Source organism: Streptomyces sp. Je 1-4 4N24 (assembly GCF_026239515.1).
Lineage (GTDB): Bacteria > Actinomycetota > Actinomycetes > Streptomycetales > Streptomycetaceae > Streptomyces > Streptomyces nigrescens.
Genome location: NZ_CP110836.1, coordinates 4451777 through 4506785, shown reverse-complemented (window position 1 = coordinate 4506785; position 55009 = coordinate 4451777). Strand labels below are relative to the sequence as shown.

Annotated in this window: 57 protein-coding genes (2 of these 57 cut by a window edge); 31 read left to right on the top strand and 26 right to left on the bottom strand. The window is 70.0% G+C overall.

Annotation, left to right across the window (positions count from 1 at the left end; translation table 11 throughout):
- From SLV14N_RS19530 to SLV14N_RS19475, 12 genes are all read right to left on the bottom strand, one after another.
- On the bottom strand, positions 1-135 hold the start of the coding sequence (locus tag SLV14N_RS19530; protein ID WP_263270388.1) for a DUF3987 domain-containing protein. Its footprint begins 1863 nt before the window's first position; the window shows 135 of its 1998 coding nt (coding positions 1-135); the start codon lies at positions 133-135; its stop codon lies beyond the left edge, outside the window.
- Positions 136-221: 86 nt separating this feature from the next.
- Complete coding sequence (locus tag SLV14N_RS19525) at positions 222-356, bottom strand: hypothetical protein (protein WP_263270386.1); 135 nt, start codon at positions 354-356, stop codon at positions 222-224.
- Positions 357-438: 82 nt separating this feature from the next.
- Entirely contained in the window at positions 439-582 is a 144-nt protein-coding gene (locus SLV14N_RS19520) for a hypothetical protein (RefSeq protein WP_263270384.1), read from the bottom strand.
- A 420-nt stretch (positions 583-1002) separates the two neighbouring features.
- Complete coding sequence (locus tag SLV14N_RS19515; protein ID WP_263270382.1) at positions 1003-1833, bottom strand: hypothetical protein; 831 nt, start codon at positions 1831-1833, stop codon at positions 1003-1005.
- Positions 1833-2282, bottom strand: coding sequence for a hypothetical protein (locus SLV14N_RS19510; RefSeq protein WP_263270380.1), 450 nt, complete (start codon positions 2280-2282; stop codon positions 1833-1835). The genes SLV14N_RS19515 and SLV14N_RS19510 overlap by 1 nt, the downstream gene beginning before the upstream one ends.
- A gap of 8 nt (positions 2283-2290) precedes the next feature.
- Positions 2291-3010 carry a hypothetical protein gene (locus tag SLV14N_RS19505; RefSeq protein ID WP_263270378.1) on the bottom strand — a complete coding sequence of 240 codons (720 nt, stop codon included), beginning with the start codon at positions 3008-3010 and terminating at the stop codon, positions 2291-2293.
- Positions 3007-3195 carry a hypothetical protein gene (locus tag SLV14N_RS19500; RefSeq protein ID WP_263270376.1) on the bottom strand — a complete coding sequence of 63 codons (189 nt, stop codon included), beginning with the start codon at positions 3193-3195 and terminating at the stop codon, positions 3007-3009. The genes SLV14N_RS19505 and SLV14N_RS19500 overlap by 4 nt, the downstream gene beginning before the upstream one ends.
- Positions 3192-3323 (bottom strand): hypothetical protein, encoded by a 132-nt coding sequence (locus tag SLV14N_RS19495; RefSeq protein WP_263270374.1) that lies wholly within the window; start codon positions 3321-3323, stop codon positions 3192-3194. Before SLV14N_RS19495 ends, SLV14N_RS19500 begins: the two co-directional genes overlap by 4 nt.
- Positions 3324-3350: 27 nt before the next feature.
- The gene (locus tag SLV14N_RS19490) at positions 3351-4268 is read right to left on the bottom strand and encodes a DUF2637 domain-containing protein (RefSeq protein WP_263270372.1); all 918 of its coding nucleotides are present in this window, start codon (positions 4266-4268) and stop codon (positions 3351-3353) included.
- Positions 4265-4639 carry a hypothetical protein gene (locus tag SLV14N_RS19485; RefSeq protein WP_263270370.1) on the bottom strand — a complete coding sequence of 125 codons (375 nt, stop codon included), beginning with the start codon at positions 4637-4639 and terminating at the stop codon, positions 4265-4267. Before SLV14N_RS19485 ends, SLV14N_RS19490 begins: the two co-directional genes overlap by 4 nt.
- Entirely contained in the window at positions 4636-4989 is a 354-nt protein-coding gene (locus SLV14N_RS19480; RefSeq protein WP_263270368.1) for a hypothetical protein, read from the bottom strand. Before SLV14N_RS19480 ends, SLV14N_RS19485 begins: the two co-directional genes overlap by 4 nt.
- Positions 4990-5163: 174 nt before the next feature.
- Complete coding sequence (locus SLV14N_RS19475; protein WP_263270366.1) at positions 5164-5292, bottom strand: hypothetical protein; 129 nt, start codon at positions 5290-5292, stop codon at positions 5164-5166.
- Positions 5293-6211: 919 nt separating this feature from the next.
- Between SLV14N_RS19475 and SLV14N_RS19470 the strand changes: the two genes are divergently transcribed.
- The 3 genes from SLV14N_RS19470 to SLV14N_RS19460 all read left to right on the top strand — a co-directional run bounded on the left by SLV14N_RS19470 (position 6212) and on the right by SLV14N_RS19460 (position 8548).
- Positions 6212-6577: a GntR family transcriptional regulator gene (locus tag SLV14N_RS19470; RefSeq protein ID WP_263270364.1), complete on the top strand. Its 366-nt coding sequence runs from the start codon at positions 6212-6214 to the stop codon at positions 6575-6577.
- A gap of 242 nt (positions 6578-6819) precedes the next feature.
- Positions 6820-8034, top strand: coding sequence for a helix-turn-helix domain-containing protein (locus tag SLV14N_RS19465; RefSeq protein ID WP_263270362.1), 1215 nt, complete (start codon positions 6820-6822; stop codon positions 8032-8034).
- Positions 8035-8053: 19 nt separating this feature from the next.
- On the top strand, positions 8054-8548 hold the full coding sequence (locus SLV14N_RS19460) for an NUDIX hydrolase (protein WP_263270360.1): 495 nt from the start codon (positions 8054-8056) through the stop codon (positions 8546-8548).
- Positions 8549-8804: 256 nt separating this feature from the next.
- On the opposite strand, the gene SLV14N_RS19455 is transcribed toward SLV14N_RS19460, so the two are convergent.
- Complete coding sequence (locus SLV14N_RS19455; protein ID WP_263270359.1) at positions 8805-10001, bottom strand: helix-turn-helix domain-containing protein; 1197 nt, start codon at positions 9999-10001, stop codon at positions 8805-8807.
- A gap of 139 nt (positions 10002-10140) precedes the next feature.
- Positions 10141-10416, bottom strand: a complete 276-nt coding sequence (locus SLV14N_RS19450) for a hypothetical protein (RefSeq protein ID WP_263270357.1) — start codon at positions 10414-10416, stop codon at positions 10141-10143.
- Between the two features lie 791 nt (positions 10417-11207).
- On the opposite strand from SLV14N_RS19450, the gene SLV14N_RS19445 reads away from it, so the two are divergent.
- Positions 11208-11627, top strand: a complete 420-nt coding sequence (locus SLV14N_RS19445; protein ID WP_263270355.1) for a trypco2 family protein — start codon at positions 11208-11210, stop codon at positions 11625-11627.
- A 98-nt stretch (positions 11628-11725) separates the two neighbouring features.
- On the opposite strand, the gene SLV14N_RS19440 is transcribed toward SLV14N_RS19445, so the two are convergent.
- Positions 11726-12193: a hypothetical protein gene (locus SLV14N_RS19440; protein ID WP_263270354.1), complete on the bottom strand. Its 468-nt coding sequence runs from the start codon at positions 12191-12193 to the stop codon at positions 11726-11728.
- Positions 12194-12262: 69 nt separating this feature from the next.
- Between SLV14N_RS19440 and SLV14N_RS19435 the strand changes: the two genes are divergently transcribed.
- Positions 12263-13705: a pentapeptide repeat-containing protein gene (locus tag SLV14N_RS19435; protein ID WP_263270352.1), complete on the top strand. Its 1443-nt coding sequence runs from the start codon at positions 12263-12265 to the stop codon at positions 13703-13705.
- Between the two features lie 718 nt (positions 13706-14423).
- On the opposite strand, the gene SLV14N_RS19430 is transcribed toward SLV14N_RS19435, so the two are convergent.
- Complete coding sequence (locus SLV14N_RS19430; RefSeq protein WP_263270350.1) at positions 14424-15545, bottom strand: hypothetical protein; 1122 nt, start codon at positions 15543-15545, stop codon at positions 14424-14426.
- Positions 15546-16313: 768 nt separating this feature from the next.
- Between SLV14N_RS19430 and SLV14N_RS19425 the strand changes: the two genes are divergently transcribed.
- The 8 genes from SLV14N_RS19425 to SLV14N_RS19390 all read left to right on the top strand — a co-directional run bounded on the left by SLV14N_RS19425 (position 16314) and on the right by SLV14N_RS19390 (position 23625).
- A complete protein-coding gene (locus SLV14N_RS19425; RefSeq protein ID WP_208682243.1) occupies positions 16314-16652 on the top strand; it encodes a peptidase inhibitor family I36 protein in 339 nt (112 codons plus the stop codon).
- Positions 16653-17439: 787 nt separating this feature from the next.
- Positions 17440-18255, top strand: coding sequence for a TIGR04255 family protein (locus tag SLV14N_RS19420; protein ID WP_208682241.1), 816 nt, complete (start codon positions 17440-17442; stop codon positions 18253-18255).
- A gap of 43 nt (positions 18256-18298) precedes the next feature.
- Positions 18299-18913 carry a hypothetical protein gene (locus SLV14N_RS19415; protein ID WP_208682239.1) on the top strand — a complete coding sequence of 205 codons (615 nt, stop codon included), beginning with the start codon at positions 18299-18301 and terminating at the stop codon, positions 18911-18913.
- An 11-nt stretch (positions 18914-18924) separates the two neighbouring features.
- Positions 18925-19659, top strand: coding sequence for a hypothetical protein (locus SLV14N_RS19410; protein ID WP_208682238.1), 735 nt, complete (start codon positions 18925-18927; stop codon positions 19657-19659).
- Between the two features lie 180 nt (positions 19660-19839).
- Positions 19840-21174, top strand: a complete 1335-nt coding sequence (locus SLV14N_RS19405; RefSeq protein ID WP_263270348.1) for an SGNH/GDSL hydrolase family protein — start codon at positions 19840-19842, stop codon at positions 21172-21174.
- Positions 21175-21458: 284 nt separating this feature from the next.
- Positions 21459-21938, top strand: coding sequence for a peptidoglycan-binding protein (locus SLV14N_RS19400; protein WP_263270346.1), 480 nt, complete (start codon positions 21459-21461; stop codon positions 21936-21938).
- 285 nt (positions 21939-22223) lie between these two features.
- A complete protein-coding gene (locus SLV14N_RS19395) occupies positions 22224-22736 on the top strand; it encodes a GNAT family N-acetyltransferase (RefSeq protein WP_263270344.1) in 513 nt (170 codons plus the stop codon).
- Between the two features lie 130 nt (positions 22737-22866).
- Positions 22867-23625 (top strand): class I SAM-dependent methyltransferase, encoded by a 759-nt coding sequence (locus SLV14N_RS19390; protein WP_263270342.1) that lies wholly within the window; start codon positions 22867-22869, stop codon positions 23623-23625.
- A 214-nt stretch (positions 23626-23839) separates the two neighbouring features.
- On the opposite strand, the gene SLV14N_RS19385 is transcribed toward SLV14N_RS19390, so the two are convergent.
- Positions 23840-24826, bottom strand: coding sequence for a bifunctional DNA primase/polymerase (locus tag SLV14N_RS19385; RefSeq protein WP_263270340.1), 987 nt, complete (start codon positions 24824-24826; stop codon positions 23840-23842).
- 477 nt (positions 24827-25303) lie between these two features.
- Here SLV14N_RS19385 and SLV14N_RS19380 point away from each other — a divergent pair, with 477 nt between their 5' ends.
- The 10 genes from SLV14N_RS19380 to SLV14N_RS19335 all read left to right on the top strand — a co-directional run bounded on the left by SLV14N_RS19380 (position 25304) and on the right by SLV14N_RS19335 (position 34469).
- Positions 25304-25612 (top strand): hypothetical protein, encoded by a 309-nt coding sequence (locus SLV14N_RS19380; RefSeq protein WP_263270338.1) that lies wholly within the window; start codon positions 25304-25306, stop codon positions 25610-25612.
- Between the two features lie 248 nt (positions 25613-25860).
- Positions 25861-27162 (top strand): acyl-CoA dehydrogenase family protein, encoded by a 1302-nt coding sequence (locus SLV14N_RS19375; protein ID WP_263273220.1) that lies wholly within the window; start codon positions 25861-25863, stop codon positions 27160-27162.
- Between the two features lie 122 nt (positions 27163-27284).
- Entirely contained in the window at positions 27285-28421 is a 1137-nt protein-coding gene (locus SLV14N_RS19370) for a bifunctional MaoC family dehydratase N-terminal/OB-fold nucleic acid binding domain-containing protein (RefSeq protein ID WP_263273219.1), read from the top strand.
- A 1-nt stretch (position 28422) separates the two neighbouring features.
- Entirely contained in the window at positions 28423-29697 is a 1275-nt protein-coding gene (locus SLV14N_RS19365; RefSeq protein WP_263270336.1) for an acyl-CoA dehydrogenase family protein, read from the top strand.
- Positions 29698-29729: 32 nt separating this feature from the next.
- Positions 29730-30122, top strand: a complete 393-nt coding sequence (locus SLV14N_RS19360; protein WP_263273218.1) for a MaoC family dehydratase — start codon at positions 29730-29732, stop codon at positions 30120-30122.
- The gene (locus SLV14N_RS19355) at positions 30119-31285 is read left to right on the top strand and encodes a lipid-transfer protein (RefSeq protein ID WP_263270334.1); all 1167 of its coding nucleotides are present in this window, start codon (positions 30119-30121) and stop codon (positions 31283-31285) included. The genes SLV14N_RS19360 and SLV14N_RS19355 overlap by 4 nt, the downstream gene beginning before the upstream one ends.
- A 163-nt stretch (positions 31286-31448) precedes the next feature.
- Positions 31449-31985: a SigE family RNA polymerase sigma factor gene (locus SLV14N_RS19350; protein WP_208682231.1), complete on the top strand. Its 537-nt coding sequence runs from the start codon at positions 31449-31451 to the stop codon at positions 31983-31985.
- A 178-nt stretch (positions 31986-32163) separates the two neighbouring features.
- The gene (locus SLV14N_RS19345) at positions 32164-32685 is read left to right on the top strand and encodes a MarR family winged helix-turn-helix transcriptional regulator (RefSeq protein WP_263270333.1); all 522 of its coding nucleotides are present in this window, start codon (positions 32164-32166) and stop codon (positions 32683-32685) included.
- Complete coding sequence (locus SLV14N_RS19340) at positions 32682-33920, top strand: multidrug effflux MFS transporter (RefSeq protein WP_263270331.1); 1239 nt, start codon at positions 32682-32684, stop codon at positions 33918-33920. The genes SLV14N_RS19345 and SLV14N_RS19340 overlap by 4 nt, the downstream gene beginning before the upstream one ends.
- A gap of 180 nt (positions 33921-34100) precedes the next feature.
- Complete coding sequence (locus SLV14N_RS19335; protein ID WP_208682225.1) at positions 34101-34469, top strand: peptidase inhibitor family I36 protein; 369 nt, start codon at positions 34101-34103, stop codon at positions 34467-34469.
- Between the two features lie 143 nt (positions 34470-34612).
- Here SLV14N_RS19335 and SLV14N_RS19330 read toward each other — a convergent pair whose 3' ends face one another.
- Positions 34613-35491 (bottom strand): AraC family transcriptional regulator, encoded by an 879-nt coding sequence (locus SLV14N_RS19330; RefSeq protein ID WP_263270329.1) that lies wholly within the window; start codon positions 35489-35491, stop codon positions 34613-34615.
- Between the two features lie 49 nt (positions 35492-35540).
- On the opposite strand from SLV14N_RS19330, the gene SLV14N_RS19325 reads away from it, so the two are divergent.
- Entirely contained in the window at positions 35541-35912 is a 372-nt protein-coding gene (locus SLV14N_RS19325; RefSeq protein WP_263270327.1) for a cupin domain-containing protein, read from the top strand.
- Between the two features lies 1 nt (position 35913).
- Here SLV14N_RS19325 and SLV14N_RS19320 read toward each other — a convergent pair whose 3' ends face one another.
- A complete protein-coding gene (locus SLV14N_RS19320) occupies positions 35914-36183 on the bottom strand; it encodes a DUF397 domain-containing protein (protein ID WP_263270325.1) in 270 nt (89 codons plus the stop codon).
- Positions 36180-37028, bottom strand: a complete 849-nt coding sequence (locus tag SLV14N_RS19315; protein WP_263270323.1) for a helix-turn-helix transcriptional regulator — start codon at positions 37026-37028, stop codon at positions 36180-36182. The genes SLV14N_RS19320 and SLV14N_RS19315 overlap by 4 nt, the downstream gene beginning before the upstream one ends.
- A 111-nt stretch (positions 37029-37139) precedes the next feature.
- Between SLV14N_RS19315 and SLV14N_RS19310 the strand changes: the two genes are divergently transcribed.
- The 3 genes from SLV14N_RS19310 to SLV14N_RS19300 all read left to right on the top strand — a co-directional run bounded on the left by SLV14N_RS19310 (position 37140) and on the right by SLV14N_RS19300 (position 39450).
- A complete protein-coding gene (locus tag SLV14N_RS19310) occupies positions 37140-37550 on the top strand; it encodes an ATP-binding protein (RefSeq protein ID WP_263270321.1) in 411 nt (136 codons plus the stop codon).
- Between the two features lie 310 nt (positions 37551-37860).
- The gene (locus SLV14N_RS19305) at positions 37861-38787 is read left to right on the top strand and encodes a helix-turn-helix domain-containing protein (protein WP_263270319.1); all 927 of its coding nucleotides are present in this window, start codon (positions 37861-37863) and stop codon (positions 38785-38787) included.
- Positions 38788-38862: 75 nt separating this feature from the next.
- A complete protein-coding gene (locus SLV14N_RS19300; protein WP_263270317.1) occupies positions 38863-39450 on the top strand; it encodes a Uma2 family endonuclease in 588 nt (195 codons plus the stop codon).
- A 92-nt stretch (positions 39451-39542) separates the two neighbouring features.
- Here the strand turns inward: SLV14N_RS19300 and SLV14N_RS19295 are convergent, their stop codons facing one another.
- A complete protein-coding gene (locus SLV14N_RS19295; protein WP_208682214.1) occupies positions 39543-40016 on the bottom strand; it encodes an OsmC family protein in 474 nt (157 codons plus the stop codon).
- Between the two features lie 97 nt (positions 40017-40113).
- Here SLV14N_RS19295 and SLV14N_RS19290 point away from each other — a divergent pair, with 97 nt between their 5' ends.
- Positions 40114-40668 (top strand): YciI family protein, encoded by a 555-nt coding sequence (locus SLV14N_RS19290; protein WP_208687980.1) that lies wholly within the window; start codon positions 40114-40116, stop codon positions 40666-40668.
- A 45-nt stretch (positions 40669-40713) separates the two neighbouring features.
- Here the strand turns inward: SLV14N_RS19290 and SLV14N_RS19285 are convergent, their stop codons facing one another.
- The gene (locus tag SLV14N_RS19285) at positions 40714-41583 is read right to left on the bottom strand and encodes a two-component system response regulator (protein WP_208682212.1); all 870 of its coding nucleotides are present in this window, start codon (positions 41581-41583) and stop codon (positions 40714-40716) included.
- Complete coding sequence (locus SLV14N_RS19280) at positions 41580-45779, bottom strand: HAMP domain-containing protein (RefSeq protein ID WP_263273217.1); 4200 nt, start codon at positions 45777-45779, stop codon at positions 41580-41582. The genes SLV14N_RS19285 and SLV14N_RS19280 overlap by 4 nt, the downstream gene beginning before the upstream one ends.
- A 369-nt stretch (positions 45780-46148) precedes the next feature.
- On the opposite strand from SLV14N_RS19280, the gene SLV14N_RS19275 reads away from it, so the two are divergent.
- Entirely contained in the window at positions 46149-47978 is a 1830-nt protein-coding gene (locus SLV14N_RS19275) for a SpoIIE family protein phosphatase (protein ID WP_259670421.1), read from the top strand.
- A 44-nt stretch (positions 47979-48022) separates the two neighbouring features.
- Here SLV14N_RS19275 and SLV14N_RS19270 read toward each other — a convergent pair whose 3' ends face one another.
- Both SLV14N_RS19270 and SLV14N_RS19265 read right to left on the bottom strand, forming a co-directional pair.
- Positions 48023-48262 (bottom strand): hypothetical protein, encoded by a 240-nt coding sequence (locus tag SLV14N_RS19270; RefSeq protein ID WP_208682202.1) that lies wholly within the window; start codon positions 48260-48262, stop codon positions 48023-48025.
- 280 nt (positions 48263-48542) lie between these two features.
- The gene (locus SLV14N_RS19265; RefSeq protein ID WP_263270313.1) at positions 48543-49997 is read right to left on the bottom strand and encodes a serine hydrolase; all 1455 of its coding nucleotides are present in this window, start codon (positions 49995-49997) and stop codon (positions 48543-48545) included.
- 140 nt (positions 49998-50137) lie between these two features.
- On the opposite strand from SLV14N_RS19265, the gene SLV14N_RS19260 reads away from it, so the two are divergent.
- The gene (locus SLV14N_RS19260; protein ID WP_263270311.1) at positions 50138-50881 is read left to right on the top strand and encodes a TetR/AcrR family transcriptional regulator; all 744 of its coding nucleotides are present in this window, start codon (positions 50138-50140) and stop codon (positions 50879-50881) included.
- 164 nt (positions 50882-51045) lie between these two features.
- Positions 51046-52695, top strand: a complete 1650-nt coding sequence (locus tag SLV14N_RS19255; protein ID WP_263270309.1) for a long-chain fatty acid--CoA ligase — start codon at positions 51046-51048, stop codon at positions 52693-52695.
- Positions 52696-52778: 83 nt separating this feature from the next.
- On the opposite strand, the gene SLV14N_RS19250 is transcribed toward SLV14N_RS19255, so the two are convergent.
- Positions 52779-55009, bottom strand: the 3' portion of a protein-coding gene (locus SLV14N_RS19250; protein WP_263270307.1) for a PAS domain-containing protein. 2071 nt of this gene lie beyond the right edge of the window; only the last 2231 of its 4302 coding nucleotides appear in the window; the start codon falls outside the window, past its right edge — the gene reads right to left on this strand; its stop codon occupies positions 52779-52781.

The following is a 55009-nucleotide window of genomic DNA, read 5'->3' as shown; positions in this document are numbered from 1 at the left end:
GTCGGGCGAGAGCAGCATCGCTCCGAGCGCTGCTTGTTCGGCCTCAATGGCGTGATCGTGCGGCCCCTCCCTCAGCGGGTGGACGCTGGCGAACCCACCACCGGAGTGGTGCGGTTCGGGGGTCGGTTGAGTCATGCTGGATGTCTCCTGTTCTGTGGAATGAGCGGAGAGACCAGGGCGGGCCGCTTCTCGCCAAAGACCGCGGCCCGCCCTAGCCATGGCTAGGCGCAGGTGCAGTTGGTGTACTGGCTGGAGCCGTCGGCGCCGCAGCCGCAGCAGTGCGCGTAGGGGTAGGGCTCGCTGCCGTCGGTGGGGTCGCACAGGTCGCAGTCGATGAACTCGTCGTCAAGGGGCATCAGGGCCACCTCGGGTTCTTTCCGGACTTGTTGTTCCGGTCGCGCAGTTCGCGCTCCATCCGCTCGCGCTGTTCCTGGTCCATCACCGGGCTCCCTTCGGGGTGCCGGGGACGGGGCGGGTGGAGGGGGCGCGGGTCCACCCGCCGGTGCTCGCGCTGTACTCGCGTACGTCCTGCGGGCGGGCCTTGTCGGGGTCGCGCGTCGGGAGGTTCTTCGGGAGTGCCACGATGGGGCTCCTGTCTCTGCGAGATGGGAGCGGGCCCGGTCGGACTCTTGGCGGATGACGACCGGGTCCGCGTTGCGTCGTGGGGCCGGTGACGGCCCCCCGCCCGCCCCCACGGGGGAGGGCGGACAGGCAACCGTCAGCGGCCGTGGACCCAGTTCCAGATCGCCATGACGGTGCCGACGATGCCGATGCCGGCGGCCATCCGGAGCGTGGGCCGGAAGCTGGTCGGCTCGTGGGCAGCGTGGTGTTCTTCGCGGTCGTGGTCGGCCTCGGCGAGGGTTTCGCGGTCCGGCCAGGAGATGCCGCAGCGGTCGCAGCGGTAGCGGTAGCTGACTATCGGGGGCCCCTTTCAGCGGGCGGTAGGGCGGTAGGTAGTCGGGTGGTAGGCGGGGTGGTAGAGCGCGGGCTGACCTGCGGTTTCTACCCATCTACCGAGGCCCCTTGGGAGGGGGCCGGAGCCGGGTGAGGGGAGGGGGCGGCGGCCGGAGCGGGGCCCGCGGACGGGGTGCTGGCGGGGGCCGAACCGGGCGCCTCGGCGGGGTGTTGAGAGGGCGCCGGGGTGGGCCCCTCCCCGGCCACGGCGGGGGCCTCTCCGGCACCGGCCGGGAGGTCCCGCAGACGGACCCCCTGCCGCACCCGCTGACGGCCGCCGAACCGAAGCGTGAACCCCTTCTCCTCGACCGGGATTCCCCACTCGGCGAGAGAGGCCTTGAGCTCGTCCTTGTCCCAGTCGCCGAGCTCGCCCGTGGCGAGAAGGTCTTCGAGGTGGGCGCCCTGGTGCTGCGTACCGGCCAGACGCCGGACGAGACCGGCGACGGTCTCCATGTCCGGCTCGACGAAGTCCTCGTCCTCCTCGCCCGCCTGGTCGTGCTCGTCCTCCTGGGGCTCCTCGGCGGCCCCCTTCGTGAGGTTCACCGCCGGGTGGGCGGAGCTTCCCGGCGGGGGAGGGGAGGGGGCGAGCATCAGCGCCGCACCGATCCAGCCGACCACCACGGCGGGCATGACGATCTGCGGCATGGAGTCGGCGACGTACACGCTCGCGTAGGCGCCGAGGGCGGTGTAGCCGAGGCGGGCCCGGGTCTCCTTGGGGCCTTCGGCGGTGACCCAGGCCCAGCCGCGGCCGACGAGGACGGCGGAGCCGGAGCACAGCGCGCGGACCATCTGGCGGTTGGGGAGGTAGGCCCGGAGGCCGGGGGAGTCGTGGCCGGCCTCTGCCCGCTCCCCCGCCTCCATCGTCGTCTCGGCGCTCATCAGGCCACCCCGAGAGCCTGGTTGAGGAAGGCGGCCAGCGTGGTGTTGAGCACGCCCCAGATGCCGCCCGCGGCCGCGAAGATGGTCGCCGCGGCGATACCGAAAAGCGCGGCGGTCCGGGGCTTGAGCTTCTTGCCGTAGATGATCGCGACGAGGCAGACCGCGATGGCGCCCATCCCGACGTTGCCGCCGACTCCCCCCTGGATCGCGGCCGTCAAGCCCTTGGTGACGTTGGCGGGCGTGCTCCAGATGCTGGCCGCCGTCGCGTACAGCGTCCCGGCGACCAGGCCGACGATCGCCGCCTGCATCTGGTCGAGCTTGATCTTGTGCTGCCCCTTGACCCCCATCACGAGGATCACGGTTGCGGCCAGGGCAGCGCCGCTGGCACCGAGGGTGCCGAGGATCTGTCCGCCCTGGATACCGGCGTGCGCTGCTGCGAGCGTGAACATGTGAACTCCTAGATCGTGGCGGGGGCGTAGAGCAGAAGGGCGAGGACGGCGGCGGCCAGCGGGGCGCGGCAGACCCACGCGAGCGGCGGCCACCAGTGGCGGGTGCGGCGGTCGACGAGGACGGCGACCGCGCCGCAGATGCCGACGCCGACGAAGAGGGAGGCACCGATGCCGGCCTCCCGGCCGCACGTCTCGACGAGGTGCTTGATGGGCGGGCCGATGTGGAGGAACCAGCCCAGCCCGGCGGCCGAGCCGTTGTAGAGCAGGCGCCGGGCGCGGGGGTTGAGGGTGATGCCGGTCGCTCCGGCAGGCAGCCACCCGGAGGCCTTCTGGCCGACGGACCGGGCGCTGGCGGCGAGCCGCTCGTACGGCCGCGGCTTGGGCTCGTCCTCGTCGGTGTCCACCTCAAGCTGGGCGTCGCAGGCCGGGCAGAGGTAGGCGACCAGCTCGCCGTAGGTGTCGTGGACCTCCAGCAGCTCGGGGTGCTCGCACGGCGGCACCGGGTCGGTGTCCACCTCCTCGGCGTCCTCGCCGAGGGCGACCCCCTCCCCTGTCCACCAGAACGGGAGGCGGCCAGCCGGGGCTGTCACCGCACGCGGCGTGGGGACCTCGGCAGCGTCGGCGGTGCCATCGCCGTAGAGGGCCTCCCACCAGTCATCTGCGGTGGTGTCCGCCGGAGTCGGGAGGTGGACGGTCGGCGGGGTCGAGGGCGGAGGAGGCGTCGTCATGCCGCACCGCCGAGCCGCCGACGCAGCCACGCGCGCACCCGCAGCTCGTCAGCGTCCGGACCGGCGATGACCGGCCGCCGGGCGGCCACGTAGCCGGGCGGGAGGCTGGCCGGGGCGGGCTCGACGTCCCGCCACCAGCCCTGTACCGGCAGGATCGTGCGCGTCAGCACGATGGGCTCGCTCATGCCACCTCCCTCAGCGGCATGGCCATCTGACCGGCGAGGCAAGGGCGTTCGGGGATGTCGACGACGAACGGCTGGCTGGAGGGACGCCCGGGGCGCTGCCGCGGGGAGGTCCAGGTGTTAGTGCGCATTGTTCGTCCTCCTTGAGGCTGGCGATGTCAGCTCGCGATGGCGGTGGGAAAGGCGGCCAGCTGGGGTTCGCGGGTGCGGACTCGGGCGCGTGCGGTGCGGGCGGTGGACTCGGAGGTGCCAAGGCCGGCTGCGGCCATGGCCTCGGTCATGCGGGCGGTGTTCGGCTGGGTGAAGTCCGTGCCGTACAGGGCGCGGATCAGTTGGTCGACGCGGTTGGGGTAGATCACCGGCGTGCACAGGTCGACGGGCGTCGAGGTCTCCTCGACGGGTTCGGCCGGTGCGTCGACGGGCGTCGACGGTGCCTCGGCGTCAGCCGCTTCCAGGAGCGGTTCCGGTAGCGGGATATCCGCCGCAGGGGCGGACTCGGTGACCGGCTCGGCGGTCTGGTCGGGCGCCTCTTCGACGGGCGTCGACGGGCGGTCGACGGTGTCGGCATCTGCGTCGCCGGGCGTCGTGATGCGGGCGGCGAGATAGGCGTGGACCTGCCGCATCAGGGCGCCGAAGGCCAGGAGGGCAGCGACCGGCGGTACGGCAGCTACGACGTAGTCGAGCCCTTGGGCGTGGTCGCCGACGCCTGCCACGTTCAGGGCGATGGAGCCGCCGGATCCGGCGGCGGCCAGGAGGATTGCCCATCCGTCGACCCGGTGGGCCAGGGAGGCGCGCAGGATGAGGAGTTCGCCGATGACGATGAACAGGTCGACGGTGGCGGGCCAGGCCCAGGAGCGGGCGGTCGCGTCGGCCATGCCGTGACGGGCGGCGACCTCCTGCAGGTGCTCGTAGGACAGCCAGAACGCCGCGGCGGTCAGGAGCACGGTCAGGGCGCCTGCCAGCACGGCGATGACGTAGCCGATGTCGACGGGCGTCGACGAGGCGTTGACGCCCGTCGACCGGTCCTCGACGCGGAGTGACGCACCAAGATCGGTGGTGGTGTCTTCGTAGCTCATGCGTCGGTCTCCCTGGGCTCGTAGACCATGCCCAGGTGCCACAGATGGCCGCTGGCCGCCTGGAGTTGGCCGAGCAGTTCAGACAGGGCCAGCCGTGCGTCCAGGAGCGCCACACCGGCACCGTGCGCGTGTTCCTCGGGCGCGGTCCCGTCGTCCGGGGCGAGCCTTCCGGCCGCCAGATCGCGGTGCACATGCCTGTCCATGTGCTCGGTCGCCTGCTGCAGCCGCTCGCACATCTCCACCAGGGCGATCACGGCGCGGCTGACCTCGGGCGTGCTGTTGTACCCGCCGGCCATGGCTGCGTGGTTGTGCTGGCGCACCGCCTCGGATGCGGCCTGCAGGTGCGCGGCGGGGGGCAGGGTCTTGTTCATGCCGCATCCCCCATCCCGAAGGTGCTGCCGGAGGGACGGTGGGTGCGCAGCGGGAGGACCATGGCGAGGGCGTCGTCGTGACCGCGGCGGAAGGGGCCGCGGGCGGTGCGCTGAATGGCCGCCAGTCGGCGGGTCCGGTCATCGCGGAGCGCGGTGGCGGCGGTGCGCAGGGCGCGGTCGTGGAGGTCGGGGTCGTCGGCGAGGATGTCGCGGGCCGCGTCCAGGCGGGCCGCGCTCTCCTCGACGCTCTCGCCGTCCTCGCTCAGCCACAGCTCCAGCGGGGTGCCGAGGGCGAGTTCGAGGACATCGGTATCGGTGAGGACCTGGTGACGGCCGATGTACGTCTTCATCAGGGGGTACTCCGAAGTCGGTGTGTGGACGAAGGCCGGGGCGCCCGCAGCGGCTCATGGCCGGCGGGCGCCCCGGTGGGCGGTGCTACAGCGAGCCGCCGGGCTGGCGCTGGGGCAGCGGCGGCAACTGGTCGGTGGTGTCCGGTGCGCGGTCGTGCTGGGGCTCGGGCTCGCTCATGAGCCCCCCTTGAGAGCTGCCGCCTGAGCGGCGGCCGCGGCCGCCGCTGCAGCTGCTCGTTGGGCTTCCTCGATGCGCTGCTGGGCGAGCGCGTCGGCGGCCTGCTGCTCGGCGATCTCGCTCACCGGGAACCACCCCCGGAGCGCGTCGCGTCGGCCTGCCGGGCGCGACGCAGGAACTCATCCATCTGATCCGAATCGCTGGACTCACCAGCGATCAGGAATGCGAAACTGGGAACCACAGGACTGCCTCCAACTAGGTGGCCTGTGCGCGGGTCTCGGGGCTGCAACCCCGGGGCCCGCACCTGTTTCGGTCGCTCGTCACGAGTGACCACGGCCCTCGGCACCACCAGCTCGATGCCAGTGGTGGCGGGGACCGTGAGCACTGGTGCTCAGGCGGCGATGCCAGCCCCGTCGACGGGAGATCGGCGGGGCCGGCATCGCAAGTGACGCGGTGGGCGAGCTGCCGCGCCGGTCCAGCCCGGCAGCGCCCCCGTATGTCGGCGACCCATGACGGGCCTCCTCTCAGTGGTTCGGGTCTCGGGTGACCCGTAGCCGTCGGACTCCGCCGGCCGGAAGGCCGGGGTAGCGACGACCCCCGCCCACTCCCAAAGGTCAGTGGACGGCGCTCCTTTTTTCACCCCGGGGAGGTGAGTGGCCCCGGACCGCCCTGTGCAGGGGGCGGCGTCCTGTTGCCTGGATCGCTCCGGGCTCCTCCCGAACCTTGCGAGGGTTGGAGGCGTCCTCCCGGGCCCCTTTGCGCTGGGCCGGAGGCGGCCCCATCGACCACCGTGTGCAGGTGGCTGGGGCGGCACGCTGTTCAGTTCTCAAGCAACGACCGCTTCCTTTCACCCCCTGTCGCCGGGGCGTCCGGGCGGTGCTGATGGAGCTTCTTTGCAGGTCAAAGCCATGTCCTGCTGGCTGTGGTCACCCCGGACGGGATGACCATCAGCGAGACTGTTCTAGCACGACTGATACAACCAGCACAATGTGTTGTGCTGTGTGTGCCGGTTGGACTGGTTCAAGGGGCGGATAGCATCGCGGTATGACGCCCACCGCTGATGCCTCGCGCAGAGTGAACGAGCAGATCGCGGACGCCCTGCAGAGGGACATCGAGTCAGGCAAGCTCAAAGCAGGTGAGAAGCTGCCGGCGGTCCGGTCGATCGCGAGCGACTTCGGGGTGGCTGCAGGCACCGCGACCAAGGCGCTGCAGCTGCTCGCCCAGCGCGGTGTCGTACGCCCCGACTCGACGCGTGGCTACTTCGTGAACAGTCAGCCGGCGAAGCCGGAGGGCGGGGAGCCCAGCCCGGAGTTCGTAGCGATCATGAAGGAGATTGAGGCGATCCGGGCTCATCTGGCGCGCCTGGACGACCGTCTCCATCAGCTGGAGGAGCCGAAGCATCCGGAGTGATCCCCACAGGGAGGCGCTGTGCCCTGCGGGACAGTGTGTCCACCTGCGCGGTGAGCTGCCTGATCTCCGCAATCACCTGCTGTCGCTCACGCTCCGTCAACCCCACTGCTGAACCCCCAAGTTGCTGTCTCAGCGCATCTCACCCTGTACGCCTTCGACGCTATGGCGCGCGTCCAGGGAGACCCCGGAAAATCCTTCCGGGACCCGTGCCGAACCGAACTGAGGCTGTAACCATGCGAGGAATGACGCAGCACCTGACGACCGGCGAGCGCGTTGCCTGGTACCGCCACCGTCGTGGTCTGTCCCAGGACGTACTGGCTGGACTTGTTGGCCGAACGGCCGACTGGCTCGGCAAGGCGGAGAACAACCGCATCGAGCTGGATCGGCTCTCGGTGATCCGGACGCTCGCCCACGCGCTCGACGTGTCCATCGGCGATCTGATCGGTGAGCCGACCCTGCTGGAGTGGTCGAAGGACAGCGGCCGGCGCACCCTGCCCGCTCTCCGCGAAGCACTCATGGACTACCGACAGCTCGCCCCACTCATCGGGACGCCGGCCGTAGGCGAACCTCCGACGCTCGCGGCGCTCCGCTCCGATGTGGCCGAAGTCTGGGACGCCTACCAGGACTCCCGGTACGGATTCGCCGCCCGACAGCTCCCATCGCTCCTATCCGACGCGCTGCTTGCGGCCCGGTCCTGCTCCGGTGACGAGCGCGATGAAGCGAACGGCCTGCTCGCCATGACCTACCAGGGGGCCGCTCTGGTGCTCGGCAAGCTCGGCGAGAACGAGCTGGCCTGGATCGCCGCAGACCGAGGACTCGCCGCGGCGCAGCTGAGCGGGAACAAGGTGATCATTGGGTCGCTCTTCCGGTCCGTGACCCACTGCCTGCTCTCCGTGGGACGCTTCGAGACGGCCGCGCAGCTCGTGAAGGATGCGGCCGGCTTCCTGGAACCGGGCCTCGGCGAACCGACACCGGCGTACTTGTCCATCTACGGGACGCTGTTCCTCACCGGCGCCATGGCTGCGGCCCGAGCGGAAGACCGAGCGACGGCTCAGCAGTTCCTCCAGGAGGCGGAGACCGCCGCGTTCCGGCTCGGCGCCGACGCCAACCACATGTGGACGGCCTTCGGCCCGACGAACGTGGCTATCCACCGTGTAGCCGCTGCCGGCGAGCTGGGCGACGTACAGGTCGCGCTGGACCTCGGCCCGCAGGTGGACACCAGCAGCCTCCCGGTGGAGCGGCGGGTCCGGCACGGCCTGGAGGTCGCTCGGGCGCTGAGCGCCTGGAACCGCACCGACGACGCGCTTGCCGCCGTGCTGGAAGCCGAGCAGCTTGCCCCTGAGCAGGTCAGGCACCACTACATGAGCCGAGACCTCGTCCTCGGCTGGGTCCGCGGAACCCGAGGCCGCCCGAGCCAGCCGATCGCCGAGTTGGCGGAGCGGCTACGAGTGGTGTGAGCTGGTTAGGCTCGTTCGCATGAGCGACAACGAGCACGAGGCGAAGATGGCGCGCCCGAGAATGGCCTCGGGCGCGCTGTTCTTTGACGACCGGGGCCGGGTTCTGATGCTGGAGCCGACGTACAAGGACTACTGGGAGATCCCGGGAGGTTACGTCGAGATCGGCGAGTCTCCACTGCAGGCGTGCGTCCGGGAGGTGCGCGAGGAACTGGGCATCTCGCCAGAGATCGGCCGACTACTCGCTGTGGATTGGGCGCCCAGCCCTGCAGAGGGCGACAAGGTGCTCTACCTGTTCGACGGTGGTGTTCTCCCTACGGAACTCCGGGAGCAGATCCAGCTGCAGGTAGCCGAGATCGGTGCGTACGACTTCCATCTGCTCGACGCTGTTGCCAGCCTCACGATCCCGCGGCTTGCCCGGCGAATCGTGGCCGCGGCGATGGCGCGCGCTGAAGGGCGGGTGGCGTATCTGGAGCACGGACATATGCCTGGTGCGCCGACTGGCCAGGGAGCCTAGAAACCAGGGAGTCCCGAAAGCTGGCAGTCCCGGCGGGGGTGTGGCCCTTAACCGGGTGTGGAAGTCGGCACGTTCACCGGACCCGACGGTTCAGGAATCGATCGATTCCCGGACAGCACGGTGCCGCGGGGCTTTCACCGCGCGGCACCGTGGTGGGCCGTGTTCAGGAAGGGTGTTCACGCCGCTCGCGCCCAACCGTCAGCGGCCGGCGACAGAACCCGCGGGAACCGGTCCGCAGCGGCGCCGTCTCAGAGTTTCAGGTACCCAGGGCGTCGGCCAGAGAGGTGAGGGCGGGGATAGGGCGGGGCATGGGGCGAGCGCGCAGGGAACTGCCGGCCGGGCTGGTCGTCTCGCCGGTGAGGGTCTCGCTGAAGGCGTGGAGCATCTCCTCGAGTTGAGCACCGCGGGGGCGGGGTGGCGTCGCAGGTGACCGCGGTGGCGGGGGCTCGGTGGCGTGTTCGCTGACCTTCTGCCAGAGCGGGGTGAAGTAGGTGGGTTCGCCGTCGAGGACGAGGACCAGGCGCCGGATGGTCTCCCAGTCGGGGATGACAGTGCCGTCCAGTACTGCGGCGACGAGGTCTTGGTCGAGGATGCCGCCGGAGGCGACGGCGATCGACCAGAGACTGGGGGATCCGGCACGGTGGTGGAGGTAGCGCAGGGCGGAATCGAGGCTGTGGGGGGCCTGGCGATGACCGCGCTGCTGGTGGGCTGCGTCCCATACGGTGCGCAGGACGGAGGGGTCGGCGCCGCAGGCCTGAGCGATGCGGGCAGTGGTGCTCCAGTCCGGGAAGCGCTCGCCGCTGAGGATGCGTGAGAGGTAGCTGGCAGAGATTCTCGCCCGTTCGCCAAGGGCGCGCAGAGTCAGCTGGGAAGCCCGCTGGAGTTGGCTGAGGACGGGGGCGAGCTGGTCGGTGGGGGGCGGCTCGATGACAGGGACGTCCTGGGGGCAGGCGGGGGGCCGGGGTGTTCGGTGGGGGTCGCTGTCCTCGTCGGCGGGGCGGGTGGGGGTGGTGCGAAGCCGGACGATGCCGCGCACGATGCGGTCGACGTCGTGGTACTTGCGGCGCACGGTGTCCTTGTTCAAGTTCAGCAGGCGGCCGATCCGGGTCCAGGACACGCCGCGGCAGCGGGCGCGGGCCACGAGGGCGGGCCGTAGTTTTTCGGCGCGCTGTTGAATGCGCATCAGTGAGGTGAGCGGTTCTTCGCCCCGGGCGTTCGGGTTTTCCAGCGACTCGGCGAGGCGGTGCACTTCGCTTTCCAGGTTCTTGGTCCACAGGGTCAGCTCGGCATCGAGCATCGCGGTGTCGGGCGCGTGATTCTCGCGCTGCCGCTTGCGGTGGGCGGCCTGGCGGCACGCGGTGCCGCAGTATTCGCCGGGCCGGCCGGTGTGCTGCGCCTTGAGTTCGTTGCCGCAGTTCGCGCAGCGTTCCTGCGGTGGGAAGTATCCCTGCATGTGAGGTCCTCGGTTCCCCGGGCCCGGGCGACGAAAGGGGTTTCGTCGCCCGGGGATTCGTGACAGATGCGGGGGATCTCCGTCTGTTTCGTAGGGAACTCACGGAGATCGATGGCACGCCGGGTCAGCCGGCGCTGCGTCAGGTGCGCTTGCTGCTGGTCCGGTTGCTCCAGAGGGCAAAGGTCCACACCACAGCTGTGACCAGGAGCATTACCTGCGACAGAGTGTCCTGAGGCGGGTTGATCACGATGAGCGGCGGAGCGGGCAGGGCGGCAGCGGCCGGCGCTGCGGGCCAGTTGCCCGGGACGCTGCCAGTGTTGCCCGGCATGTTCACGCCGTAGGGGCCGCTGTTACTGTCGCTCGCGGATCGGCGCTCGAAGCGTTTGATCTTGAAACGTTCAGGGAATGTCGGCATCGGCACTTCCTTGTTCGTGCTTGAGGGGAGCGCGAGTCCGGAACCTCGGCCAAAGGGATGGGGCTCGCGCTCCGTGAGCGTAGTAACACGCCCAGTCGAAATGCCATTCGGCAAAAGCCGTCATCTGCCACCCAATCCGGCACCTTTCGGGCAGTTTCGTCGCGGAAGGGCGGTCATTCGTATCGCTTTCCGAATTACCCACCCCTTGACGCGATGATCTTGATATGTGGCAGGGTCCTATATCTCACATCGGGGGCGCCGGTGAAGGCGAGGGCTGCGGGCGGCGCGGAGGTGGCAGCTCCGGCCCCGAGCAGGGGCAGAGCACGGGTGCGGTCATACACGGGCAGGCCGGCGCGCCAAAGGGGCCCGCTGCGCGCCATACCTCTTTCGGCGTAACTGGTTCGACTGATGCCGTGCGGCACCCTGGGCCCACGGGTGCTGAGGTCGAGCGCCACGCTCACGACGGCGTGGTGTGGGTGCGGTCGAGTTCCACGTCAAAGCCCCGTGGTGGAACCCTCCCGGGCAGGCGTCTGTCGGTCCCCGGGGCTGCCGTGTGGGGGTTTGGGTCTTTCTCCGCATCCGTCCGGAAAGATCATCAAATGTTCTGGGGATCCAGGCTGCTGGGGGTATCGCGTCGGCTAACCGTTAGGTCTTGGGCAGGGGCGTCCTGGCGTCGACGCACCGGGCCGGGATGGGTTCCGGTGTCCAACAACGGCGTTCTCCCCCACTGGTCGGCACCCGTCGTCGCCATGCACCAGGACAGATAGGTTCATATCAATAATCATGGACATATGGCCACTAAGGAAACAAACAACCAAGTCGAGGCAGTTGAGAACGCCACGCTCGGCTTGCCAGAAGTCCTGGTCGCTCTTGGTCAGGATCTCCTGGCTGCGCAAGACAGGGCGAGACAGGACGGCGGCTTCGGCTTGGCCGTTGAGCGCGCCACTGTGGAACTAGAGCTGGTCATCACGAAGGGCGCCGGAAAAGCTGGGAAAGCGGGCATTCGGGTGTGGGGCGTCGGAGCTGGCGCTGAGCTGACTCGGCAGGAATCTGACGTCACATCCCACAAGATCATTCTGAATCTCATTCCCACCCCAGATATCGACGAGGGTAAGCAGGTCCAACGGCAAATCCGGCAGAGGGCCGGATTCGGGGCGGCCGTGGTCGGTCCAACCAATCGGGCGGCCGTTGCCGGAAGGGAAGAGGAATAGGCTGACGAGAAGCCCGAGAGAAAGAGGACGGCCTGACGGCGTCCTCGGGCCGTCCGCGCTGACCGGGCGGGTCGCGCTCGCTTCCGTGTCTCGGCGCTCTACAGCACCTCGTGCAGCGCGTTCTCCTTGAAGGCATCGTCTTCCTCGCGGTAGCGGCGCATGACCTTGGATCCGGGGGCCCATCCGCCCTGTCGCTCCATGAGGGCGTCGGGGTTGCCGGCGCGGGAGGACTCGGTGACCAGTCCGCGGCGGGGGCTGTGGCCGGTGGGCCGGATGTCGAGCTGGGCGCGGTCACCGATGCGGGTGAGGATGTCGCCGACCGACTCGGGGTCGAGTCCGCCCTGCAGCACGGTGTGCCACCCGTTGTGGAGCGGGCGGAAGGCGAACGAATCCGGGTCGACGTCCTGGCCCAGCTCCTGCCTCCAGCGGCGCCATGCCCGGATGGGGCAGAGGTGAGCCCGCGACCCGAACGGGACCGCGACCACGCGCGGGGCCACCTTGGAGACTCGCACGTCCACCACCAGGCCCCGGCCCTCGGTGATGTCGCGCACCCGGAGGTGGGCCACGCCGGGCGCCGATGAAGCCCTGCAACCGGCAGGAGGGGCTGAGTGGTCCTGGTGGGTGTGAATCTTCCTATGCCCCGGTCCGGTACCGGCCAGCGCAGCCTGCGCCTGTGGCACGTCTGGATCGTCCTGCCCGCGGCCTTCGCCACTGCGATCGCCGTGGCCGCCGGCGCGTTCTTCGCCGGCTGGGACCTCCTCGGCGCCCAGGGCCTGAAGCCCGAGCGCCAGCTCAGCGCCACGACGCTGTTCGACCTGGTGAAACTGTCCTTCGGGGTGGTCGCCGGGGCGGGCGCCCTGGTGGCCCTGGTCGTGGCCTACCGGCGCCAGCGGGTCGATGAGGACGGCGCCCTGCGGGACGCCACCCGGCTGCACACCGAGCGGTTCACCACCGCCGTCTCCCAGCTTGGTGAAGAGTCCGCCGCGGTTCGCCTCGGCGGTGTGCACGCCCTGGCCGGCCTCGCCGACGACGCCCCCACCCCCGCCCTGCGCCAGACCTGCATCGACGTCCTGTGCGCCTACCTACGCCTGCCCTACACCGCCAAGGCCGATCTCCCGGCAGACGACGGGGACGCACTCCACGGCTACCTGGCCCTGCGTGAGGTCCGGCACACGGTCATCCGCCTCATCCGTGACCACCTCCGCCTCCGCTGCGACCACTCTCACTCCTGGCAGGGCCATGACCTGGACTTCAGCAACGTGATTTTTGACGGTGGAGACTTCTCGCGTGCGGAGTTCTCCGGCGGCACGGCCATCTTCAACGGCGCGGAGTTCTCCGGCGACACGGTCACCTTCAACGGCGCGAGGTTCACCGGCGGCACGGTCACCTTCGACGACGCGAAGTTCTCCGGCGGCACGGTCTTCTTCAAGGGCGGGGAGTTCTCCGGCGGCACGGTCGCCTTCAACCGCGCGAGGTTCGCCGGCGGCACAGTCTTCTTCGACGACGCGGGATTCTCCGGCGGCACGGTCTTCTTCGGCGGCGCGGAGTTCTCCGGCGGCATGGTCGGCTTCAACGGCGCGAGGTTCTCCGGCGGCACGGTCTTCTTCGACGGCGGGGAGTTCTCCGGCGGCACGGTCGCCTTCACCAGTGCGGAGTTCTCCGGCGGCACGGTCGCCTTCACCAGCGCGAGGTTCTCCGGCGGCACGGTCGCCTTCATCAGCGCGAGGTTCACCGGCGGCACGGTCGCCTTCATCAGCGCGGAGTTCTCCGGCTCCGGCGGCACGGTCACCTTCAATGGCTCGGAGCTCTCTGGCGGCACGGTCACCTTCGACGGTTCGGAGTTCTCCGGCGGCGCGGTCACCTTCAACCGCGTGAGGTTCGCCGGCGGCACGGTCACCTTCGACGGCTCGGAGTTCTCCGGCAGCACGGTCGCCTTCAACCGCGCGGAGTTTGCCGGCGGCGCCGTGAGCTTCTCCGCAGCGCGCGGTGACGCGCCTTGTGGCCTGCTTCCGCCACCCGGGCAAGCCATGCCAACGGGGCTGAGCCTCCCTGAAGTGTGGCACCTGATCAGGCCCTGACACGTACGCCTCCTCGTCGACCACACGGGTCGGACATCGGCCGCCCCCCTGCTGGCATGGCGGGCCCCCTCGTGGCAACAGTCGCCCTCGGTCTCGCTCGCCGATGAGCGAGTCTTGAACCGCCAGGCTTCGCCACCCTCACCTACCGCACATATGCCGCGCATTCCTGCAAAAAAGTCCGAATGGAGTGTCGTCGTCCGGATGTACCGGGGCCGCGCGCGTCGAGGTCATCCGTCATCCCGTCGCCGTCGACCGGTCTCCGCAAGTACGGACCAGCGGCGGGATTCCACGTAGCTCCCTGAGCGTCCGACGGCACGCGGCGGGCCATCTGCGGGCCAATGGCGCCAGCCTGGAGGGGCCAAGATCGATAATCGCAGGTCAGGCCGCTGGTGGTGCCCGAAGCCGGAACGCTCTTGAAAACTGTCGTGGCGGCAACGTCACCGTGGGTTCAAATCCCACAGCCTCCGCAGAGGTAGGAAAACTGCAGGTCGGAGCGGGTTCCGGTGCTACCGGGGCCCGCTCCGGCTGCGTTTGCTGTCGCACCTCATGCGCCCGGATCTCAGTCGTGACCAGGGCGTGTGGCCAACCTGTGGCCAGGATCCGGGCCGGCGGCGCGACCTCACGCTGTGGTGACGGGCTCCTCGGGCGCCCCCAGGGCGTCATCGATGAGCTGGTTCGCCAGGTGCTCCCGGCCCCGCAGGATCCTTGCGGGGGTGGATCAGCCGAGGCAGCCGTCGACCGGCGGGGTGCTGTCGGCGCAGTTGGTGGGGTGGTTCTTCTTCACGTTGGTGTTTTGCAGCGTCACCGTGCCGCCGGTGCGGTAGATGCCGCCGGGGGCCTTGTCGGCGATGTTGTCGATCACCCGGCTGTCCGTAAGGGTCACGGTGCCGACGAAGATGGCGAGGCCGCCGCCCTGGCCGCCCGGGCCGATGGCCTTGTTGGCGACGACGGCGCTCTTGTTGAGGGCCAGCGTGCCTTCGTGGTTGACGATGCCGCCGCCCGTGCCGCTGCGGCCCAAGTCGCGCGGGCCGGTGACCCTGTTGTCGCGGACGAGGGTGTTGTTGAGGTTCGTCGTGACGTGGTTGTCGATGCCGCCGGCATGGTCGAACGCGGTGTTGTCGGTGACCTTGCTGTCGTTGAGGGTCAGGGTGCCGCCGGTGCCCAACCGGACGTCGGCAATGATGCCGCCGCCGGTAGAGGCGGCGCTGTTACCGGTGACTCTGCTGTGCCAGAACTTTGCGGTGCCACCGAAGTGGGCCAGGCCGCCGCCGAATCTCGCGGAGTTGTGCTGGAGGTCGCTGTCCCGGACCGTGACCGCACCGCCGTCGCTGCCGAAGAAGTCGCCGTTGGCGATGCCGCCGCCGCTCGCGGTGGCGGAGTTCTTGGTGATCCTGGTCTTGATGAGCGTGAGCTTGGCGCTGCCGGCGCTGAGCAAGATGCCGCCGCCGTCACCCTGTGCGCGACCGTCGCGGACGGTGAGGTGCTTGAGGGTGAGGTCTCCGCCCGGGTCGATCCGGAAGATGCGGAAGTCGGGCGCCGGCGGCTGTGTGCTGCGCTTGATGGTGCTGTCGTTGCCGTAGATGGTGATCTCAGTGGTGATCACCAGGCCGGTGCCGGGGTTGTTGGGGTCGTCGTCGGTGAGGGTGTAGACGCAGTGGGGGGTGAGCTTGAGGATGTCGGCGTCGGGGTTCTGGTTCGCCTGGTCGATCGCGTTCCGGAGGGCGAGCTCGCTGCAGGGGACCAGGTCCTGGGAGGTGGCGGTGGCCGGAATCGCGGTGGCGGTAGTGACGGCCGCGGCGGCCGCCACCGCGAATCCGGCAAGAGCCCGGAGTCTGAACATGGGTCTGCCTTCTGTCGGGGCGGCGGGCGCAGGGCGGGAGCGCCGCGGGGCGGGAGCGCCGCGGGGCGGGAGCGCCGCGGGGCGGTGCAACCGTCGACACAAACGAACTGTTGGCAACTTTTCGTAACCTATGCATCACTGAACGTTGCCGCACCTTGGTTGTGCTGCCCGCTGCTCCGTTTGTGGCGTGGGTAGGCCGGACGGCCCGCTCCCGGCAGCCGCAGCTTGCCGTCCTCGGTGATGTGCCACCGACGCGCCCAGCAGGATCCCCCCAGACCCCGCACGGAAGTCCCCGGGAAAGCGTGCTGCCTGCAGTTCACGCGGAGGGACCTGGGGGTGACATCCATGCCCCGACATCAACGGGCGTGGCCGCCAACGGATCCGGACGGTTCAGCACGAGGCGCCACCACCCGTTTGACCCCGCCGCCCAGGGCAGGCATGCCGGGCCGAGCTCCCCTGATGCGGTGCCTACCAGTTGTGGCTCACCGCAGCCTGAGGGGTCCGTCGGGTGAGTGCTGTTCAGTGTGCGGCCAACCTCTGGACCAAGTTGGTTCCTCGGGCTCCCGACCCGACGGCGATTCGACATGACCGAAACTCTCGGCCTGTCCAGCCTCTGGCCTGCACGATGTGGCTGGCCAGGGGCTGGGTGAAGCGGTGGTGCCAGGCGCGGGGCCGCGGAGGTTGGCTGAAAAGCGATTGCCCGGGTCGAACGCGCGTTGGGATGCTCGTTACTGACCATGATCCATACGGGGGAACGGAGTACCACCCTTGAAGACGAAGCTCATTGCGCTCGGCGGCGCTGCGCTCATCGCGACGCTGCCGCTCGCCACCTCAACGACTGCCTCTGCCTCGTCCGTCTGCCGGAAGGGCTCGGTCTGCACGTGGTCGAAGAATGACTTCGGTGGCACGAAGCGCACCAGCGGCGTGAACCCCTCGCCGGGCTGTTACCCGTGGAACGGCAAGACCGTCTCCAACCAGACCAAGAGGAAGATCCGGGTCTACAGCGACGTCTCGTGCTCCGGCAAGACCGTCGACATCAAGCCCGGTCACTGGGGGCAGACCAAGCCGGGGGCGACGATTAAGTCCATCGCGGTCATCGGCCCGTGACCGCCTGCTAGGAGTTAGTCAGCACCTGCAGAAAGCGAGACACGGCTCCGGCCATCGCATCCGGATCCGGGCCGTGTATTTGCCGGAACCGACGAAGGGGCCGTGCCCGCCGGACAGTGGCGGGCACGGCCCCTTTGGGCTCTGAGGGGCTTGAGTCAGCAGTCGGAGCGGGTTCCGGTATTTTCGGGGCCCCCTCCGGCTGCGTTTGGTTTCCACCCCGGGCGTCCCTGTCTCGCCCGTGACCAGGGCGTGTGGCCAGGCTGCGGCCAAGGGGCCGCCGGGGAGTGGACCGGCACCGTCAGGCCCGGAGCCCGGAGCCCGGAGCCCGCAGCGCCCGAGCCCGCGGCGTGGATGTCCGGCCCTCGCCGAGTGGTGGGGCTGCACGGGAGGAAAACCGCTACTGCTTGGCGTCACGGGCGCCAAGTGGCGGATGCTGCAAGGGTGTTAGCGCCCGCGCGCCAGGGAGTGGCGTGCTCAGGTTCGAATCGCGAACGCCGACCCGAAAGCGGCAGCCGGCCACTGAAACAGCAGGTCAGGGCCGCTGGAGCAGCGCACAAGGACCGAAGGAACAGATCCCCGGGATCTCACGTGGCGGGATTTCGGCGTTGCGATTGAGTGAATGTCTCGTTCTTCGGGTGCGGAAGGGCCCAGATCTGGTTACAGTTCTGGTTACAGGTTCGGTTCACGCAATACGCCACACGATCTCATGCAGGCTGCTGGTTCCACGGGAACGGGCTAGTGAGACACAGTCCAGACAGCTAGGCAGGTGAAGGGGTGAGCGGTCTCAATGTATCCGGGACGCGAGGTCTTCCTCCATGCACCACTGGTCTATGTAACAGCTGAGATCACCCTTTCCTATGAGCCACGGGTCAACCAGCCCGCAGTGCGCGATGCATTCGCCGAGGGTGTCCGGCAGAGTTTTCCACTGCTTCAGCAGGAGCGCGCTCTTGCCGTGAAGCTGGAGGAGGTCGATGAAGACATCCCTCCTCAGGTCTTGCCGGCACTCCGCGCTTTCACTGCCGACTCCGAGGCGTCCGTGCTGCTCAAGGCCAGCGCGCTGACCGTGGATACGACCTCCTACACACAGTTCGAGAAATTCGACGCGTTTCTCGGAGTGGCTCTGGCGGCGCTGGCGGAAAGCGTTCCGGGAGCCATGGTCCGCCGGGTCGGGGTCCGCTATGTGAATGAGATTCGTGTGCCGGGAGAGACCGCCGCGGATCCTGATTGGCCGAAGTGGGTGTCCGAGTCTCTGCTGGCCGGCCAAGGACTGCTGCCGAGCGGCCATGCGGCAGGCTCCATGGGTCATGTTCTCTTCCATCTCGAGGACGACTGCTGGACCGGATTTCGCTATGGCGATGTCATCGGTACCACCATCGTCGACCGGGATGTGGCCGTGCGGCGAAAGAAAAGAGCGGAGCCGGAGAACAGCAGGTTCTTTGCTCTCGATATCGATAGCTTCTGGGATCCGAGTGAGCCCGTGAAGTTCGATCCCGATCAAATCGTGAAGATCTGTGATCGACTTCATCGCCCCGCCGGCGAACTCTTCCAGGCATCGATCACGGAGCGCGCGAGGAAACATTTCAGGGGGGATCCGGATGAATGATCCGAGAGCAAGAGGGCGCCTCGACTTAGACGTCTTGCGGGCCGTGGCGGACAGCATCCGGCCACGCGCCGAGTGGGCTGCGGAGCAACAGAGTTACACCAGCTATCAGGCCCTGGACGCGCAGTGGCGGGAAGACGGCCAGCGCTTGCGCATGCGTCACCGGCGCCATGAGCGGGGGCGCCAGGACCACCGCAGGAAGTGGCTGCGGGAGAGGCGACAGGAACTGGCCAGGTCCCTGTCGGTCGAGGACATGCTCCGTGACCTGTCGACAGAGCAAGGCCTCTCGTGGGTGGCAATGTCCCGGATGCTCGGGGTGAGCGTCCCGGCGTTGCGAAAGTGGCGTAGAGCCGGCGGTGTGACTCCTGATAACAGAGATAATCTCGCCGGACTGGTCGCCTTTCTTCGGATCCTCGGCGAAGCGGGTGTGGCAGATCCCGCTCAGTGGATCTCCCTTCCTGTACTTGACGGGTACACCGTAACTCCGCTCGATCTCTATACGCCTCTCACCGCAGTGGATTTGCTCGAACTGGGCGCAGGAGACGAACAACCGGCTACGCTGTTGGAGCGACTGCTGCCCGAGTGGCGCAGTACCCAAAAGAGTGAGTACGAAGTATTCATTGCCGAGGACGGAAGGCCATCGCTCCGGCCTCGAAGTTGACGGAGGCGTGCATGGCGGAACAGCTCGACCAGATTCCGTGCATCGGCGAGCTGTACGCCTACAGGGGCGTCCCCGATGTGGACGAGGACGCCCCTCCTCTAGTTCTTCCGTGGCATCAGGGCGACATTTTCGAAAACGTCAACTTACCGGGCCTGGCAAGCACAATGGGCATGCTTTTTCTGCACCCCTGCACCATGCGGAAGGGTGCGGTCCTGGTGGATCACGTCACAATGATCGCGGTCGAGGAGTTCAGCGGCAAGAAAGTGCTGGACGGTGCCGATGCATGGGATCGTCTCTGGAAAAGCCGGTATGCGCTGATGCCGCTCGCCAATTTGCGGGACCGCGAGGTGCGCGGCGGTACGCATGTCGCCGACTTCTCCAAGCTCGCCACCGTCCCCTCTTCGGAATTGAACCGGGGTAAGCGAATAGCCACCCTGACGGACACCGGCCGACTGCATCTCCTGCAGCGCTCTTTTCATCACTTCTCACGCGTCGTCGTCCCGCTGGGCGATCTGCGGGCCGGGATGCGGGGAGTGAACAGGGAGATCGAGCTTCAGCACGACTGGGTCGAGGCGGCGTGCGACTCGTGGAAGGAGTGGACGGACGACAGCCTGGCGCGGGCGGAGCAGGAGTTCGATGCGTACCTGACCGCGGAAGACCGTCGCCGGCGGCTGTCCGACATCCAGCAGGAGACGGACATCGTGTGCGAAGTGATGAAGGAGATCGAGAGTCGCTACAAGTCCTGATCGAGAGCCGCTTCAAGGACTCCTTCCAGATACAGGGCAGTACTTCTCTGCCGAATGGCAGATGTGGGGGGCCTCGGGCCGGGTTGAGACTGCGGAGGCGCGTCGGGGGAGCGGCTGAAGTCGGCTTGCTGTGGTGGGCGAACGGTGCGCATCTGCTGATGACTTGAAGGTGGGCGGCCCATGGGTGTCTTTCCGTTCGTTCCGGCCCGGCGTGTGGTGCCTCTGGTGGGGATGGCGATGGTGATGGCGCTCGCGGGGACAGGGGGAGCGGCGGGCGGCGGTGGTGCCGCGGCTGATGTGGATGCCGCGGGGCAGCGGTCGGCCCGTTGGACGGAGACGTGGGGGGCTGCCGTGCAGCGGCCCGTCGAGGGGGATGTGGATGACGTTCCGAACTGGTCGGAGAAGGGCTTTCGGCATCAGTCGGTTCGTCAGGTCGTGCGGGTCAGTGCGGGTGGGGCCCGGGTGCGGATCAGGCTGTCCAACCGGTTCGGTAAGGCGCCGCTGCGGGTGGACGGTGCGGTGATCGCGCGGTCCGGGGGAGGGGCGCAGGCCTGGCCCGGGACCACACGGAAGGTGACCTTTCGGCACTCCGGTCGGCACTCCGGTCGGCACTCCGGTTCGACGGTGATTCCGGTCGGCGGGGAGGCGGTCGGCGATGCGGTGAGGCTGTCCACGTCCCCGCTGGAGAATCTGGTCGTCACTCTCTACTTCGCCGGGGCGACCGGGCCGGCCACCTTTCACCGGGCCGGGCTGGTGACGTCCTATCGGGCCGGCGGGAATCACCTCAATGATGTGCTGGCCAGGGTCTATCGCCAGTCCTCGCAGTCCTCCTACTTTCTCAGTGGGGTCGATGTGTCCGGGCCGTTCCGGGAGCGGCGGAACACGGTGGTGGCGTTGGGGGATTCGGCCACCGATGGGGTGGGGTCCACGCCGCAGGCCCATGGCCGGTATACGGACGACCTGGCCGAGCGGCTGGTTGCCGCCCGCCGGAACCTCGGTGTGGTCAATGCCGGCATCGCCGGAAGCATGCTGCTGACCAGCAGTTCCTGCTTCGGGGAGAAGGGCGTCACGCGGTTTCGCCGGGACGTTCTGGACCGGCCGGGGGTGCGTACGGTGATTGTCGAGCTGGGGGCGAATGATGTCGGGGCCAACTGGGCCACGGGTCCCTGCTTCCCGTCGTCGCACAAGCCGGTCTCGGTGCGCCGGATCACCGAGGGCTACCGGGCGTTGATCCGCGCCGCGCACGGGCGGGGGATCAAGGTCATCGGGGCCACCCTGGTGCCGCTGAGGGGGTATCCGGGCTACTCCGCCAAGGTCGAGCGGCTTCGTGCGCGGGTCAACCACTGGATCCGCACCAGCGGGGCCTATGACGCGGTCGTCGACTTCGACAAGGCCTTGGCGGACCCGGCCCATCCGGACCGGCCGCGTCCGGGATATGTCTACGAGGACGGGCTGCACCCCAACGACGCCGGCTACCAGGCGATTGCCAACGCCTTTGATCCCTGGGGACTTTGAGGGCGCGTCGGGTGACGGAGTGACGGAGTGACGGGGGCGGTACGGGGGACCGCGGCCGGGCATGGAGATGTCCGGCACCCAGTCGCCCGAGTTGGTTTATTGGGCCACTTTTTATTGAGGCATCCTTTCCTTTTGTTGTGGTGGTGTCGTGTGCGCCGGGATTCCGGCATGCCCGTGGTGGGCTCTGGCGGTAAAATGACCGCGGTGAAGTCGGGAGTTGGGCAGTCAGTGGCTGCTGTGAGGAAAACGTGCGGGTGCCTGGAAAGGCTTCTAGCGTGAGTGTCATGAGCACTCAACAGACCACACAGGACAAGTACTACGTCGTGATTGCCGGTGACACGCTTTCCGGGATCGCCTCTCGTTTCCATACCACTGTGAAGCAGCTTCAGCTCTGGAACAAAATTTCAGATCCCAACGTCATCAAGGTAGGACAGCGGCTGATTGTCGCCAAGGCTTCGACGGGAGAGCCGCAGCCCGGCGATCCCAGCTTCGTTCCGTTCCCCGGTGGTGAATGGTTCAAGACGCTGCCGACCAGCCCGATCATCCAGATGATGGGGCTGCGCCTGGTGGAGGAAGGGTGCGGCTCCCCTTACGGGTTCAGCGGGCCCGGGCCCAAGTGGAATGACAAGCACCGCCAGGCCTATGCCTCCTTCCAGCGCGCCTTGGGGTACTCGGGCTCGGACGCGGACGGCTGGCCGGGGCGGAAGTCCTGGGACCAGCTGCGTGTTCCGTTCCCGGAGGAGGACGTCGGCGCCGCTGAGTGAGACTGGCCGGTACGCCGGTGTGGCGCCCGATCCGGCCGGTGTGCCGTCAACTCGCATTGCGTTGCGTGAAATCCCTGCCGTGGCTGCCGGGGGATATGGCGGCTGCGGGCGGGGATTTCTGTGAGGTGGGGATTGCCGGATTGCCGTGGGGGTGGGGATTCGGGATTGCTGTGGGGCGGGAGTGCTGTGGGGTGGCGCGGTAAACTGGTGGAATTCGGAATTACCTTTCAGGTGTGATGCGGAAAGTGGGCAGTGGTCACGGTGGGTGCGCGGAGGGCGGGGGAAATGGGCGGGTCCCGGTGGGGGGTTGTGGTGATCCGGCGGGCCGAGGGGCGGGATGCCGGGCGGCTCACCCGGCTGGTGCGGAGTTCTCGCGCCTATGAGGGGCGGTATTCCTCGATGGTCGAGGGGTATCGGGTGGGGCCGGACTACATCGAAGCGCATCGGGTGTTTGTCGCCGCTGAGGAGGAGGGCGGTGGTGCGGGCGCGGGTGAGCGGGAGTCTGAGCGGGTGTTGGGGTTCTATGCGCTCATGGTGGAGCCGGCCGAGCTGGATCTGATGTTTGTGGCGGACCATGCGCAGGGGTACGGCATCGGGCGGCGGCTGGTTGAGCACATGCGGGAGGAGGCGTGCCGCGCCGGGCTCGACAGCGTGCGGGTGGTGTCGCATCCGCCTGCCGAGGGTTTCTACCGCAGCATGGGTGCCCGGCCGGTCGGAACGGTGCCGGCGAATCCGCCTGCGGTGATGTGGGACCGGCCGGAGCTCGCCTTCCTGGTGGGGCACGGTGGGGAGAGTTGATCCTGTGATCGCAGGGCGGGGCAGGGCGCGGACCGGGGCGTGAGAGCGCGAGGGGCCGCCGGGTGGCAGGCTGCGGGCAGGGCGGCGTAAATCGCTGGCCAGGCAGGTCATTTGCGGTGATTGTGTGGGTATGACGCGATCATTTGAGGAACTGGTGGCCGAGGCGGAGGCCGTATCGGTCGAGGGGTGGGACTTCTCGTGGCTGGCGGGGCGGGCCACGGAGGCGCGGCCCTCGTGGGGATATCAGCGGGCGATGAGTGAGCGGTTGGCGGGTGCGTCGGCGGCGTTGGACATCCAGACGGGCGGCGGTGAGGTGCTCGCCGGGGCGGCGAAGCTGCCGCCGGTGATGGTGGCCACGGAGTCCTGGCCGCCGAATGTCGCCAAGGCCACCGCGCTGTTGCATCCGCTCGGCGCGGTGGTGGTGGCCGATGCGGACGAGCCGCCGCTGCCGTTCGCCGATGAGGCCTTCGACCTGGTGACGAGCCGTCATCCCGTAACCGTGTGGTGGGAGGAGATCGCCCGGGTGCTGCGGACCGGCGGTACGTACTTCTCCCAGCAGGTCGGCCCGGCCAGTGTGTTCGAGCTGGTGGAGTACTTCCTGGGGCCGCAGCCGGAGCACATTCGACGGGGCCGTCATCCCGAGGACGCGCGCCGGGCGGCGGAGGCCGCGGGCCTTGAGGTGGTCGAGCTGCGTACGGAGTCGCTGCGGACCGAGTTCTTCGACATCGGGGCGGTCATCTACTTCCTGCGGAAGGTGGTGTGGATGGTGCCCGGCTTCACGGTCGCGCAATACCGGGACCGGTTGCGGGAGTTGGATGAGCTGATCCGCAGGGATGGGCCCTTTGTGGCGCAGACGACCCGGTTTCTTATCGAGGCGCGGAAGGTCTGATCTTCTTCGGGCCGCTTCTGCGAGCTGCTTCTTCGGGCCGCTTCTGCGGTCGGCCTCCGGGCCGGCCTCGCCGGCTGGCCCTCTGCGACTGGTCTCTCCGGTCTGTCTCTCCGGTCAGTCTCTTCGGCTCGCCCTTTTGGCCGATCTCTTCGGTCCGTCTCTTCCGGCTGCCTGTTCTGGCCGCGCCGCTGGACGGCCGCTGGACGGCCGCTCCCTACCGGCGGCGGGCCGCCGAGGCGATCGTCGCGCGGGCCTCCTCCGCGGACAGGCCGGTGTGGCGGGCGGCCTCCAGCAGCCTGGCGGCGAGTTCCTGGCCGAGGCCGGACTCCTCGGCGCGGCAGGCGGCCCAGAAGAGGCGGGCATTGCGCTGGCCGGGCGGGGATGCCCGGACGAACCGTATGAGCGCGGCGGCGGGCTGGGGCGGGACGCCGTACGGCGGCTCGCGGTGGGTGGCCGGGGGTGGGGCCGTGAGGAGCGTGAGCAGGGTGGTCGGTACGGGGGCGGGGCGGTGTGGTGTGTCCGGTGCAAGGACATAGCGGCCGTGGGTGGTGAGCGAGCCGGGGCCGACGAGATAGCCGCCCGCGCCGCGGACGTCGATACCGGGGGCGAGCCGGCCGACCGAATTCGATACGGGCGGGGACGGCGGGCCGGTGAACCAGAGGTGGCGGCCGCCGCTGGGGGTCAGGACCGTGACGGTCGGCGGGACCGGGAAGTCGTGCTGTTCGGCGAGGAACCGGAGGGCGGTCAGGCCGTCGGCGCCGTTCTTGGTGTCGAGGTCGATGCCGATGAGGCGGTGCGGGGGCCGTCCGCAGGCGATGCCGTAGCCGGTGGCCCACGGCGCGGCGGCGAACATCCGGCGGACGGCGAGCGGGTCGGTACGCGCGTCGTGGACCCCGTGTCCGAGCCGGCCGCAGGCGCCGCGGCAGGGCGGGACCTCGGGGTGCCCGCGGTGCGGGGACCGGAGGGCGGGGAGCTTGCTGCGGGTCAGCGGTATGACGGAGTAGCCGGCCTCGGCGGCGAGGAGTGCCTGGGCGAGAGCGGTGGCGGGTGCGTCGGTCGTGGGCCGGGCGAAGCGCAGGTCGGCCCACGGATTGGGCTGAGCATCGGGCTGCGGGCCGGCCCCTGGGGCAGGGCGGCCGCCGGCCCAGGGATCGGGCGGGTGGTCGGTCGGTGTTCCGGCATGGCGGCGGTGCATGGCCATGGCTCTATTTTCGTACGAATGTTCGACGAAGGGAAGGGGGGCGTGTGCGCAGTGGCCCGCGCACCGGTTCGTCGGTGCGCCGGGTGGGGCCCGTCGGCCGTGCCGTGGGCGGGGCCCAGGCGCGGGCGGGCGTCGATGTGGGGGTGTGACCGGGGTGACGGGTGCGACGGGGGTTTACCCGGGGTTCCTCATGCTTGCGGGGGAATCGCTGGTTCGCGACGGGTTCACCGGGGATTCGTGGGCAAGGCTGAGTTCGCGACGTCGAGGCAAGCGTCACAGTGGTCGGCCAACTACCTGATGAACAAGCGGAGTTCAGTAATTCGTATGCGGATCGAGCAAGGCGGATCGAGCACAGCGGACCGGCCAGGGAGACCGGCAAGCGGGCCCGGCAGGCGGGCCCAGTAGGCCCGCCCAACAGGCCCACACAGCAAGCCCGCAGGTCAGTTCCAGAAGTCGTGTTCCGTAGGAGGAAGAGACATGGCAAGCATCCGTACCGCCCGCGTCACCGCCGTGGCCGCCGCACTGCCCTTTGCTGCCGCGCTTTTCACCGGCGTGGCGCAGGCCGACAACGGCGGCTTTGCGACCAGTGGGTCGAGCTCGGCGGCGACGAGCCAGACGGGGACCGGCGTCGGAGGCGACAACCTCGGCAACTCGACCACCGGGCAGCAGGTCGCCAACGGCGCCGGCGCCTCCAACCAGAACAACACCGCGAGCGTGAACGGCCCGTCCGGCCCCACGGAGATCGAGCAGACCAACGCCACCGTCACCTTCAACAACCCCGGGTAATCCGGTTCCTCAACCCTGGGCGATCCAACAACTTCGGGTGATCCGGCCCGCCGCGCAGGGGGCGCGGCGGTCGGCCGGAAGGGGAGACGTCAGGGTCGGCACGGAGAGAATGGGGCTTCTCCGGGGTTCACTGCGCCGACCTTGACAGTGAGCGGGTTTCTGACGGACAGTCAGAAACCCGCTCGCTCGTTCGTATGCCCGGACCCAGCGCACCGGGCGTACGGCCACCAGAAGGGGAGGCCGCCGACGTGCACCTCGCCCCCACCGCGCACCAGGAGCGACTGCGCACCGCACTCCGTTCGTACTTCCGGGAGGTGCTGCCGGACGGGCCGGTCGAGGACTCCGCGGCGCAGCGTGCGGTACTGCGCCGGATCGGCGCCGACGGCATGCTGGGACTGGGCTGGCCGACCGCGTACGGAGGGCAGGGCCGCGGCCCCGACGAGCAGTTCGTCTTCTTCGACGAGGCGTACCGCGCGGGCGCCCCGGTCTCGATGGTCACCCTCAACACCGTCGGCCCGACCCTGATGAAGTACGGGACCCAGCAGCAGAAGGACTACTTCCTGCCGCGCATCCTCAGTGGCGAGCTCGTCTTCGCGATCGGTTATACGGAGCCCGAGGCCGGCACCGACCTCGCCGCCCTCCGTACCCGCGCGGTGAAGCAGCCGGGCGACGGCGCCCCTGAGGGTGCCCGGCCAGTGGGTGCCGCCGAGGGGGCCCAGCCAGGTGGCACCCCCGAGGGTGCTCAGCAAAGTGGCGCCCCCGAGGGTGTCCGGCCCGTGGGTGCCCAGTCAGGTGGTGCCCCCGACGGTGCCCACTGGCTGATCAACGGCAGCAAGAGCTTCACCAGCAATGCCCAGCGGGCCGACTGGATCTGGCTCGCCTGCCGTACCGATCCCGACGCGCCCAAGCACCGGGGCATCTCGATCATCCTTGTGCCCACCGACGCCCCCGGCTTCTCGTGGACGCCGATCGAGACCGTCGGCGGGCTCACGACCACCGCCACGTACTACGACGGCATCCGCGTGCCGGCCGGGAACCTCGTCGGTGAGGAGAACGCCGGCTGGCAGCTGATCACCCATCAGCTCAACCATGAACGCGTCGCGTTGGCCGCCATCGGCATGCAGGCCGAGGACGCTTTCGGGGCGGCGCTGGCGTACGCCCGTACGCCGGACCGGGAGACCGGCGAGCGGCCCGCCGACCGCCCCTGGGTACGGTCCCGGCTCGCCGAGGCGCACGCCCGGCTGGCCGCCACCCGGCTGCTGAACTGGCGGCTGGTCGGCGATGTGGGCGCCGGGACGCTCAGCCCCGGCGACGCCGGCGGCGTCAAGTTCGCGGGCACGGAGAGCACCGTCGAGGTCTACCGGATGTGCCAGGAGGTGGCCGGCGACGCCGCCCTGATACGGGCCGGTTCGCCGGGCGTCTTCGGGGGCGGGGAGCTGGAGCGGATGAACCGTGCGGCGCAGATCAACACCTTCGGGGGCGGAGTGAGCGAGGTCCAGCGGGAGATCGTCGCGACGATGCGGCTGGGGATGCGGAGGGGACGGCGATGAACGGGGTGAGCGGTGTGTCTCCTGAGGGGGCGAAGGCGGCCGGGCCCGGCGACGGTCCTCCCCCCGACCTCACACACGAGCGGCTCAAGGCCTATGAGGGCCGGCCGACCGCGGCCGCCGGTGTGGGGAAGGACCTGGTCAACGAGCCGATGATCCGGCACTGGTGCGAGGCCGTGGGCGACACCCATCCCGCCTACCGGGGACCGGACGCCATCGCCCCGCCGACCATGCTGCAGGCCTGGACGATGGGCGGCCTCTCGGGCCACGCGGACCGCTCGGGGGCTTACGACGAACTGTCCCGGCTGCTGGACAGCGCCGGTTACACCTCCATCGTGGCCACCGACTGCGAGCAGGAGTATCTGCGGCCGCTGCGGCCCGGTGACCGGATCACCTTCGACTCGGTGATCGAATCGGTGTCGGAGCGCAAGACCACGAAGCTGGGCACCGGGCACTTCATCACGACGCGGATGGATATCCGCGCGGACGGCGAGCCCGCCGGGACGCATCGCTTCCGCGTCCTCAAGTACGCCCCGGCGGCACGGCCCCCCAAGACGGCCGAGCGGCCGAAGGCGACCGAGCGGCCGAAGGCGACCGAGCGGCCGAAGGTGACCGAGCCGTCCCGCGCGGCCGCGCCGTCCCGCGCGACCGAGCAGCCCACAGCGGCTGAGCAGTGCATAACGCCCGAGCAGCCCACAGCGGCCGAGCAGCGCAAGACGCCCGAGCGCCGCACACCGCTGCGCCCCCGCCCCGTCATCAACCGTGACAACGCCGGCTTCTGGGAGGGCGTCCGCCGGCACCGGCTGCTGATCCAGCGCTGCACGGGCTGCCGGACGCTGCGCTTCCCCTGGCTGCCGGGGTGCAACGCCTGCGGGTCGCCCGAGTGGGACACCGTCGGGGCGAGCGGTGCGGGAACGGTCTTCTCCTACGTCGTGATGCACCATCCGCCCTTCCCCGCCTTCACGGCGCCCGACCAGCAGGCCGACGGGGCGGGTCCGGGCGCAGCGGCGGACCCGGCCGCGGCAGGCCCCGACCCAGCAGGCCCCGACCCAGCAGGCCCCGACCCAGCAGGCCCCGGCGCGGCGAGCCCCTACGCGGTCGGTTTGATCGAGCTGGCGGAGGGGGTGCGGATGGTCAGCAACATCGTCGGCACCCCCTACGACAAGGTGCGGATAGGGATGCCCGTACGGCTCGAATTCCTGCGTGCGGACGAGGAGTTGGAGCTGCCGGTCTTCCGGGTGGCCGAGGGCGGTGAGGGGTGAGATGGACTTCACGCCCACGCCGGAGCAGACGGCGGCCCGTGAGCTGGCCGCGGAGATCTTCGGCGATCTGTCCACACCCGAGCGCCTCGCCGCGGGCGGCAGCGGCACCGACGCCGGACTGTGGAAGGCGCTGTGCGCGGCCGGTCTGCCGGGCGCCGCGGAGGAGACCGGCCTGCTCGGCCTCGTCCTGATGCTGGAGGAGCAGGGCCGTACGACGGCGCAGGTGCCGTTCGCCGTGACCTGTGTGTACGGCCTGCTGGCGGTCGGCGCGCACGGCAGCGCGGCGCAGCGGGCGCGGCTGCTGCCGGCGCTGCGGACCGGTGAAGCGGTCGCCACCGGGGCCTTTCCGGCACGGCGCGGCGGCGTACGGGCCGAGGAGGCGGCGGACGGGACGGGGCGGCTGACCGGCATCGTCCCCGTGGTGCCGTGGTTGCGCGCGGCCACCCATGTCCTGGTGCCGGACGGGGGCACGCGGACGCTGTGGCTCGTACGCCCCGACGACGCCGGGGCGCGGCGGGAGCCGGTCGAGACCACCGCACCGTGGTCGGCCGCCCGCCTCACCCTGGACGGCGCCCGCGCCGAACGCCTGGGCCACGACGCCGAGTCCCTCGCCCACGTCGCCCAGGCCCCGGCCAACAACGCCCAGACCCCCGCCCGCGACGCCCAGACCCCGGCCCACGACGCCCAGGCCCCGGCCAACAACGCCCAGACCCCGGCGCACGACGCCCAGATCCCGGCCCGCACCACCGAGCCCCCCGCCCCCACCCGCCCCGACGCCTACACCGACATCCTCGCCCTCGCCCGCACCGCCTTCGCCGGTCTCCAGGCAGGTGTCTGCGCCGGTTCCCTGGCCCGTGCGGTGGCCCACACGACCACCCGCGAACAGTTCGGCCGCCCGCTCTCCACGAACCAGGGCGTGCTGCTGCGCGCCGCCGACGCCCACATGGACATCGAGGCCATCCGGCTCACCGCCTACGAGGCGGCCTGGCGCCGGGACGCGGGCCTGGACGCCGGACCGCATGCGCTGACCGCCGCCTGGTGGGCGTCCGAGGCGGGCACCCGTGTGGTGCACACCGGCCAGCATCTGCACGGCGGTATCGGCGCCGACGTCGACCACCCCGTCCACCGGCACTTCCTCTGGGGCAGACAGCTCGCCGGATATCTGGGCTCGGGAGCCGAAGCCCTGGAGGAGCTGGGGGAGTTGCTCACCGGGGAGCGCGCGACGCCGCCCGCCCGCCCGGACCAGCCGACCCGGACCCGGACGGAGGCCCCATGAAAGCCGGTGACGAGATGAAAGCCGGTGACGAGATGAAAGCCGGTGACGAGCTCCCCACCCTCACCATCCCCCTCACCCGCACCCTGATCGTCGCCGGAGCGCTCGCCTCCCGCGACTACCAGGACGTGCACCATGACGCCGAGGCGGCCCGCGCGAAGGGCTCCCCGGAGATCTTCATGAACATCCTCACCACCAACGGGCTGGTCGGCCGCTACATCACCGACCACTTCGGCCCCCGCTGCACCCTACGCAAGGTCGCTATCCGCCTGGGCGCCCCCAACTACCCCGGAGACACCATGGTGTTGAGCGGAACCATCACCGAGGTGACGGACGGTGCGGCGGTGGTGCGGGTCGTCGGAGCGAACGGCATCGGCCACCACGTCACCGGCACGGTGACCGTGGGCCTCCCGGAGGGCACGATATGAGCGTTCACCGCCCCGACTCCCTCGGTGGCCGGGCCGCCGTTGCCGGTATCGGCGCGACCGAGTTCTCCAAGGACTCCGGCCGCAGCGAACTGCAGCTCGCCGTCGAGGCCGTACGCGCCGCCCTCGACGACGCCGGGCTGACCCCCGCGGACGTCGACGGGCTGGTCACCTTCACCATGGACACCAACCCCGAGATCACCGTCGCCCAGGCGGCCGGCATCGGCGAGCTCTCGTTCTTCTCCCGGGTCCACTACGGCGGCGGCGCGGCCTGCGCCACCGTCCAGCAGGCGGCCCTCGCGGTCGCCACCGGCATCGCCGAAGTCGTCGTCTGCTACCGCGCGTTCAACGAACGCTCCGGCCGCCGCTTCGGCTCCGGTGTGCAGCAGCGGGAGCCTTCCGCCGAGGGCGCGGCGCTCGGCTGGAACCTCCCCTTCGGCCTGCTCACCCCGGCCTCCTGGGTCGCCATGGCCGCCCAGCGCTATCTGCACACCTACGGTCTGACCCCGGACGCCTTCGGCCCGGTCGCGGTCACCGACCGCCGGCACGCCGCCCGCAATCCGGCGGCGTACTTCCACAACAAGCCCATCACCCTCGCCGACCACGCAGCCTCCCGCTGGATCGTGGAGCCACTACGGCTGCTGGACTGCTGCCAGGAGACGGACGGTGCCCAGGCGATCGTGGTGACCTCGCCGGAGCGGGCCCGTGCGCTGCCCCACCCGCCGGCGCTGATCACGGCCGCGGCACAGGGCGCGGGCCGCGCCCAGGAGCAGATGACCAGCTTCTACCGCGACGGTCTGACCGGGCTCCCTGAGATGAACGTGGTCGCCCGCCAGCTCTGGCGGACCTCCGGCCTCGCCCCCGCCGATATCGACGTCGCGATCCTCTACGACCACTTCACCCCCTTCGTGCTGATGCAGCTGGAGGAGTTCGGCTTCTGTGCGCCCGGCGAGGCCTCGGACTTCGTCGCCGCGGACACCCTCCCCCTGAACACCCACGGCGGCCAGCTCGGCGAGGCCTACCTGCACGGCATGAACGGCATCGCCGAGGCTGTCCGCCAGCTCCGCGGCACCTCCGTCAACCAGGCGGGCACCCCCGCACATGTGCTGGTCACCGCGGGTACGGGGGTGCCGACCTCGGGGCTGGTCCTCGGCGCGGACGGCTGACGGGGCCGAGGACCAAAACCGTGATCGCAGACCCTAGGGGTACGCCTCGCCCTGTCCCCCTGAAGGAGGTGAGGCAGACCCCACCCGTACAACTTGAGGCGGATAGGGCTTCGGCACCTGGGGGCGATCCCTTCACCCCACCCTCGCTCCTAGCGTGGTGCCCATGACCACGCCAGTGTGCACCAGCGCTTCGACCGCCGCTGTGTTCCCGACGTTCTCGTCCTATGTACGGGCCCGGGGGCCGGTCCTGCTGCGCGCTGCGCGGTCGATGTCACCCAACCCGAACGACGCCGAGGACCTCCTCCAGACGGCGCTGACCAAGACCTATGTGGCCTGGGACCGTATCGAGGACCACCGCGCCCTGGACGGCTATGTCCGCCGCGCGCTGATCAACACCCGCACCTCCCAGTGGCGCAAGCGCAAGGTCGAGGAATTCGCCGTCGACGAGATGCCGGAGCCGGACCCGCTGCCGGGCCCGGACCCGGCCGAACTCCAGGGCCTGCGCGACGCGATGTGGCGCGCGGTGATGCGACTGCCCGCCCGTCAGCGGGCCATGGTCGTCCTCAGGTATTACGAGGACCTCAGCGAGGCCCAGACCGCCGAGGTCATGGAGGTCTCCATCGGCACGGTCAAGAGCGCCGTCTCCCGCGCCCTGGCCAAACTCAGGGAAGACCCGGAACTGGGGATGCTCTCGTCCTGATCCGGACGGTGTAGCGCCCCGATCGGGCACCCTCGGTGCCACCAGGTGACCTGCATCGACGGCTTCATCGCCCCGGCGGGCCTGGACTTCGACCCTCCATGAAGCCAAGCCAAAGCTTACGAGATTTGGCCTGATCGACATTTGAATAGGGGAATTGCAAAGCCTTAGCTTGGTAAGTATGGGTGATCCAGACGAGGCATCGAATGATCTGGCCCTGGCTGAGGCGTTGCGGTGGGGGGTGTCCCGCCTGGCTTCCCGATTGCGCGCCGAGCAGCCGGGGAACCACCGGTCCCTGACGCGACTGGCCGCATCCGTGCTTGCCAACCTTCGGCACAGCGGCGCGCTGACCCCTTCAGAACTGGCCGCCATCGAAGGGCTGCAGACCCAGTCCCTGACCCGGGTGCTCAACGAGTTGGAGGAGCAGGGGCGAATCCGCCGGTCGCGCAGCGACGTGGATGCCCGCCGGCAGAACATCGAGGTCACGGAAGCGGGCCGCGAGGCGCTGCGGGAGCATGTGCGGGACGGCAATGCCTGGCTGGCGGCGGCACTGCGCCAGACGCTGTCGCCGGCCGAGCGCGGTGTGGTGCAGATCGCCGCCGGGCTGCTGGAGCAGGTGGCGGCGGCCGAGGTTGCCACCGAGGGGCGCAGTGGGCCTGCGCAGGCGTCCGCGCAGGGCGAGGGGGCGGCCCCGGCGCTATGACTGCTCACTCAACCGGCCAGGCGTCAGGAGGCCTTCCGAGTCCGTCCTCCGAACTGCCGAACCGACTCCCGCTGTTGATGGTTCTGGCCGGGCTGAGCGGCGCCAGTCCGCTGGCCACGGACATGTACGTCCCCGCCCTCCCTGACCTGGCCCGGTCCTTATCGACTGATGCTTCCGGCGCACAGATGTCACTGACCGGCTTCTTGGCCGGGATCATCGTCGGGCAACTTGTCCTGGGCCCCCTCAGCGATGCGGTCGGCCGCCGGCCCGTCCTCATCGGCGGCTCCGTGCTGTTTGCCGCCTTCTCCACCGTGTGCGCTCTGGCGCCCACGGTGGAGGTGCTCATCGCGGCACGGGTCGGGCAGGGCATCGCGGGAGCGGCCGGGATCGTCGTCTCCCGTGCTGTCGTCGCCGATCTCTTCGACGACCGTGAACTTCCCTCGGTCTTCTCCCGCCTGGGGGCCATCACCGCGGCGGCCCCGGTCCTGGCACCGTTGGCCGGAGGTGCTCTGCTGCTGGCGGTTTCCTGGCGCTACGTCTTCGCCGTCCTGGCCCTCATGGGTGTACTCCTGGCACTGGGCGTATGGCACTGGATTCCCGAGTCCCATCCGCCGCACACCCGCCTCACCGGCGGGCCGGCCGCAAGTTTGCGCGCCATCGGACAGGTCGCCGCACAGCGCGCGGTCCTCACACCGGTGCTGGCCCTCGCCTGTGGTGGAGCCGCCGTGTTCGCCTATATCGCCGGAACCACTTTCCTCTTCCAGGACATCTACCGCCTCTCCCCAGCTCTTTCCAGCCTCGTCTACGGCGTCAACGCCGTCGGCAACATGGCAGGAAGCCTGGCCTACGGCCGCCTGGCCAAACGACGGCCCCCTGAGGATCTCCTCATCATCAGCGGCGCGCTGGCGGCGACAGGGGTGGCGGCGTTGCTCCTCCTCCAGGCGACCGCCGGCAGCACCATGCCGACGACCTGGCTATGCCTGTTGATCACTATCAGCGCATGCGGCATCTTCTTCCCAGCTGTGATCACCGTCGCTCAGAGCCGCGGACGCGCTGCCCCCGGAGCCACCTCCGCACTCCTGGGGGGAGGCCAGTTCCTCTTCGGCGCGGCCGTCTCCCCCTTGGTCGGGCTGTTCGGTACGCAAAGCCCGGCGCCCATGGCCGCCGTGATGACCAGCTGTCTCGCGTTGGGCACCCTGGCCGCGATCGCGGCCAAACGCGCACACGCCTCGTAAGGATTGCTGCCCCCCTTCTGCTGCCGCGGCCCGGTGGCGCCGAAGTGCAGGTGGTGGAAGCCGCGTTCGACGAATTGCTCCGCTGGGACGTGTGATGCAGGCCACACGATCCGCCGTCATACGGGAGCGCGCCGGGATTCGTGTGGCGGGTGACAGTCCACACGACAGAAGGAGAAAGCAATGCGCAACCGTCGTCTGCGGACCGGTGCCGTACTGTCCGCCGCGGCCGCCGGCGTGCTGACCCTTGGCCTCGCGACCAGCGCTCAGGCGTCGTCCGGCGACGCGGCCCAGAGCGAGGCGAGGGCCAAGGCCGCCTGCCCGGTCGACAATGTGTGCTTCTTCCCCGAGCCCGACTTCCGCGGGACCCCGTCGAACGTCAACCCGGCGAACATGCCGATATGTGGTGCGACCCCGACCATCGCGAAGTCGGTCGTCAACCACACCGGCGAGGTCTACTCGTTCTACGACCACCCGGGTTGCGGTGGCGCGAAGGTGACCCTCAGCCCGGGTCAGGAGAACCCCAACATGACCGCTGTCAGCTGGCGCTGAGGGCGACACCCTTGCGTGGCTGACGGCCGGCCCGGTTCGGGCGGTCCGACGCCAGGAGCACAAAGGAAGAACCGGAGTCCCGCGACTAGCGCTGGTCGCGGGACTCCGCGGTGTGAACGCCGCAAGCGCGGCCGTTTGGTTGGTCAGGAGCGCCGTCGCGTAGCCGCGTAGCGCGACGGGGTCGTGCCCACGTGCCGGGTGAAGTGCCGGTTCAAATGGGCTTGGTCGTGGAAGCCCACGGTGGCCGCGACCTCCGCCGGACGCCGGCCGTCGAGCAGGAGTCCACGGGCCCGCTCGATGCGCTTGCCGGTCAGGTAGGTGTGCGGCGGCAGACCGTAGGTCTGCTTGAAGCAGCGGATCAGATGCGTGGGGTGGGCGTGCAGGACGGCGGCCGCCTCCTGCAGCGAGATACCGGTCGGCAGCCGGGCGTCCAGGAGGTCCCGCAACGCGGCGGCCAGCCGGTTTGCCTCCCGGCCCGGCGTACGCGGCGGCCGGAGCGCGGCCAGGTGGAAGAACAGCCGCTCCCGGATGAAGGCCAGCCGGGATTCGGCTTCGAACGCCTCGCCTGTGGGCACGGCGCTCGTGTGCACGTCATCCAGGTGCACAGCGGCTGCGTGCCCCTCGCCAGGGTGGCCCAGGGACGTGTGCAGCTGGTGGATGCGATGGCGCAGCAGCTCGTCGCCGAAGACCGGGCCGTCCACCGCCCGGCCGGTCAGTTCCTCGGGGAGCACGGTCGCGTCGAGGTAGAGCACGCGCTTGCGGAACCCGGCCGCGGTCACCGTCCTGCCGTCATGGGCGACACCGGGCGGCAGCAGTACGACCGTGCCGCTGCCGGCCGCGCCATGACGGTGGCGGTCACAGGCGAAGTCGACCGCCCCGTCATTGAGGATCATCAGGGCCCAGGTGTCATGGGTGTGGGACGGATACGCGTGCTCGGTGAAGTGCGCATGGAAGACCTCGGCGATGCCCGGCACGGTCGGGCGCCAGGCGCTGATCGTCGTACGGGGCGGGCCGTCTGTCATGCCAGGAACGTACAAGACCGCCGGATACCGGGCACGGCAGTCTCAAGGCATGAACAATTCTCCCGTTCCCGTCAATATCGCCGACAGGCTCGCGCAGTTCAGTGACCTGTGGTCGCAGAAGAAGATCGCCCAACTCAACGACTACGAGGTCAAACTCGCCAAGCTGAAGGGCGAATTCGTCTGGCACAAGCACGACGACACCGATGAACTGTTCCTGGTCATCAGCGGCCGGCTCACCCTCCAGCTCAGGGACGGCGACGTGACGCTCGGACCCGGCGAGCTGTACGTGGTCCCCCAGGGCGTCGAACACTGCCCGGTGGCGGACGAGGAGACCGCCATCCTGCTCTTCGAACCGGTCGGTACGTCCAATACGGGCGACGCGGGAGGGCCGAGGACCAAGGCCCCCGAGTCCTTCGTCTGACTCAGCCCTGGGCGACGGCGTACGCGACGAAGTCGGCCCAGGCGGACGGCCGGAGGTGCAGTTGTGGCCCGTGGGGGTTCTTGGAGTCGCGGATGTGGATGGTGGAGGGGGTGGGGGCGACTTCGAGGCACTCGTTGCTGTCGCTGTCGCCGCTGTAGCTGCTCTTCTGCCATGCGACTTCCAGGCACTCGTTGCCGTTGCCCTGGCCGCTGTAGCTGCTCTTGGTCCACTCCAGCTCGGAAACGTCTCCGGCAGAGGGCTTGAGGGTCATGTCTCTCCCAGTACTTTCTCGATGAAGGCCAATGATTCCCGGGGCGTGAGAGCCTGGGCCCGGATGATGCCATACCGCAGTTCGAGGATCCGGGTCTCTCTCGGGCCGGAGATCAGACGGCTGCTGAACTGGTCATCGGGGCGTCCCACTACTGAACCGTCCCCGAATTTCAGAATCTCGATCTCACCGCCCATCCCGGCGTGATCGTCGAGGTTCGTCGGCATCACCTGGATCTCGACGTTCCGCAACTGACCTACCTCCAACAGGTGTTCGAGTTGCTGTCGCAGGACCATTGTGCCTCCGATTGGGCGGCGCAGTGTCACTTCTTCCTGGACGAACATGAGGGCCGGTGCGGGCGTCCGGGCGAAGATCGACTGACGAGCCATACGCGCGGCCACCTCGCGCTCTACCTTGTCCGGCGAGTAGGCAGGGCGTCGCATCTCGAACAATGCGTGCGCGTACTCCTTTGTCTGCAACAGTCCATGCAGGTTGTGATTGCCGTACGCGCCCAGCTCGACGACCTCGGCTTCCCACCTCGTCAGGTCTCGAATCCTCTTCGGGTACCTGGCCCGCTCCACGTCCTTCTTCATCGCGGCGATCTTGCCGCCCGCGCCCAGCACTTCATCGGCCTTGTCGAGAAGCTCGGGGCGGGGGATACGCACCCCGCGCTCGATCTTGTAGATCAGGTTCTCCCCGTACCCGACGGCCGCCCCGAACTCAGCCGGACGCAGCCCCGCCGCCTCCCGCCACATTTTGAGCTGGCGCCCGACTGCCTCAACGGCCGCCTGTGCGTCGTCTTCCGGGTCGAGTTCCCAGCCTCCGTCTTCCGGACCGTCAACATTCATCCGCTTCCACCTCCTGGACAGCTGGGACGCCTCTGGACAACCCGTGGACATCACCATGAGTACTGGCGTCATCACTATTCAGCGTAAGCACGCGCGACCACGCTGAGTGACATGAATCAGGAAATCGCCGAGTACAAGCTCCAGTTCAAGGTCCAGCTGTCCGCCACCCGCCGGGGCGCTCGTCTGGCGCGGCTCCTTGCGACGGAGGAACTGCGGTCCTGGGGCTTGTCGTTCGAGGCCCCGGCCCATGTCATCGCCGAGCTGGCCGCGAACGCCGCCACGCACGGGCGCGTACCGGGCCGGGACTTCCGTCTCACTGTGCTGTCTGACGCGGACACGCTCCGTATCGAGGTGACGGATGCACGCGGCGACCGGCTTCCGGACCGGCACGTCCCGGGCGTACGGGAGTCGGGCCACGGCCTGGTGGTGGTCGACGCGCTCGCCGACCGCTGGGGTACCTGTCGGGGACCGTTCCCCTGCAAGACGGTGTGGGCGGAATTCGACCTGCCGATGTGGGGCTGATGGGGCGGCCGTCCGCCCGTCAACCGGAGGCCGGAAACCCGGACGCCGGTGCACCGCGCGCCGGGGTTTCGGCCCGTAAAAGACCCCATAACCCCAGGTACAGAAACCGACCCAACCCAGCCCAACCGCCCCCGACGGGCCGCGTCGTCACTCACGCGGGTGATCCCCGACCGGAAGACTCGCTTCCGCAGCACCCGCCCGTGCACTCTCGGCAGCAACAACCCCGAAAACCCGCACACATGCGACGGCCCCCGGCCGGGACTGGCATCCCGATCGAGGGCCTGACCAACGAGGAAGTCGAGCCTTCCTGATGGCTGAGCAGCAGTTTAATGCGCCTGCGCGCGCCCAATACGGCATTCGCCGAACCCCGTCCGGCGTCCACAAGGTCACCGAGCACCAGGACCCCGGCTACACGATCGTCGGCAACCACCTCACCCAGCATCGTTCGCTGTCGGGCCTGGCGATCGGGCTCGCCGCCCACATCCAGTCGCTGCCGGAAGGTGCGCCGGTCGACATCCGTACGCTCGCCAGGCGGTTCCCCGAGGGGCGGGACCGGATCGCCGCCGCCTTACGGGAGTTGGAGGCGTACGGCTACCTCGAACGGGTCCGGCGGCGTACGGACGACGGGCGGGTGGTCACGCTCACGATCTCGTACAACAACCCGCAGGCCACCCGCGCCCGCCGCGCCCGCGAAGCCGCCGAGCAGGCCAAACGCCGCACCGCCGTCGAACCGGTCCCGGCCGCTCCGGCGGACGCCGCCCGCGCTCCCGCTCCGACCCCGCAGCCTCCCCCCGTACGCACCACATCTCCCCGCGTACGGAGCGAGCCCTCGCCGCCACCACCCGAGCCCCGCACCCGCGCTCACCACACCCCGGCCGCCGCCCTCCTCGCGAACCTCCGGCGTGACGATCCCCGGCTACTGCTCTCCGTACGGGACATCCAGCGCCTCACCCCGTCCGTCGCTGCCTGGCTGGAACGCGGAGCCTCCCCGGAGGCCGTACGCGGTGCCCTGACGGCCGGCCTCCCGGCCACCCTCCGCCACCCGGCAGCCCTCCTCGCCCACCGCCTCACGGACCTGCTGCCACCACCCCTCCCGGCCGCGTCCCAGGTCGCCTTCTCCCGCGACCGCCCGTCCCCGCTCCAGACCTGCGACGGCTGCGACCGCGCCTTCCGCGCACCGGCCCCGGGCCGCTGTCGCGACTGCCGCCACCCGGCGGCGGAGCGGGGCGCCGCCTAGCATGAAGCCGAGGACTCCGGCCGGCACGTCGGCGGAAATGCCGACAGAGATCGACAGAGACAAGGAGCGAGCGCCATGACCATGGCCCCCGACGACGCGCAACGGGACGCCCTTCTGTACCAGGCCATGCGGGAGTTCGTTCAGTCGATGGACGACACCCTTCCAGGCAAATTCGAGATCACGAAGGAAGGAATCGTTCACGACATGATGGCGCCTGCCGGGCCTCATGAGCTCACCACGCTACGTGTCCGGAAGCGCCTGGAGAAGGTGATGCCGGAGGAACTGGTGGCCCACACGGGGACCCCCGATGTGGAAAGTCAGGCGGAGGGCATCATGCGCCATCCTGACGTGATGGTGATCGCCGAAGCGGACATGGAAGTCGAGGGGGCCTTCGACCCACGCGCCCTCATCGCCGCCATCGAAGTGGTGTCCCGCTCCAACCCGGACAACGACTGGGTGAGCAAGATGCGCGACTATCCGCTGCTGGGCGTTCCGGTGTACGTGATCTTTGACCCGCGCAGTGGCTCGGGCGCGGTGCTCACCGACATCCATCTGACGCCGATCGGCCCCCGTTATGCGACCCGTAAAGAGTTCGTCTACGGCGAGGACGTGACCATCGGGGAGTGGACGATCACGACGCGGGATCTGCCGCGTTACCCGTAGCAGGTCACCCGTAGCCACGCTGAGCAGCCCGCCTCGCGACCGCTGCCGCCGGTCAGCGGCAGCGGAGAGATCCCCTACTGGCCCTACTGGCCCTACTGGACCCGGATGACCGGCTCGTGACGGATGGGGAAGTTCACCGAGCGGGCGATGAAGCACAGCGCGTGCACGTCGCCGTGCAGGGCGCGAGCCGTGTCCACCGTCGACGCCTCGGCGACGGTCACCTCGGGGCGCAGCACGACCTCGGTGATCTGTCCCCCGCCGCCGTGCGCGTCCATGGTCATGACCCCGTGAGCGCGGTCCTCGTAGTCGACAACGGTCACTCCGCCGACAGCGCAGAGGTGGAGGTACCAGAGCATGTGGCACTGAGCGACCGAGGCCACGAGCAGTTCCTCGGGGTTCCAGCGGGAGGAGTCGCCGCGGAAGGCCGGATCGGAGGAAGCGGCGATCGGCGTCTTTCCCGTGGCCAGGACTTCATGGGCACGACTGAAGGAGCGGTAGGTATCCGTGCCCGATCCGAGGTTGCCGGTCCATTCGATCGCTACGTCGTAGGTGTGCGTCTCAGTCATGCGGCCAGGGTAGGAGAGTGGACGTCGCCCAGGGCCAACTCAACGCAGCGTGTGTGCCGTTGGCGGCGAGGTGCGCGGGATGTTGAAGACTGCGGGCATGGAATTCTTCTGTTACCACCGCGACCGGTCCGACTCCCTGGCGCTGCGTGACGAGCTGCTGGAAGAGCACTGGTCCTATATGGACGGGTATGCGGCGGAGATGATCGCCCGCGGTCCGACCCTCACCGGCGACGGCGAGGTGCCCACCGGCAGTGTGCACATCGTCGACCTGCCGGATGCTGCCACAGCCCGCGCGTTCGCCTTCGGCGAGCCCGGCTACCAGGCAGGTGTGTACCGCGAGGTGATGCTGCGTCGGTGGCGCAACCTGCTGGGGCGCACCATGTGGGATTTCCCCGGCGGCCCGATCGAGGGGAACCGGTATCTGGTGCTCGGCCTGGGGGCGGGGCAGGCCGTTGACCTCGTCGTACCGCCCTTGCCCGGGCAGGACGAGTTGATCGCGTACGGGCCGCTGCTGTCCGACGACGGGGCCGCCTGGCTGGGGACGGCGGCGCTGGTGCGGGCGCCGGACCCGGACACGGCACGTGCCGTCCTCACCCCGGACCGGTATGCCGACGTCGAGGTGCACCGCTGGCAGTTCGGCGGACGGTCGTAGTCGTGAAGCGGGGCGTCGCCGGATGGTGCGCACGGCACGGGCGTTTCAGGTCCCCCGGCTCACCATCAGCCTCCCGACCGACGCCTCCAATTCGGCGATGCGGTCGGCGAGGCGCTCCTTGTCGGAGCCTTTCGCGTCGCGCAGGAGGAGTTCCACCTCGGCGAGCTGGCCGGCGATTTCCGCGAGGCGGGACGCGTCGCCCGCGGCGGGGGCCGCCGGCTGCGGGAGCGGCTCGGACGGCGCCGGGGCGCCGGGGCCCTCCGGGGGAAGGGGAGGATGCCCGGCCTGCTGTCCGGGTTCCGGGCGGTGCTGCGGATCCGGGAACTCCTGGGGTGCCGTGGGTGAGGCCGGAGCCGAAGCCGACACCACGGGCGGGGCCGTGGGTGCACCCGTGTCCGTTCCGGTCGTGGCCGTGGTCGCGGCGGTCGTCGGGGCGGCGGGCGGACCCTCGCCGCCGGGGCGTTCGTCCGAGGTCAGCAGGCGTTTCAACTGCTCGGCCTGGGCGGCCAGCTGGCGGTTCTTGCGGTGCAGGTCCAGGAAGACGTTCACCTTGGTGCGCAGCAGCCAGGGGTCGAAGGGCTTGATGAGGAAATCGGCGGCGCCGACCGTGTAGCCGCGGTAGGCGTAGTTGGGGTCGACCGAGGCGCCGGTGAGGAGAATGATCGGGACGTCCTTGGTCTGGTCGAGGCCCTTGATGTTGGCGGCGGTCTCGAAGCCGTTCATGCCCGGCATCAGCACATCGATGAGCACCACCGCGAATTCCTCGCGGAGCATGGCCTTGAGGGCCTCTTCGCCGGAGCGCGCCCGGACCACTTTCTGGGTGAGGGATCCCAGAACGGCTTCCAGTGCGACCAGGTTCTCCTCCATGTCGTCGACGATGAGGATGCTGGATGAGGTGTCGGGTGTGGTCGTCATGATTCCTGCCCCGTCGTTCCCTGGTCGTCCTGGTTGTCCTGGTCGTCCTGGTGGCCGCTGCCGTCGGCGGCAGGGGGGTTGTCGGGGGTCTCGGGGTCAGGGTGCGGCGAGGGATCGGCGTGCTCCGGGTCGAGGAGGCGGCAGATCACGGACAGCAGCCGGTCCACATCCATCGGCTTGGGGATGTAGTCGTTGGCCCCGCTCTCGATCGCCTTTTCGCGGTCGCCCGGCATGGCCTTCGCGGTGAGCGCGATGACCGGCAGCTCCGCGAATCGAGGCGCTTGTCGGATCGCCTTGATCATCTCGTAACCATCCATTTCGGGCATCATGATGTCCATCAGCACCAGCGAGACATCGGGTGTCCGGTCGAGGACTTCCAGGCCCTCGCGGCCGTTTTCGGCGTACTTCACGCTGATACCGACCCGGCCCAATACGTGCGTGAGCGCGAAGACATTGCGGATGTCGTCGTCGACGATGAGGATGCGGCGCTTGGCCAGCACCTCGCCGGCGCGTCCGCTGAGCCAGTCCTTGAGGCGGGTGGTTTCGGGCCAGGTGACGGAGGTGCCGTCGGTGGGGTGCTCGCCCGCGGCAGGCGTCAGCTCCCGGTCCGCCGGGGTGGGGAAGCGGTCACCGGCCGGCCCGTTCCGCTGTGGTTCGGGCTTGGCCGTGAGCTGTTCGGCCAGGACGGGGCCGGACTGTGCGGTGCTGTCCGCGGGGCGGGTGGCGGCGGTCGGGCTCGGTGCGGGGAAGGGGCCGGTGTAGCGCGCGGGCACATACAGGGTGAAGGTCGAGCCGACGCCCGGCTCGCTCTCGGCGATGATCCGGCCGCCGAGCAGCGCGGCCATATCGCGGCTGATGGAGAGGCCGAGGCCGGTGCCGCCGTATTTGCGGTTGGTGGTGCCGTCGGACTGCTGGAACGCCTCGAAGATGCCGTCGAGTTTCTCCGGCGAGATGCCGATGCCGGTGTCCTTGACGGAGAGGGCGATGACATCGTCGGCGGTGCGGAGGGATTCCTCTTCGAAATCCGTGCCCGGTACGCGCTGGACGATCAGTTCCACACCGCCGGTTGAGGTGAACTTCACCGCGTTGGACAGGAGGTTGCGGAGGATCTGCTGGAGGCGTTGTTCGTCGGAGAAGAGTTCCTTGGGGACGTTCTCGCCGACCGTGACGTCGAAGGTGAGGCCGCGGTCGACGGTGAGGGGCCGGAAGGTGGCGCGGACGTAGTCGAGGAGTTTGATCAGCGGCAGGGTCTTGGGGTGGACGTCCATCCGGCCGGCCTCGATCTTCGACAGGTCCAGGATGTCGTTGATGAGCTGGAGCAGGTCGGAGCCCGCGCGGTGGATGGTGACGGCGAACTCCACCTCCTGCGGGGAGAGCCGGCCGTCGGGGTTGTCGGCGAGCAGCCGGGAGAGCACCAGCAGGGAATTCAGCGGGGTGCGCAGCTCGTGCGACATGTTCGCCAGGAATTCCGACTTGTACTGGGAGGAGGTCGCGAGCAGGGCCGCCTTCTCCTCCAACTCGGCGTTCGTCAGCTGGAGTTCGTCGGAGCGCTGACGGAGTTCGGCGGTCAGCCGCTGGGATTCCGAAAGCAGGGATTCCGTACGGGAGTTGGCGATGATGGTGTTGATCGAGACGCCGATGGTGTTCACGAACTGGTCGATGAAGGCGAGGTGGACGTCGCTGAAGCGGCTGAACGAGGCCAGCTCGATGACGCCCAGCACCTGGTCCTCGAAGAGGATGGGCAGGATGACGATGCTGGCCGGGGCCGCGGCGCCGAGTCCGGAGCTGATGGTGATGTAGTCCGGCGGCACGGCCTCGACGACGATCCGCTTCTTCTCCATGGCGGCCTGGGTGATCAGGCCCCAGCCGGGGGTGCCCAGCCGCAGCCGCGGCAGGGAACGGCGGCCTTCGGGCTGGCCGGTGCCGTAACCGGCGATCAGCTCCAGGCCCTCACCCGGCTCGGCGCCCGCCTCGGCCAGGAAGAACGCGCCGAACTGCGCGTTCACCAGCGGGGTCAGCTCGCGCAGGATCAGATCCGCGACCTCGACCAGGTCGCGGTGGCCCTGCATCAGGCCGGCGATACGGGCCAGGTTGGACTCCAGCCAGTCCTTGGCGCGGGTGGTCTCGCGGAGGTTGGCGACCATCAGGTTGACGTTGTTCTTCAGGGCGGCGACCTCGCCCTGGGCGTCCACGGTGATCGAGCCGGACATATCGCCCTGGGTGACCGCGCTGGCCACCTCGGCGATCGCCCGGACCTGCGTCGTCAGGTTCAGCGCCAGCTCGTTGACGCTGGTGGTCAGCCGCTTCCAGGTGCCGTAGACGCCCTCGACGCGGGCCTGGCCGCCGAGCTGGCCCTCGCTGCCGACCTCGCGGGCCACCCGGGTCACCTCGGACGAGAACGAGGAGAGGGTGTCGACCATCGTGTTGATCGTCGTCTTCAGCTCCAGGATCTCGCCGCGGGCGTCGACGTCGATCTTCTTGGACAGATCGCCCTTGGCCACGGCGGTGGCGACCTGGGCGATGTTGCGGACCTGGGAGGTCAGGTTGTCCGCCATGGAGTTGACGTTGTCGGTGAGGTTCTTCCAGACCCCGGAGACGCCATGGACCTGCGCCCGGCCGCCCAGCCGGCCCTCGGTGCCCACCTCACGGGCGACCCGGGTGACCTCGTCCGCGAAGGCCCGCAGCTGCTGGACCATCGTGTTGACGGTCTCCTTCAGCTCCAGGATCTCGCCGCGGGCATCGACGTCGATCTTCTTGGACAGATCGCCGTTGGCCACGGCCGTGGTCACCTGGGCGATGTTGCGGACCTGGGACGTCAGGTTGAGCGCCATGAAGTTGACGTTGTCGGTGAGGTCCTTCCAGACCCCGGAGACGTCCCTGACCTGCGCCTGACCGCCCAGGTTCCCTTCCGTGCCAACCTCGCGGGCGACGCGGGTGACCTCGTCGGCGAAGGCGGAGAGCTGGTCGACCATCGTGTTGATCGTCGACTTCAGCTCCAGGATCTCGCCCTTGGCCTCGACGGTGATCGTCTTGCCGAGGTCGCCCTCCGCGACGGCGGTGGCGACCAGTGCGATGTTGCGGACCTGCGACGTCAGGTTGTCCGCCATGAAGTTGACGCTCTCGGTGAGGTCCTTCCAGACCCCGGAGACGCCCCTGACCTGCGCCCGGCCACCCAGCCGCCCTTCGGTGCCGACCTCGCGGGCGACGCGGGTGACCTCGTCGGCGAAGGCGGAGAGCTGGTCGACCATCGTGTTGATCGTCGACTTCAGTTCGAGGATCTCGCCCCGGGCGTCCACGGTGATCTTCTGGCTCAGGTCACCGTTGGCCACGGCCGTGGTCACCTGGGCGATGTTGCGCACCTGCCAGGTCAGGTTGGACGCCATGAAGTTCACGTTGTCGGTGAGGTCCTTCCAGACCCCGGAGACGCCCCTGACCTGCGCCCGGCCGCCCAGCTGGCCTTCGGTGCCGACCTCGCGGGCGACCCGGGTGACCTCGTCGGCGAACGCCCGCAGCTGGTCCACCATCTTGTTGACGGTGAGCTTGAGCTCCAGCAGCTCACCGGTCGCCTCGACCGTCACCTGCTGGGTCAGGTCGCCGGTGGCCACCGCGGTGGTGACCACGGCGATGTCCCGCACCTGCGCGGTCAGCCGGGACGCCATGGTGTTGACCGCCTCGGTCACATGGAGCCAGTCCCCCGAAAGCCCCTGGACCTTGGCCCGGCCGCCCAGCCGGCCCTCGGTGCCGACCTCCCGGGCGACGCGGGTGACCTCGCCGGTGAACAGCGACAGCTGGTCGACCATGCGGTTGACGCCGTTGCCCAGGCGGCGGAGATCGCCGCGGAGCTGGCGGTTGCCGTCGTGCAGATCGACGCGCTGGGTCAGATCGCCGTCGGCCACCGCGTCCAGCACCCGGGTGGCCTTGGCGAGCGGCACCACCAGCGCTTCGAGCACGGTGTTGGCCGCGTCGATGTTCGATGTCCAGGTCCCCTGGCCGGGGCTCGCGGAGATCCGCTCATCCAGCCGGCCCTGCCGGATGATCTCGCTGCGGACGCGTTGCAGCTCGGAGGCGAGATGGGCGTTGCGGGCGGTGATCTGGTTGAAGACGCCGGCCATGTCGGCCAGCACACCGTCGGTGGAGCCGCCGTCCGGCAGGCTCTCCACATGCGCGGTGAAATCCCCGTCGCGCACCGCGTTCATCGCCGCGAGCAGCGGCCGCAGCGCACTCGTGCGTACCCACTGCCCGTCGGGCGGGGGCGCGGCGGGCTGAACGGGCCGGCCGGACGCGGTGGGCTCGGGCGACGGCTCGGACGACGGCTCGGACGGACCGGAGGGCTTGGAGGGCTGAGAGGGCTCGGGAGGCTCCGGGGGTGAAGAAGCAGACTCGGGCCGGGCCGGGTCGAGCGCCATGGCACACCATCCCCCAGTGATCGATGTGGGGAAATTCAGTCGGGCAGAGTGATCCATTTGGGCAGGTATGACATAGTATAAAGCGCTCGTAATTACTTTTTCCCGGCATATCCAGGGGGCGCAGTGGTAGCGCTGTCCTCCCCGCACACGACGGAATCCGTGTCCCGAAAAGGGCTGCCCGCGAACCAGCTCGCGGCCGCAGGCGCCCGGAAATTCGTGCGCGCGCTGCTCACCGAACGGGCGGCCGCACCCTCCGCCACGGCAGGACCCGGCGCGGCGGCGATCAACGCGGAGCTCATCCACGACGCCGTCCTGCTCACCAGCGAACTGGTCACCAATGCCGTGATGTACGCCGGTACCGAGATCGATGTGACCTGCCGGCTGGAGCACGACCAGGCCTCCCCCGACGGCGACGGGGAGCACCGCCCGGCCAAGCTGGGCCTGGTGATGGAGGTCTCCGACCGCCACCCCGCCCGGCGCGTCCGCGGTGGGGTGGATGCCCGCACCGGAGAGCCGGGATACGGCCTGCAGCTGGTGAGCGCGCTGGCGGAGTCGTGGGGCGTGACCTACCGCAAGTCGGTGAAGACCGTGTGGTTCCGGCTGGAGGCCACCGAGGGCGAGCCCGGAACGGTCGCCTCCACGTTCCGGCCCGAGGCACGGGCCGCCGAGCCTGCGGTGCGTCCGGCGGCCCAGCCCGCTGCCCCGCGCCGCCGCCCGCACGGGTACGCCGCCGAGTGGGCGGACCGCGGCGGTCCGTCTTTCCTCGCCGAGACCAGCGAACTGCTGGCCGGGCAGCTCGACCAGGACATGGTCACCGCGCTCGCCGCCCAGCTGCTGGTGCCCCGGCTCGCTGACTGGTGCGCGATCTGGCTGACCACCGAGGGCGGCCGGATGCAGCTGTCCCGGGTCTGGCATGTCGATGAGCGGCGGATCGCCCCGCTCCGCGCCGACCTGGAGCTGGACCCGCCGGCCGACCTTATCCGCAGCGCCGGTACCCCCTGGCCCTGGCCGGAATGCGCCGGCGCGTCCTCCTCGGGCGGGTCCGCGCTGGCCTTCCCCCTGGTCGCCCGGGACACCGACCAGGGGATGCTGCTGCTCGGCCGGGCGGGGCACCTCCAGATGACCGACACCGTGGTGCGGATGGTCGAGGATGTGGCGCGCCGGGTCGCACAGGCCGTGTACACCGCCCGGCAGTACACCCGGCAGACCACGATCAGCCTGGCGCTCCAGCGACGGCAGCTGCCCGCGACGCTCGCCAGCATCCCCGGCGTCGACACCGCGATCGTCTACGAGCCGCACGGCGAGGGCCAGACCGTCGGCGGTGACTTCTACGACGTCTTCCCGATGGGCGACCGCCGCTGGTGTTTCCTGCTCGGGGATGTACAGGGCAAGGACCCGGAGGCGATGTCCGTCACCGGTCTGGCCCGCCACCTGGTGCGGCTGTTGGCCCGCGAGGGCCATGGCGTCGAGTCGGTGCTCGGCAGGCTGAACCTCGCCATGGCCGAGGAGAGCGCGGAGGCGGTGGAGCTGGGCGGCGAACAGGCCAGCTCCCGCTTCCTGAGCCTGCTGTACGGCGAGCTGGAGGTCGACCCGGGCGCACCCGGAGCCCGCTGCACGGTCGCCACCGCCGGCCATCCGCCGCCGCTGCACATGTTCGTCGACGGCACCGTCGAGGCGGCCTCCGAACCCCAGATGCTGCTCGGCATCGACGGGGGCACCGAATTCCAGGCCAGCACCTTCGCCCTCGCCCCGGGCGAGACGCTGCTGTGCGTGACCGACGGTGTCACCGAACGCCGTTGCGGAAACTGGCAGTTGGACGACAACGACGGTCTGATCGAGGTGGTGCGGGACGGTATGGGGCTGGGGGCCAAGGCCCTGGCCGAGCACGTACGGCGTGCCGCGCACGACTTCGGTACCGGCCCGGTCGAGGACGATCTGTCGGTGCTGGTCCTCCAGGCGGTGACCCCGGTGGCCGATCGGCGCCCGTGAGCAGCCGGCCGGGCCGCCGGTGTCCGGCGGTCAGCGCCGTGGCATCAGATCCCGCCGCCGGCCTGGGTGACCACCGGCCTTCCGCCACCGGAGATCACGCCCCCGCCCAGCCCGCCGACGGGGTCGAACTGCCCGCCGAACAGCGGGCGGCCGAGGGAAGGGCCGTCGCCGGAAGCCCGCGGGGCCGGTGCGGTGGTGGGCGCCGCCTGAGCGGTGCCGCAGGCGAGGACGCTGACACCGCCCAGGGCGGCAATGACGAGGCAACGACCGAGGTGGGGGCGCATATGACGCTCCTGTCAGGAGAGGAACCGGGAAACCGGATGATCGTCAGCGTGCTGCTCCGTCCGGATACGGCACAAGCAACGTGCCGTAAGGGCCATCCCTCCGGGTGAACGGCGGCTGCTCGTGCTTTGACCTGGGAGAACATTTGACCTGGGAGAACAAGGGACGGCCTTTCCCGGCGGGGCGGCGGCGCCGGCGAACCGTCGTGCAGGCGCACTGCCCGGGGCGGGGCCGTGGGTGCTCCCCAGCCGTTCGCGGCCGTCCACGCCCGGCCGGGACGGCTCACCCGGACTGTGCCGTGGCCCGTACCCCGAAGTGCACATACCGGGAGCCGTCCGCCAGGGCGTAGAACACCACCGGTATCCAGCCGTCCTTCTCGTTGCGGCGCCCGGCGAACACTGTCTTCGACGGGGCGTCCGAGACCGGGACGAGGTTCCAGAAGAGCGGCTCGAAGGTGTCCTTGAGGCCGTCGGCGCCCTCGTACTTCACCCGCAGCACCCCTTCCCCGGCGGGCCGGTCGGTGACGGTCATCAGGAACCCCTCGCGGCGGTAGCTGCCGACGAACGGCGCCGGGTCCACGGCTGGTTCCTCCGCTGCCGGCCCGAACTCCGGCATGCCCACCCCGGCGAGCTCGGCGGTCAGTTCACGGCAGAGCGTCTCGAAGGCCTTCGGCGCGGCGGCCCCGCCGTTGGTCAGCAGGGCGACGGCTATCCCTGCCTCCGGGAGGGCGCGCAGATAGGCCAGCTGCCCGAAGGTGCTGCCGTCATGGCCGAATCCGCGTACCCCGTCCCACTCGAACAGGCCCCAGCCCAGGCCCCAATGGGCGCCGAGGGACCACTGGTCGGGCATCTCGACCTGGCGGCTGAGCATCGCCTCGACGGTCTCGGCCGCGAGCACCTGGCTCCCGTCCGGCGTCCTGCCGCCGTCGACGAAGAGCCGGGCGAACCGCGCCACGTCGCCCGCCGTGGCACAGATCCCGCCGTACGGACCCGCCGAGCGGGGCAGCATGTTCCACAACGGAGTGGGGACGGGGTCCTCGCCCGGCTCGCCCATGTGTCCCATCGCCGCACGGAACCGGAGCACCTCCTCGGGCAGCGTCATCGTGTGCGCGAGGCCGAGCGGGACACAGAGCATCTCCTTGAGCGCCTCGTCCCAGGTCCGCCCCGTCACCACCTCGACGATCCGGCCGAGGATGTTGTACGCGGTGCTGGAGTACGACATCGTCGCGCCGGGCGGGTTGGTCAGGCCCACGTCCCTGACGCCCTCCACATAGCGCGCCAGGCAGTCGTCGCCGCGACCGGTGTCACTCACGAAGTCGCCCTCGATACCGCTGGTGTGGTTGAGCAACTGCCGGGGTGTGACGGTCTTCGTGGCCTCCGCGTCGGCGACGGCGAAGTCCGGCAGGACGTCCGTGACCGGTGCGTCCAGGTCCAGCTTTCCGGCGTGGGCGAGCAGCACCACGAGGGTGGCGGTGTAGCCCTTGCTGATCGAGCCGATCTGGAACACCGAGTCCGTGCTCACCGCCACCCGGGTCCCGGTGTGCAGCACTCCGCTCGCGAGTTCGTGGACCGCGCCGTCGGAGACCACGGCCAGGGCGGCGCCCGGCACATGATGCGCCGCCAGGAGCTCGTCGAGCCTCGCCTGCCAGCGGGCGGAGTCGAACGCCGGAGCGTCAACTCCCGCACCGCGCAGCGGACTTCCGGCCTTGGTCGCTTCCTGCTTCAGGTACTCCGACATGGGCGTCTCCATGGTTTCGGACGAGGCACACTCGAACGCTGTGCGCTACTCCGAACACTGTACGGACTTCCGAGCGGTGTGCGCAAGCACGCACGATGTACGACCTGGAGCTAGGGTGTCCGCCGAGGAGAGGAGGCCGGATGCCGGTCGACAAGAAGCAGCCGATCCCGTCGGTGTGGACGCGCCCGCAGCGCCGCAAGCGGGAGCAGCCCGCGCTGAGCCGGAGCCAGATCGTGGCGGAGGCCGTCCGGCTGCTCGACGAGGAGGGGATCGACGCCCTGAGCCTGCGGCGCCTCGGCACCCGTCTGAATGCCGGGGCCACGTCCTTCTACTCCCACGTGACCAACAAGGACGAGCTGATCGAACTGGTCGTGGACGAGGTCTACGGCGAGATCGAGGTGCCGGACGCCGACGGCCGGGAGGGCTGGCGCGGCGCCGCCGGCGGCTGCGCCGACAGCCTGCGGGCGGCGATCCTGCGGCACCCGTGGATGGCATCCGTGCTCGGCGGCGTGGGCGCGGCGTACCTCGGTCCGAACATGATGCGGATCTCCGAGGCCATGATCGGCATGTTCCGCACGGCGGGCTTCCCCGCGGACGAGGCCGATGCCGCCGTGAGCACCCTGACCGCGTACGTCATCGGCATGGCCGTCAGCGAGGCCGCCTGGCTGACGCTGCTCGCCCGCGGCGGCGAGAGCGAACAGGAGTGGATGGAGCTCCTGTTGCCGGCCGCCGAGGAGGCGGCCCAGGGGCACCCCCAATTGCAGGAGCAGTACGCCGCCCTACGGGAAAAGGACCCCCGCGAGACGCGCGACGCCAAATTCGCCTACGGCCTTCAGCGGGTGCTCGACGGGCTGGCGGTCCGTATCGACCGTACGGGCGGATAGCCCGGCGGCACCCCTGGGGCCGCCCCGGCCCCGGGACCCGGCCCCGCTCCTGGCCATATGCCGCCTGAGCGGGCAAGAACACACCTCTGGGGGCGTGACATACCGACTGGTATGCGTTGACAATCTCAGCACCATTACCCGCCCGTATAAAGCGGAGGCACCCGGTGCTCAGCACGATGCAGGACGTACCGCTCACCGTCTCGCGAATCCTGGCCCACGGGTCGACGGTTCACGGGGAATCGCAGGTCATCACCTGGACCGAGGGGGATCCGCACCGGCGCACCTTCGCCGAGATCGGCCGCCGGGCCGCACAGCTGGCCCATGCGCTGCGCGACGAGCTGTCCGTGGCCGACGAGGAACGGGTCGGCACGCTCATGTGGAACAACGCGGAGCACATGGAGGCCTATCTCGCGATCCCCTCCATGGGGGCGGTGCTGCACACGCTCAATCTGCGGCTGCCCGCCGAGCAGCTGGTGTGGATCATCAACCACGCCGAGGACCGGGTCGTGCTCGTCAACGGCACGCTGCTGCCGCTGCTGGCCCCGTTGCTCCCGCAGCTGCCGAAGCTCCGCCACATCGTCGTCGTGGGCCCCGGCGACCTGTCGGTCCTCGGCGGCGCGCAGGCCCGGGTGCACGACTACGAAGCGCTGATCGCCGAACGCCCGGAGAGCTACGCCTGGCCGGAGATCGACGAGCGGGAGGCCGCCGCGCTCTGTTACACCTCCGGGACCACCGGCGACCCCAAGGGCGTCCTCTACAGCCACCGCTCGCTGTACCTGCACTCGATGCAGGTCAACACCGCCGAGGCGTTCGCGCTCAGCTCACGCGACCTCACCCTGCCGGTCGTGCCGATGTTCCACGTCAACGCCTGGGGTCTGCCGCACGCCGCGTTCATGGCCGGTGCCTCGCTGCTGATGCCGGACCGTTTCCTGCAGCCCGCGCCGCTCGCCGAGATGATCGAGACCCTGCGGCCCACCATCGGCGCCGCCGTGCCCACCATCTGGCAGGGCCTGCTCGCCGAACTGGACGCCAAGCAGAGGGATGTCGCCTGTCTGCACACGGTCGTCATCGGCGGCTCCGCCTGCCCGCCCGCCCTGATGCGCGGCTTCGAGGAGCGGCACGGCATCCGCGTCGTACACGCCTGGGGCATGACCGAGACCTCCCCGCTCGGCAGCGTCGCCCACCCGCCGGCCGGCGTCAGCGGCGACGAGGAGTGGAACTACCGCGCCACCCAGGGCCGCTTCCCCGCCTCCGTCGAGGCACGGCTGATCGGCCCCAACGGCGAGCGCCTTCCGTGCGACGGCCGGGCCGCGGGCGAGCTGGAGGTCCGCGGCCCGTGGATCGCGGGCGCCTACTACGGCGGCGCGCAGGGCGAACCGCTGCGCCCCGAGGACAAGTTCAGCCCCGACGGCTGGCTGCGCACCGGTGATGTCGGCACCATCACCCCGAACGGCTTCCTCACACTGACCGACCGCGCCAAGGACGTCATCAAGTCCGGCGGCGAATGGATCTCCTCGGTCGAGCTGGAGAACCATCTGATGGCGCACCCGCATGTCGCGGAGGCCGCGGTGGTCGCCGTACCGGACGACAAGTGGGGCGAGCGGCCGCTGGCGACGGTGGTGCTCAACCAGGGCGCGACCATCGGCTACGAGGAGCTGAAGGCGTTCCTCGGCGAGCGGATCGCCCGCTGGCAGCTGCCGGAGCGGTGGGCGGTGATCCCGGCGGTGCCCAAGACGAGCGTGGGCAAATTCGACAAGAAGGTGCTCCGCAAGCAGTACGCGGAGGGCGAGCTGGACGTGACGCTGCTCGCGTAGGGGGTGTCTCCCTTAGGACATCCCCTGGTGGGGCCCGTAGGACATCCCCTGGTGGGGCCCGGCGGTCCGGGCTCCACCAGGGGTCAGTTCGTGCCGATCTTGGCGAGCAGGTCGACGATCCGGGCCTGCACCTCGGCGCTCGTGGAGCGCTCCGCCAGGAAGAGCACCGTCTCGCCGGCCGCCAGCCGGGGCAGCTGCGCCGGGTCCATGTCGGCGGAGGTGTAGACGACCAGCGGCGTGTGGTCGAGCAGCCCGTTGGCGCGCAGCCAGTCGACGATGCCGGCCCGGCGGCGCCGCACCTGCATCAGATCCATCACGACCAGGTTCGGCCGCATCTGCGTCGCGAGGGTGACCGCGTCGGTGTCCCCGCCGGCCCGTGCGACCTGCATCCCCCGCCGCTCCAGCGACATGGTCAGGGCACCCGCGATGTCGTCGTTCTGCTCGATCAGCAGCACCCGCGCCGGGTGCTGCTCGCTGTCGCGCGGGGCCAGCGCCTTGAGGAGCACGGCCGGGTCGGCGCCGTACGCGGCCTCCCGGGTGGCCTGCCCCAGACCGGCGGTGACCAGCACCGGGACCTCGGCCGCTCCCGCCGCCTGGCGCAGCGACTGCAGCGCGGTGCGGGTGATCGGCCCCGTCAGCGGGTCGACGAAGAGCGCCGCCGGGTACGCGGCGATCTGGGCGTCCACCTCCTCGCGGGAGTTGACGATCACCGGGCGGTAGCCACGGTCGCTCAGCGCCTGTTGAGTGGCGACATCCGGCGCCGGCCAGACCAGCAGCCGGCGCGGATTGTCCAGCGGCTCCGGCGGCAGCTCGTCGTCCATCGGCATCGGCTGGCGGTCCATCACCTCTATGGCGCCGTTCGGGCCGTCCAGCGGCTCGGGGCCCTCACTGCCCTCATCGGGCGCGGAGATCGCAAAGGCCCGGCCCTCGCTGGCATCCATCAGATGCGGCGGGGGCTGGGGCGGGGACTGCGGCGGGGCCGGGGCCTGCTGCGGCTGCGGCTGCGGTGCACCGGGGTGCGGACGCGCCTCGCCGGGCGCGGGCTCGGCGGCCGTCGCGCGCTGCCCCTCCTGCGGGGGCGCGGCAAGCTTACGGCGGCGGCCCGAACCGGCGGACGTGCCGCCGGGCGGGGTGCTGCCGGGCGGCACCGGCGGGCGCTGCTGATCGGCGATCTGCTGGGCGAACGGCACGCCCTGACCGAGCGTCCGCACGCTGAACGCCCGCCCCTGGGAGTGCCCCGCGGCATGCCCGTCGTCCTCGGCGGCCGGCGGCAGCGGCTGACGGTGCGCCGCGGCGGCGGGCCGGTCCTGCGGAGGCACGGGCAGCGGGCCCGCGGCCTCTTCGGCGGGGCTGGGGCGGCCCCGCCGACGGCCGGTGGGAGTCTGGGGGCTCTGGGGTTCTTGAGGTGCGACGGGAGTGGGGGACGGCTGCGGTGCGTCGGGCGTCCGGGGTGCACCGGCGTCCGGCGCGGGGGCGATCCCGGACGCCGTGCCGCCGACCGTGCCCGTCGCCTCGGCCGGTTCGGTGGGCTGCGCCACGAGCCCCTCCGGGCCCGCGACAAAGGTGCCGGACGACTCGGAATCGGCCATCGCGGCCGCCGCGCGCTCCTCGGCCGCGGCCCGTCTGGCCCGCCGTCTGCCGGTCGGCTCGGCGTCCCATGTCCCTTGTGGCGCACCGGAGTTGGCGGACGCTTCGAGCTCGTGCCCCGGCTGCCCGGCGGGCAGCGCCGCCTCCGGGCCACCGGCCACCGGCCGACGCGCCCGACGGCGTCCCGTACCGGCGGCCTCCTGCGGACCGGTCGACTGCGCGGGCACCTGGTCGGCGGTCGCGGCCAGCGCCGGCACCGACGATTCCGGGGTCCGGTCCGCGGCGGCGGGCGGCAGCGCGAAGGCGGTACGCGGACCGGCCGACTGCTGCGCCCCGGAGGCCGCCGACGCCCGGTCCCGCTCACCCGGGGCGGTCCGCTCGGGCGCCTCGGCCAGCGCCCGGCGCGCCCGCCGGCCGCCCGTCTGGACGGGTCCGAGACCCTGGGGCCCCGGGGCCGGCGCCTGGCCGGGGGCAGTGGCCTGCCCCGGAACGTGCGGCCGGCCCGGCGCCGGAGTCTGCTCCGGAGCCGGGCTCTGACCTGGAATCTGCGGGCTCGCCGGTGCGGGGGCCGATGCGGAGGCCGGCACCGGCCCGTTGGCCGGCGGCGTCGCGGGCCCCTGCGGACCGGCCGCCGGCCCCCGGCCCTGCGTGCCCGCCGCGGGGACCGGCTGCTGCTCCGGAGCCCCGCTCGCCCCCGAGGGGAGCGCGGGCAGTCCGCCGCCCTCCG

Excerpts from the sequence above, each read along its gene's own strand:
- SLV14N_RS19525 (WP_263270386.1), bottom strand. The coding sequence starts at position 356 with ATGCCCCTTGACGACGAGTTCATCGACTGCGACCTGTGCGACCCCACC.
- SLV14N_RS19515 (WP_263270382.1), bottom strand. The coding sequence starts at position 1,833 with ATGAGCGCCGAGACGACGATGGAGGCGGGGGAGCGGGCAGAGGCCGGC.
- SLV14N_RS19510 (WP_263270380.1), bottom strand. The coding sequence starts at position 2,282 with ATGTTCACGCTCGCAGCAGCGCACGCCGGTATCCAGGGCGGACAGATC.
- SLV14N_RS19505 (WP_263270378.1), bottom strand. The coding sequence starts at position 3,010 with ATGACGACGCCTCCTCCGCCCTCGACCCCGCCGACCGTCCACCTCCCG.
- SLV14N_RS19500 (WP_263270376.1), bottom strand. The coding sequence starts at position 3,195 with ATGAGCGAGCCCATCGTGCTGACGCGCACGATCCTGCCGGTACAGGGC.
- SLV14N_RS19495 (WP_263270374.1), bottom strand. The coding sequence starts at position 3,323 with ATGCGCACTAACACCTGGACCTCCCCGCGGCAGCGCCCCGGGCGTCCC.
- SLV14N_RS19490 (WP_263270372.1), bottom strand. The coding sequence starts at position 4,268 with ATGAGCTACGAAGACACCACCACCGATCTTGGTGCGTCACTCCGCGTC.
- SLV14N_RS19485 (WP_263270370.1), bottom strand. The coding sequence starts at position 4,639 with ATGAACAAGACCCTGCCCCCCGCCGCGCACCTGCAGGCCGCATCCGAG.
- SLV14N_RS19480 (WP_263270368.1), bottom strand. The coding sequence starts at position 4,989 with ATGAAGACGTACATCGGCCGTCACCAGGTCCTCACCGATACCGATGTC.
- SLV14N_RS19470 (WP_263270364.1), top strand. The coding sequence starts at position 6,212 with ATGACGCCCACCGCTGATGCCTCGCGCAGAGTGAACGAGCAGATCGCG.
- SLV14N_RS19465 (WP_263270362.1), top strand. The coding sequence starts at position 6,820 with ATGACGCAGCACCTGACGACCGGCGAGCGCGTTGCCTGGTACCGCCAC.
- SLV14N_RS19460 (WP_263270360.1), top strand. The coding sequence starts at position 8,054 with ATGAGCGACAACGAGCACGAGGCGAAGATGGCGCGCCCGAGAATGGCC.
- SLV14N_RS19455 (WP_263270359.1), bottom strand. The coding sequence starts at position 10,001 with ATGCAGGGATACTTCCCACCGCAGGAACGCTGCGCGAACTGCGGCAAC.
- SLV14N_RS19450 (WP_263270357.1), bottom strand. The coding sequence starts at position 10,416 with ATGCCGACATTCCCTGAACGTTTCAAGATCAAACGCTTCGAGCGCCGA.
- SLV14N_RS19445 (WP_263270355.1), top strand. The coding sequence starts at position 11,208 with ATGGCCACTAAGGAAACAAACAACCAAGTCGAGGCAGTTGAGAACGCC.
- SLV14N_RS19435 (WP_263270352.1), top strand. The coding sequence starts at position 12,263 with ATGCCCCGGTCCGGTACCGGCCAGCGCAGCCTGCGCCTGTGGCACGTC.
- SLV14N_RS19430 (WP_263270350.1), bottom strand. The coding sequence starts at position 15,545 with ATGTTCAGACTCCGGGCTCTTGCCGGATTCGCGGTGGCGGCCGCCGCG.
- SLV14N_RS19420 (WP_208682241.1), top strand. The coding sequence starts at position 17,440 with ATGTATCCGGGACGCGAGGTCTTCCTCCATGCACCACTGGTCTATGTA.
- SLV14N_RS19410 (WP_208682238.1), top strand. The coding sequence starts at position 18,925 with ATGGCGGAACAGCTCGACCAGATTCCGTGCATCGGCGAGCTGTACGCC.
- SLV14N_RS19405 (WP_263270348.1), top strand. The coding sequence starts at position 19,840 with ATGGGTGTCTTTCCGTTCGTTCCGGCCCGGCGTGTGGTGCCTCTGGTG.
- SLV14N_RS19400 (WP_263270346.1), top strand. The coding sequence starts at position 21,459 with ATGAGCACTCAACAGACCACACAGGACAAGTACTACGTCGTGATTGCC.
- SLV14N_RS19395 (WP_263270344.1), top strand. The coding sequence starts at position 22,224 with ATGGGCGGGTCCCGGTGGGGGGTTGTGGTGATCCGGCGGGCCGAGGGG.
- SLV14N_RS19390 (WP_263270342.1), top strand. The coding sequence starts at position 22,867 with ATGACGCGATCATTTGAGGAACTGGTGGCCGAGGCGGAGGCCGTATCG.
- SLV14N_RS19385 (WP_263270340.1), bottom strand. The coding sequence starts at position 24,826 with ATGGCCATGCACCGCCGCCATGCCGGAACACCGACCGACCACCCGCCC.
- SLV14N_RS19380 (WP_263270338.1), top strand. The coding sequence starts at position 25,304 with ATGGCAAGCATCCGTACCGCCCGCGTCACCGCCGTGGCCGCCGCACTG.
- SLV14N_RS19365 (WP_263270336.1), top strand. The coding sequence starts at position 28,423 with ATGGACTTCACGCCCACGCCGGAGCAGACGGCGGCCCGTGAGCTGGCC.
- SLV14N_RS19360 (WP_263273218.1), top strand. The coding sequence starts at position 29,730 with ATGAAAGCCGGTGACGAGCTCCCCACCCTCACCATCCCCCTCACCCGC.
- SLV14N_RS19355 (WP_263270334.1), top strand. The coding sequence starts at position 30,119 with ATGAGCGTTCACCGCCCCGACTCCCTCGGTGGCCGGGCCGCCGTTGCC.
- SLV14N_RS19350 (WP_208682231.1), top strand. The coding sequence starts at position 31,449 with ATGACCACGCCAGTGTGCACCAGCGCTTCGACCGCCGCTGTGTTCCCG.
- SLV14N_RS19345 (WP_263270333.1), top strand. The coding sequence starts at position 32,164 with ATGGGTGATCCAGACGAGGCATCGAATGATCTGGCCCTGGCTGAGGCG.
- SLV14N_RS19340 (WP_263270331.1), top strand. The coding sequence starts at position 32,682 with ATGACTGCTCACTCAACCGGCCAGGCGTCAGGAGGCCTTCCGAGTCCG.
- SLV14N_RS19335 (WP_208682225.1), top strand. The coding sequence starts at position 34,101 with ATGCGCAACCGTCGTCTGCGGACCGGTGCCGTACTGTCCGCCGCGGCC.
- SLV14N_RS19330 (WP_263270329.1), bottom strand. The coding sequence starts at position 35,491 with ATGACAGACGGCCCGCCCCGTACGACGATCAGCGCCTGGCGCCCGACC.
- SLV14N_RS19325 (WP_263270327.1), top strand. The coding sequence starts at position 35,541 with ATGAACAATTCTCCCGTTCCCGTCAATATCGCCGACAGGCTCGCGCAG.
- SLV14N_RS19320 (WP_263270325.1), bottom strand. The coding sequence starts at position 36,183 with ATGACCCTCAAGCCCTCTGCCGGAGACGTTTCCGAGCTGGAGTGGACC.
- SLV14N_RS19315 (WP_263270323.1), bottom strand. The coding sequence starts at position 37,028 with ATGAATGTTGACGGTCCGGAAGACGGAGGCTGGGAACTCGACCCGGAA.
- SLV14N_RS19310 (WP_263270321.1), top strand. The coding sequence starts at position 37,140 with ATGAATCAGGAAATCGCCGAGTACAAGCTCCAGTTCAAGGTCCAGCTG.
- SLV14N_RS19305 (WP_263270319.1), top strand. The coding sequence starts at position 37,861 with ATGGCTGAGCAGCAGTTTAATGCGCCTGCGCGCGCCCAATACGGCATT.
- SLV14N_RS19300 (WP_263270317.1), top strand. The coding sequence starts at position 38,863 with ATGACCATGGCCCCCGACGACGCGCAACGGGACGCCCTTCTGTACCAG.
- SLV14N_RS19295 (WP_208682214.1), bottom strand. The coding sequence starts at position 40,016 with ATGACTGAGACGCACACCTACGACGTAGCGATCGAATGGACCGGCAAC.
- SLV14N_RS19290 (WP_208687980.1), top strand. The coding sequence starts at position 40,114 with ATGGAATTCTTCTGTTACCACCGCGACCGGTCCGACTCCCTGGCGCTG.
- SLV14N_RS19285 (WP_208682212.1), bottom strand. The coding sequence starts at position 41,583 with ATGACGACCACACCCGACACCTCATCCAGCATCCTCATCGTCGACGAC.
- SLV14N_RS19280 (WP_263273217.1), bottom strand. The coding sequence starts at position 45,779 with ATGAACGCGGTGCGCGACGGGGATTTCACCGCGCATGTGGAGAGCCTG.
- SLV14N_RS19270 (WP_208682202.1), bottom strand. The coding sequence starts at position 48,262 with ATGCGCCCCCACCTCGGTCGTTGCCTCGTCATTGCCGCCCTGGGCGGT.
- SLV14N_RS19265 (WP_263270313.1), bottom strand. The coding sequence starts at position 49,997 with ATGTCGGAGTACCTGAAGCAGGAAGCGACCAAGGCCGGAAGTCCGCTG.
- SLV14N_RS19260 (WP_263270311.1), top strand. The coding sequence starts at position 50,138 with ATGCCGGTCGACAAGAAGCAGCCGATCCCGTCGGTGTGGACGCGCCCG.